The organism is Pseudomonas farsensis, assembly GCF_014268805.2.
GTDB classification, from domain to species: domain Bacteria; phylum Pseudomonadota; class Gammaproteobacteria; order Pseudomonadales; family Pseudomonadaceae; genus Aquipseudomonas; species Aquipseudomonas farsensis.
This window is the reverse complement of sequence record NZ_JABWRF020000002.1, coordinates 115343-170988: the sequence shown is the minus strand read 5'-3', so window position 1 is coordinate 170988 and position 55646 is coordinate 115343. Positions and strand designations below refer to the sequence as shown.

Below are 55646 nucleotides of genomic sequence, written 5' to 3'. Positions count from 1 at the left end.
GGCGCCCGATCCACAGCCCTGCTGTCCGCGCAGCGCCCGGCAGGCGCTCGGGGCCGAGAACCAGCAGGGCGACAAGGCCGACGAGCAGCAGCTCGCTGAAACTGATACCGAACATGGGTCAGTCTTTACGCAGCGGATCTTGGGCCGGCTGGGCCTGGCCTTCGAGGGTGTGGCCCTGAGGCGGCTGCACGGTGGTTTGCACCGGCGGCACGGGCTGGGCTGGCTGAGCCGGCGTAACGGTTGGTTCGGCCGGCTTGGTTTCTTCGTCGTTCATGGCTTTACGGAAGCCCTTGATCGATTCGCCCAGGTCGCCGCCGAGGTTCTTCAGCTTTTTGGTGCCGAATACCAGCACCACGACGATCAGCAGGACGATCCAGTGTTTCCAGTCAAAAATACCCATGTCGCACTCCTGAAAATAGGTGTCTGTGTTTCGGGCCCTGGAGCTGCTTTGCAGCCCGTTCGCGACACGAGGCCGCTCCTACAGGGGGTTGCGATTGGTGTAGGAGCGGCCTTGCGCCGCGAAGGGTCGCAAGGCGCCCCCGTCATTCATTCAGGCAGACGGCGCGCGTGCAGCCTTTTCGTCATGCCCGGACAGCCCGAAACGGCGATCCAGTTCATCCAGCACCGCCTGTGGATGTTGCCCCAGTGCGCTGAGCATCACCAGGCTATGGAACCACAGGTCGGCAGTTTCGTAGATGACATCGCTGCAGTCGTTGCTGATGGCAGCATCCTTGGCAGCAATGATGGTCTCGACCGACTCTTCGCCGAGCTTTTCGAGAATCTTGTTCAGGCCCTTATGGTACAGGCTGGCCACGTAGCTGCTGTCGGGCGCTGCGTTTTTGCGTTGTTCCAGCACTTCGGCCAGGCGGTCGAGGGTGTCGCTCATGTCAATGTCCTGCGCTGTAGATGGCGTGCGGGTCCTTGAGGACCGGGTCGACGGTGATCCACTGGCCGTTTTCGAACACACGGTAGAAGCAGCTTTCACGGCCGGTGTGGCAGGCGATCTGGCCGAGCTGCTCGACCATCAGGATGATCACGTCGGCATCGCAGTCCAGGCGCATTTCGTGCAGTTTTTGCACATGGCCCGACTCTTCACCCTTGCGCCACAGCTTGCCCCGCGAACGCGACCAGTAGATGGCGCGTTGCTCGGCGGCGGTCAGGGCCAGCGACTCACGGTTCATCCAGGCCATCATCAGTACACGCCCGGTCTTGTGGTCCTGGGCAATGGCCGGTACCAGGCCATCACTGTTCCACTTGATCTCGTCCAGCCAGTCTTTCATCGTCGACTCCAGAGCAGGCCCGCTCCTGTACCGGGCCCCAGTTCGGTAGTGTGCCAGCCAGCGGCGCGGCTGGCTATCGGCGCACGATCAGGTACAACCCCGCCGCCAGCATCAGCCAGGCCGGCCAGGCGGCCGGGGCGCTGAGGCTGACGGCGCCGGCCGCCAGGGTGGCGCCACCGGCGAGCAGCCCGGCACCGAGCAGGCGCAGCGCCCAGTTGTCGGCGCTGCGGCGCCGTTCGGGCATGGGCGGGTCGTTCAGGTGCGGTTGCGACAGGCGTTCGAGCAGGTCGCGGGTCATGTCTGCCAGGTGCGGCAGTTGTTCGGCCTGGCTGTACAGGTTGCCCAGCACCGCCTTGGGGCTCATGCGCTCGCGCATCCAGCGTTCCAGGAACGGCTTGGCGGTGCTCCACAGGTCGAGGTCCGGGTACAGCTGGCGGCCCAGGCCTTCGATGTTGAGCAGGGTCTTCTGCAACAGCACCAGTTGCGGCTGCACTTCCATGTTGAAGCGCCGCGCGGTCTGGAACAGGCGCATCAGCACCTGGCCGAACGAGATGTCTTTCAGGGGTTTTTCGAAGATCGGCTCGCACACCGTGCGAATGGCCGCTTCGAATTCATTGACCTTGGTTTGCGCCGGCACCCAGCCCGAATCGATATGCAGCTCGGCGACGCGGCGGTAGTCGCGCTTGAAGAAGGCGATCAGGTTGCGGGCGAGGTAATCCTGGTCTTCGGCGGTCAGGCTGCCGACGATGCCACAGTCGATGGCGATGTACTGCGGGCTCCACGGCTTGACGGTGCTGACGAAGATGTTGCCGGGGTGCATGTCGGCGTGGAAGAAGCTGTCACGGAACACCTGGGTGAAGAACACCTCGACGCCGCGCTCGGCGAGCATTTTCATGTCGGTGCGCTGGTCGGCAAGCGTGGCCATGTCGGTGACCGGCACGCCATAGATACGCTCCATCACCAGCACCTTGGGCCGGCACAGGTCCCAGTACACCTGGGGCACGTACATCAGTTCCGAGCCTTCGAAATTGCGCCGCAGCTGGCTGGCGTTGGCCGCCTCGCGCAGCAGGTCGAGCTCGTCGTAGATGGTTTTTTCGTAGTCGCCGACGATTTCCACCGGGTGCAGGCGCCGCGCATCGGCCGAGGCACGCTCGGCGGCCTTGGCGATCAGGAACAGCCAGGCCAGGTCTTGGGCGATGACTGGCTTGAGGCCGGGGCGCACCACTTTGACCACCACCTCTTCACCGGTTTTAAGCCGGGCTGCGTGCACCTGCGCCACCGAGGCCGAGGCCAGCGGCTCGACGTCGAAGCGGCTGAATACTTCGCCCACCTTGGCGCCTAGTTGCGCCTCGATCAGCGCCACGGCCTGCTTGGGATCGAACGGCGGCACGCGGTCCTGCAACAGCATCAGCTCATCGGCGATGTCGGTGGGCAGCAGGTCGCGGCGGGTAGACAGCAACTGGCCGAACTTGATGAAGATCGGACCCAGGTCTTGCAGCGCCAGGCGCAGGCGTGCGCCCCGGCTCAGTGCGGATGCCTTGCGCGGCAGCCAGCGCCAAGGCATCAGCAGGCGCAAGCTGGCCAGCCACCACGGCAGCATGGGCTGTTCGAACAGCAAGTCATCGAGGCGGTAGCGGATCACGACGCGCTGGATGCGCAACAGACGGCGGACGGCGAGCAGCTTCATGCGTTATCGCTGGTATCAAGAGTGTGGGCGAGACGGCGCATGCGCGCCTCCAGGCGTTCGATATCGACCTTCAGCGCATCGAGCTCGCTGAACGCCGCTTCTGCTTCGCGTTTACCGACCAGCGTACGCGACTCTTCGGCCAGGTACTCGGAAAGGTTTTGACTGAAACGCGTCAGGCCTTGCCGGGACCAGCGCGCACGCAGGCGCAGGTGGCCGGCCAGCAGGGCGGTCGGCACCGGGCCAAGCCAGCGCTGCAGCTCGTATTCCCAGTCCAGGTCGAGGTCTTGCAGTATGCCGAACAGGTCGAGCAGCACCGCGGTGTCGCCATGCAATTGCACCTGCGGGCTGTGCAGCACGGCGGTCTTGTCGCCGGCCAGGGCCAGTTGCGCCAAGCGCCCGGCTGGGGCGCGCAGGGTGCAGTCGACGCCGCCTTCCCAGTGGGCGGCGAGCATCAGGCCCTGGTCGTCGGGCAGCACGAACAGTTTCAGCGCCGGCTGCAGGCAGTCGATCTCGACCACCTTGCCTTCAAGGGCGGCCAGCCGCGGCAGCGCCGTGCTGTCCATGCGCAGCACATGGTTGATGCCGTGTTCGGCGCTGGCGAGCAGGCCGGCCAGCAGCATCAGGGTTTGATCCCGCGGTGCACGGCAACGATACCGCTGGTCATGTTGTGGTAGGTGACGCGGTCGAAGCCGGCGGCGACCATCATGCTTTTCAGGGTTTCCTGGTCTGGGTGCATGCGGATCGATTCGGCCAGGTAGCGGTAGCTTTCCGAGTCGTTGGTGATCAGCTTGCCGGCCAGCGGCATGAAGGCGAACGAATAGGCGTCGTAGGCCTTGGACATGAGCTTGTTGGTAGGCTTGGAGAATTCCAGGATCAACAGCCGGCCACCGGGCTTGAGCACGCGCAGCATCGAGCGAATGGCGTCTTCTTTGTGGGTGACGTTGCGCAGGCCGAAGGCGATGGTCACGCAGTCGAAGTGGTTGTCCGGGAAGGGCAGCTTTTCGGCGTCTGCCTGGACGAATTCGATGTTGCCGGCAACGCCGCGGTCGAGCAGGCGGTCACGGCCAACCTTGAGCATCGATTCGTTGATGTCGGCGAGTACCACTTGGCCGGTTGGGCCGACCAGGCGCGAGAACTTGGCGGCCAGGTCGCCCGTGCCGCCGGCGATGTCGAGCACGCGGTTGCCGGTGCGCACGCCCGACAGTTCGATGGTGAAGCGCTTCCACAGGCGGTGCATGCCACCGGACAGCACGTCGTTCATCAGGTCGTATTTAGCGGCGACGGAGTGGAACACTTCGGCGACTTTCTTCGCCTTTTGGCTTTCAGGCACGTCCTGGAAGCCGAAATGGGTGGTGGGTTCGGCGTGGTCGCCTTTGCGCGGGTCGGTCATTTCGCTTCACCAGTAAAAAATTACCGCCATTCTAGGGGCTGCGGGCGGATTTGTCTTGGCGGGGTGTGCCGCAGCGGGGTCGCGGGCATAATGGCAATTATGTCTTTATCTTCAGGAACACCCGCATGACCCAGATCAGCGTCGAACGTAAACACTCCCTGGGCCGCGAAGCTGCCCGCGCCAAGGCCGAAACGCTGGTCGACAAGCTGACCCGCGAGTACGACCTCAAGGCCAGCTGGAACGGTGACCAGGTCGATGTTTCACGCAGCGGCGCCAAGGGCAGCGTGCTGATTGGCGAAGACTCCATTCGTGTCGAGCTGAAGCTGGGCATGATGCTGTCGATGATGAGCGGCACCATCAAAGGCGAAATCGAACGCGCCCTGGACAAGGCCCTGGCCTGACGGCCAGCTGCTTTTTAGTGTGTGATTTCTAACTTTTAGGCCTACCTTCACGCTCAAGCCCCCTTTCCCATGGGCTGTTTCTCCCTCCCTGGAACGAGCAAGAGGTGTAGAGCATGGCCAAAGTTAATCTGAAGCAAAAAGACCAGACCCAAGGCAGCCTTGGTGAAGTGCGGGGCTATGCCCGCAAGATCTGGCTCGCTGGCATCGGCGCCTACGCCCGTGTTGGCCAGGAAGGTTCCGACTACTTCAAGGAGCTGGTCAAAGCCGGTGAAGGCGTCGAAAAGCGCGGCAAGAAACGCCTGGACAAGGCCGTGGACGCTGCCAACTCGCAGATCGACGAAGCCACCCACGAAATCACCCGCGTGCCTGGCCGGCTTGAAGTCCAGCTGGACAAAATCGAGAGCGCATTCGACGCGCGCGTCGGGCGTGCCTTGAATCGCCTCGGCATTGCGTCTAAACATGACGTAGAGGCATTGTCCATAAAGCTTGAACAGCTGCACGAGCTGCTTGAGCGCGTCGCGCAAAAACCATAAGGAGAGCAGGATGGCTGGCAAGAAGAATTCCGACAAAGACAACAGCTCCTGGGTCGGCGGGATCGAGAAGTACTCGCGCAAGATCTGGCTCGCAGGCCTGGGTATCTATTCGAAAATCGATCAGGACGGCCCGAAGCTGTTCGACACCCTGGTAAAGGATGGCGAAAAGGCTGAAAAGCAGGCCAAGAAGACCGCCGAAGACGTGGCCGAAACCGCCAAGTCATCGACCACTTCGAAGGTCAGCGGCGTCAAGGACCGCGCGCTGGGCAAATGGAGCGAACTCGAAGAAGCCTTCGACAAGCGCCTGAACAGCGCCATCTCGCGCCTGGGTGTACCGAGCCGTAACGAGATCAAGGCGCTGCATCAGCAGGTCGATACGCTGACCAAGCAGATCGAGAAGCTTACTGGCGCCTCGGTGGCCCCGGTGTCCAAGCCTGCGGCAACTAAAAAGCCTGCGGCCAAACCATTGGCCAAGGCACCTGCCAAGCCGGCTGCCAAGGCTGCAGCGGCAAAACCTGCGGCAAAAACCGCAGCGGCCAAGCCTGCGGCGAAACCTGCTGCCAAGCCGGTTGCTGCAAAACCTGCTGCGGCGAAAAAGCCTGCGGTGAAAAAAGCACCTGCCAAGCCCGCAGCGGCCCCGGCGGCCAGTGCAGCCCCGGCCAGCAGCGCGCCATCGGCGCCAGCGGAGGCGGCAACCCAGGCCTGATGCCGCGTCGCCTAGATCGCGGGGCAAGCCCGCTCCCACGCCTGTGAGCTACCGCAACTTGGGGCAGTCCACAACGTGGGAGATTCTATGGTTTCGGGCAAGTCGCTTTTGCTTGTGTAGGAGCGGCCTTGTGTCGCGAAAGGGCTGCGAAGCAGCTCCAGCGATTCTGGTGGGCTCAGATCCTGGGGCTGCTTCGCAGCCCTTTCGCGGCACAAGGCCGCTCCTACACTGACCGCGTAGACGGCATCGATATGGGAATTGGCGAGCCCGGTGGGAGCGGGCTTGCCCCGCGATGATTTCACCCCTCCAGATACCGCATCGCCAACTGCTCTGCCGCCTTGCGCGCTGGCGGTTGAAGGTGTGGCGCCACCAGCATCATCACCTGATACACCACCACCCCGACGTCACCCTCGCGGCCCAGCACCCGCTGGTAATCCAGCGAGCACATCAAGGTCAGGGTGATCTGCTCGACCAGTTGCCCCAGCGCCTGGGTCTCACTGGTCACCTGCCCCTGGTTCTTCAGGCTCGCCAGCAATGCGGCGAGGGTGCGCTTGAGCGCGTTTATCAGCCCGCGCATACCACGGGCCAGCTTTGGCAGGCGCCCGGTGAGGTTGGACAGGTCTTGGAACAAAAAGCGGTACTGCGCCATGCGCTCGACGATCAAGTGCAGGAACAGCCAGTAGTCCTCGGCATCCAGGCGCACGTCCAGAGGCGGGTCGAGCAGCGGCATCAATGCCTCCTCGAAGCGCTCGAAAAGCCCGTTTACCAACGGCTCCTTGCCGTGGAAGTGGTAGTACAGGTTGCCTGGGCTGATGCCCATCTCGTTGGCGATTTCCAGGGTCGAGACGTTGGGCTCGCCTTGGCGGTTGAACAGTTGCAGGGCGCATTCGAGGATGCGGTCGCGGGTTTTCATCCGTTCAGCGCACCTTCACATAGGTGCCCGGCGCCGGGCACAGGGGTGGGTAGGTTGTGTTGCCCAGCGCGGTGCGCGGCGCCTTCAACGGGCCTGAGCGCTGGCTGATCCACGCCAGCCACTGCGGCCACCAACTGCCGTCGTGGCGGTGGGCATCGTGGAACCAGGCGCGTGGGTCGCCGGAAATCTTCGGGTTGTCCAGGTAATAGGCCTTGGGGTTGCCCGGCGGGTTGATGATGCTCTGGATATGCCCGCTGTGCGACAGCACGAACCGCTTTTCGCCGCCCAGCAGTAGCGCTGAACGGTACACCGCATCCCACGGGGTGATGTGGTCGTTGCTGCCGGCCACGGTAAAGCTGTCCAGGCCAACCTGCTTGAGGTCGATGGGCGTGCCGCACACGTGCAGGCCGCCGGCGAAGGTCAGTGGGTTGAGCTTGAAGAAATCCAGCAGGTCGCCATGCAACGCCGCGGGCAGGCGTGTGTTGTCGGCGTTCCAGTAAAGGATGTCGAAGGCCGGCGGGGTCTTGCCCATCAGGTAGTTGTTGACCCAGTAGTTCCAGATCAGGTCGTTGGGCCGCATCCAGGCGAAGATCCGCGACACCTCGCCACCATCGAGCACCCCGCGCTGGTACGAGCGGCGCTTGGACGCCTCGATGGTCTGCTCGTCGGCGAACAGGCTGGCGGGGCTGTCGAACTGGCTGTCCAGCAGGCTCACCAGGTAGGTGGCGCTGTGCACCTTGCGCAGTTGCTGCCTGGCCTGCAAGTGGCCCTGCAAGGCGGCAATGGTCAGGCCGCCGGCGCAGGCACCCATGAGGTTGGGGTCGCGGTTGCCGCTGATGCTGCGGCAGGCATCCAGCGCTTGCTCAAGCGCCTGCACGTAGCTCGACAGGCCGCATTCGCGATGGCTGGGGTCGGGGTTGCGCCAACTGACCATGAACACCTGCAAGCCGTTCTTGAGCATGTACTGCACAAAGCTGTTGGTCGGGCTCAGGTCGAAAATGTAGAACTTGTTGATCTGCGGCGGCACCACCAGCAGCGGGCGGGCGTGTTGTTTTTCGCTAAGCGGCTGGTACTGGATGAGCTCCAGCAGCTCGTTGCGAAACACCACGGCGCCTGGGGTGTTGGCCAGGTTGCCGCCGACCTCGAAGGCGCGCTCGTCGACCTGGCGCGGCAGCCCGTCGTTGTGGCGCAAATCGTCCAGCAGGTGGCCGGCGCCGCGCAGCAGGCTCTGCCCGCCAGTATTGAGCAGCTCCTTGATGGCCAGCGGGTTGAGCGGCGAGTTGCTGGGAGCGATGGCGTCGTTGATCAGGTTGAACAGAAACTGCGCCCGGGCGCGGTCGTCGTGGCTCAGCGAGCTTTCCTCGATCCACAGGCGGGTTTGTTTCTGCCAGGCCAGGTACGCCTGCAGGCCGCGGCGGTAAAGCGGGTTTTCGCTCCAGGTGGGGTCGCTGAAGCGCTTGTCGCGCGGGTGCGGCTGGTAGGGCGTGTCGCCAAGCATCACCCGGCCCAGCGCGCCACCGAGCTCCAGCAGGTGCCGGGCGGTGTGCAGCGGGTGGCGCAGGCCATGGCGGCCGACATGGCGCAGGGTCGAGATCAGGTCACGGCCACGCAGGCCGGTGATCGCGTTCTGCACCGTCATGTGGGTGGCGGGGGCCGGAGCCGTCGCTGTTGCCGGTTTCTCTTTCATGCCAACACTCCATCGTTGAGCAATCGGGCTTGCAAGTACTGCAGGTGCGGCTTTCGGCGCTCAGGTGCCCGAAGCAGGGCGCGGATGCATCACTGCGCGTTGGCGCTCCTGCTCGAGGAATTTCATGATGATCGGCGCAACCGCTTCGGCCCGGGTAATCAGGAACAAGTGGCCATCGTCGATGATGTGCAGTTGCGCATTAGGGATGCGCCAGGCCAGCAGGCGCATGTTGATCAGCGGGATCAAGGGGTCGTCGTCCCCGGCCAGCACCAGGGTGGGCTGGTGGATCTTGTGCAGCCAGTGGATGCTGGTCCAGCCAAGCCCTGCGAACAGCTGCCAGTAGTAGCCCAGCTTGCCGCCCGAGCGCACCTTGGAGGCATGGTGCAAGGCCAGGTCCGGGTCGCGGCGAAAGGCGCCGCCGTAGATCATCGGGGCAATGCGGATGACGTGGGACGGCTGGATGTAGCGGCGTGGGCTGGCCATCATCCACAGCACCTTGGGCTTGCCGGGCACCATCACCGCACCGGCGGCAGTGGCCGCCAGCACCAGCTTCTTGCAGCGTTCGGGGTAGTCGTGGGCGAACTGCTGGGCCAGCGCGCCGCCCCACGACACGCCAATCACGTTGACCTGGCCGTAGTCGAGGTAATCGAGCATGCGCGCGGTCAGCTTGGCCAGCCCCGGAAAACGGTAGGGGTGGCGCGGCGTCGACGAGCCGCCGACACCGGGCACGTCGAAGGCGATCACTTCCAGGTCCGGGTCCAGCGCCTCGATGAACGGGAACACCAGCTCCAGGTTGGCGCCAATGCCGTTGAAAATCAGCAGCGGCGTCAGGTGCGGCTTGCCCGGGCGGACCGCGGTGCGGATCGACTGGTCATCCAGCTCGACAGTCCTGAACAAATACGGTTGCGGCATGCGCGTGGCTCTTAAGGTGTGAACGTGGCGGCGGTACTAGCGTTCGTGAACGTAGGTGCCGGGCGCGGCTTCGCCTGCCGAGTAGGTGCGGTTGCCAAGACGCGTCGGGGCCTTCTTCAACTCGCCGGCACGTTCGCCCAGCCAGCTCTGCCAGTGCAGCCACCACGAATCGGCGTGCTTGACCGCGTTTTCCTGCCACGCCAGTGGGTCGTCCGGGCGGTCTTCGCCGGTCATGAAGCGTGCCTTGGGGTTGCCCGGCGGGTTGAGGATGCTCTGGATATGGCCGCTGTTGGACAGCACGAACTCGATCTTGCCGCCGAACAGGTGCGCCGAGCGGTAGCACGACTGCCAAGGGGTGATGTGGTCGGCAGTGCCGGCAACGCTGTAGATATCGCAGTCGACCGTCTTCAGGTCGATGGGGGTGCCGCACACTTCCAGGGCATTGGAGCGAATCAGCGGGTTGTTCTTGAACATCTCGATCAGGTCGCCGTGGAAGGCGGCCGGCAGGCGCGTGGTGTCGTTGTTCCAGAACAGAATGTCGAACACGGGTGGCGAATTGCCCAGCAGGTAGTTGTTGACCCAGTAGTTCCAGATCAGGTCGTTGGGGCGCATCCAGGCGAACACCTTGGCCATGTCGCTGCCTTCGAGCACGCCGGACTGGTAGGAGTGGCGCTTGGCCGCCTCCAGGGTCTGCTCGTCGACGAACAGCGCTACCTGGGTTTCCATGGTGGTGTCGAGCACGCTGACCAGCAGCGTCAACGCATGCACTTTCTTTTCGCCAAGTGCCGCGTAATGGCCCACCAGCGCGGTGCAGGTGATGCCCCCCGAGCAGGCGCCGAGCATGTTCAGGTCTTTGCTGCCGGTAATCGACAGCACCGCATCGACCGCCTCCTTGAGCGCCTCGATGTAGGTCGACAGGCCCCATTCGCGCTGGGCCTTGGTCGGGTTGCGCCAACTGATGATGAAGGTCTGCTGCTGCGAGCGCAGGCAGAAGCGCGCCAGGCTCTTTTCCGGGCTGAGGTCGAACACATAGAACTTATTGATCTGCGGCGGCACCACCAGCAGCGGCCGGCTGTGCACCTGCTCGGTGATCGGCTTGTACTGGATCAGCTCCAGCACATCGTTGCGAAACACCACCGCGCCTTCGCTGGTGCCAAGGTTCTTGCCCACCTCGAAGGCTTCCATGTTCACCTGGCTGGGCATGCCGCCGTTGTGCACCATGTCCTTGGCCAGGTTGGACAGCCCGTCGAGCAGGCTCTTGCCGCCGGTTTCGAAGAAGCGCTTGATCGCCGCAGGGTTGGACAGCGTGTTGGTCGGCGCCATGGCTTCGGTCATCAGGTTGATGACGAACTGGCCCCGGCTGATGTCCTGGGGCGACAGGTCGCTGCTGGCGACCCAGTCGTTGAGTTCCTTGCGCCAGGCCAGATAAGTTTGCAGGTAGCGCCGGTACAGCGGGTTCTGGCTCCAGGCCGGGTCGTTGAAGCGGCGGTCGTCGTTCTCTGGCTGCAGGCTCGACTTGCCCAGCAGGACGTTTTTCAGTTCAAGGCCGAAATGCGCGACATGCTTGGCGCTGTGCAACGGCTGGCGCACGGCCTGGCGCAACACAGTGCGCGCTGAGGTGAGCAGGTCCTTGCGGCGAATGCCGATGACCGGGTTCAGCCCCAGGGTGTTTTCCGAGGCCTGCCGCTGCAACTCATCGTTGTTCTTGTTACTCATCTACGACGCTCCGTTGTCCTGAGACGAGTACCGGCGTGCTGTGACAGCCCGGTACTGCTACTCGGGTGACCAGTGATAAGGAACAGCGGTGCTGCGACCGGATGCGCGGTGGTGATGAGCTGCGGGGTTTTCTGCGTGTGAAGACAGCCTGCTTTCGCTCGCGACCTCTACGGCATACCGGCCTGGCCCTGCCTGGCTTTAAAACGATGCAGGGAACTTGCCAGCTCCATTGGTTACCCGACTTTCATGTAATGCGCAAGACAGCACGTCTTTGTGCTGCCCGTGAGGCATTCAAGCAGATGAGATTAGAAAATGCGCTCTAACTCGCAGGAGCCTTGCGCTAGAGCATCAGTTTGACCACGGATTCGGCGGGGTCGCGGGACTTGCCGGCCTGGTGCAGTTCGTCCAGGTACTCGGCCCACAGTTGTTGCTGGCGCAGGCACAGCTGCTCGAGGTATTCCCAGGTGAACAAGCCTGAGTCATGGCCGTCGTCGAAGATCAGTTTCAGTGCGTATTGGCCGGCAGGCTCCAGCCCTGAAAGGCCTACGTTGATCTTGCCAAATTGCAGGATGGGGCTGCCGTGGCCCTGCACCTCGGCGGAGGGGGAGTGCACCCGCAGAAATTCGGCAGGCAGGGTGTAGACCTCGCCGGGGGCGTAGGTGAGGGTGAGGGTTTTCGAGGCTTTGTGCAGGTTGATTGCGGTGGGCAGGCGGGCCATGGCGGGTAATCTCTCATGAGCTGGTAGCGCAAGCTTCGAGTGATTGGGGCCAATGTGCAAGGGGGCTGCTGCGCAGCCCATCGCGACCCAAGGCCGCTCCTACAGGGTGCAATCTTCTGCAGGAGCGGCCTTGTGTCGCGATGGACCGCAAAGCGGTCCCTGCGCTATTACAGAATGTACCGCGACAGGTCTTCGTTCTGCGCCAGTTCACCCAGGTGGCTGTTCACATAGGCGGCGTCGATGTTGATCGGCGTGCCCTCGTGTGCGCTGGCCAAGTCGCCGGCACTGAACGACACCTCTTCGAGCAGCCGCTCGAGCAGGGTGTGCAGGCGGCGGGCGCCGATGTTTTCGGTCTTTTCGTTAACCTGGAAGGCGATCTCGGCCAGGCGCTTGATGCCCTCGTCGGCAAACTCGATGTGCAGGCCTTCGGTTTTCAGCAGCTCGCGGTACTGCTCGGTCAGCGAGGCGTGCGGCTCCTTGAGGATGCGCTCGAAGTCTTCCGGGGTCAGCGCCTTGAGTTCGACGCGGATCGGCAGGCGGCCTTGCAGCTCTGGCACCAGGTCGCTCGGCTTGCTCAGGTGGAACGCGCCGGAGGCGATGAACAGGATGTGGTCGGTCTTGACCATGCCCAGCTTGGTGTTGACCGTGCAGCCCTCGATCAGCGGCAGCAGGTCGCGCTGCACACCCTCACGCGACACATCGGCGCCGCCGACGTTGCCGCGCTTGGCCACTTTGTCGATTTCGTCGATGAACACGATGCCGTGCTGCTCGACTGCTTCCAGGGCCTTGGCCTTGAGCTCGTCTTCGTTGACCAGGCGGCCCGCTTCTTCTTCGCGGACCATCTTCAGCGCTTCCTTGACCTTCAGCTTGCGCGACTTGCGCTTGCCTTTGCCCATGTTGGCAAACAGGCTTTGCAGCTGGTTGGTCATTTCTTCCATGCCGGGCGGGGCGGCGATATCGACGCCGACCGAATCGGCGACTTCGATTTCGATTTCCTTGTCGTCGAGCTGGCCTTCACGCAGGCGCTTGCGGAACAGCTGGCGGGTGTTGGAGTCGCTGCTGGTCTGCTGTGCTTCTTCGGCGAAGCTGCTGACGCGGGCGGGCGGCAGCAGCACGTCGAGGATACGGTCTTCGGCGGCGTCTTCGGCGCGGTGGCGCACGCGGACGATTTCCTGCTCGCGGAGCATTTTCAGCGCGGCATCGGCCAGGTCGCGGATGATCGATTCGACATCACGGCCAACATAGCCCACTTCGGTGAACTTGGTCGCTTCGACCTTGATGAACGGCGCATTGGCCAGTTTTGCCAGGCGGCGGGCGATTTCGGTCTTGCCGACGCCGGTCGGGCCGATCATCAGGATGTTCTTCGGGGTCACTTCCTGGCGCAGCTCAGCCGGCAGCTGCATGCGCCGCCAGCGGTTGCGCAGGGCGATGGCCACGGCGCGCTTGGCGTCGTCCTGGCCGATGATGTGGCGGTTGAGTTCGTGGACGATCTCGCGTGGGGTCATGGACATGATCAATACGGTCCTTTGGCAGAGTGGGTCAGCGTGGGAAGGCCCCGCCAGCGTGACGGGGCGCCAGAACAACTGATCACTCGGCCAGGTCCTGCTCCTCGATGGTCAGGTTGTGGTTGGTGAACACGCAGATGTCGCCGGCGATGTTCAGGGCAGCTTCGGTGATTTCGCGGGCCGACAGGTCGGTCTTGTTCAGCAATGCGCGTGCGGCAGCCTGGGCGTAGCCGCCGCCGGAACCCATGGCGATCAGGCCGTCTTCGGGTTCGACCACATCGCCGTTGCCGGTGATAATCAGGGAGGCGTCTTTGTTGGCCACGGCCAGCATGGCTTCAAGGCGGCTCAGCGAACGGTCGGTACGCCATTCCTTGGCCAGCTCCACGGCTGCGCGCACCAAGTGGCCGGAGTGTTTCTGCAGTTGCGACTCAAAACGCTCGAACAGGGTGAAGGCATCGGCGGTGGCGCCGGCAAAGCCTGCGATGACCTGGCCGTTGTACAGGCGGCGGACCTTTTTGGCGTTGCCTTTCATTACGGTGTTGCCGAGGGAAACCTGGCCGTCGCCGCCCATGACGACTTTGCCGTTACGGCGGACAGAAACGATGGTAGTCAAGGGGAGAGTCTCCACGCAGCGGGGCGAAAATGCCTGTTGCAGAGACATATGGGGGTGGGGGGAAGGATTTCAACCTTGGGGCAACGGCGGCCTGTTGTTGATTTGTTGCCGATGATGACGCCATCGCGGGGCAAGCCCGCACACAGGGACCGTGCTCAACCGCAACATTGCTGGTTGTACCCGGTCCTGTGGGAAACGATAGATAGTTGTGGCGAGCGGGCTTGTCCCGCGTTGGGCTGCGCAGCAGCCCTGAAAACCCAAGGGGCTGCTGCGCAGCCCAACGCGGGGCAAGCCCGCTCGCCACAAGGAGATATATCTGGCGGGAACAGGCTTGTACAAAACCATAGAATCTCCCACGTAGCTGAAGGTGCGCCCGTGGGAGCGGGCTTGCCCCGCGATAGGCGTTTATCAGGCCTCGAAGCAGACGTGCCCGTCGACCAGGGTGTAGCGCACAGCGCCCGGCAGGCAGTGGCCGATGAACGGGCAGTTCTGGCCGCGCGAATACCATTGCTCGCCGGCAACGGTTGAGGCGCTCGGGTCGAACAGCACCAGGTCCGCAGCCGCGCCGACTTTCAGCTCACCCGCGGGCAGGCGCATGGCCGCAGCCGGGCCGCTGGACAGGCGCGCCAGCAGCGTTGGCAGGTCCAGCAGGCCGTCTTCGACCAGGGTCATGGCCAGTGGCAGCAGCAGTTCCACACTGCTGATACCCGGCTCCGTGGCGCCGAACGGCGCCAGCTTGGCGTCGCGCTCATGGGGCTGGTGATGGCTCGAAATCGCCTGGATAACCCCGGTTTTGACCGCTTCACGCAGCCCGTCACGGTCAGCCGCACTGCGCAGCGGCGGTTGCACATGGTAGAGGCTTGAGAAATCGCGCAGCGCCTGGTCGGTCAGAATCAGCTGGTACAACGCCACATCGGCGGTGACCGGCAGCCCGCGTTGCTGGGCCTGGGCGATCAGCTGCGCGCCACGGGCGCTGGTGATCTGGGCGAAGTGCGCACGCACGCCAGACTGCTCGACCAGCAGCAAGTTGCGCGCCAGGGCCACGGTCTCGGCGCTCTCAGGGATGCCGGGCAGGCCGAGGAAGCTGGCCATCGGGCCTTCGTGGGCCAGGCCGCCCTGGGCCAGGTCACGGTCCTGGGAATGGAACACCACAGTCAGGTCGAAGGTGGCCGCGTATTCCAGCGCACGGGCCAGGGTACGGTTGTTGGGGATCTGGTTGAGCCCGTTGCCGAACGCCACGCAGCCGGTGTCGCGCAGCGCCACCAGTTCGGCCAGTTGCTCGCCTTCCAGGCCCTTGGTCAGGGCGCCAATCGGGTACACCTTGCTGTTGGCCGCCTCACGGGCGCGGTCAAGGATCAGCTCGGCAACTGCCGAAGTATCCAGAATCGGTTTGGTCTGTGGCGGGCAGCACAGGCTGGTGACGCCGCCGGCTACCGCTGCACGGGTTTCGCTGGCGATGGTGCCTTTGCGGCTGTAGCCAGGCTCGCGCAGCGACACGCCGAGGTCGACCAGGCCGGGGGCGACAACCAGGCCAGCGGCCTCGATCACGCGGCTGGCGCTGAAGCCTGCAGGTGCTGCGCCAATGGCGGCCACACGGCCGGCGTCCAGGTGCAGGTCGGTAACGGTATCCAGGCCACTGTTGGGGTCGATGACCCGGGCGCCAAGAATGCTGAGGGTCACTGGGCGTTCTCCTGGTCGAATTGACGTTGCGCGTTCTGCCCGCTCATGGCCATGGACAGCACCGCCATGCGCACGGCGATGCCATAGGTCACCTGGTTGAGGATCACCGAGTGCTTGCCGTCGGCTACCGCAGATTCGATTTCAACGCCGCGGTTGATCGGGCCTGGGTGCATGACGATGGCATCGGGCTTGGCCCCGGCCAGGCGCGCGGTGGTCAGGCCGAACAGGCGGTAGAACTCGCCTTCGCTGGGCAGCAGGCCGCCGGCCATGCGCTCGCGTTGCAGGCGCAGCATGATCACCACATCGACGTCTTTGAGGCCTTCTGCCATGTCGGTGTAGACCTTCACGCCGTATTGCTCGATGCCGATCGGGATCAAGGTTTTCGGGCCGATCACGCGGATGTCCGGGCAGCCCAGCGCCTTGAGCGCGAGCATGTCCGAGCGGGCCACGCGCGAATGCAGGATATCGCCGACAATCGCCACCGACAGGTTCTCGAAGCTGCCTTTGTGCCGGCGAATGGTCAGCATGTCGAGCATGCCCTGGGTCGGGTGCGCATGGCGGCCGTCACCGCCGTTGATCACGGCGACGTCCGGGCACACGTGCTCGGCGATGAAGTGCGCCGCGCCCGAGTCGGAATGGCGCACCACGAACATGTCGGCGGCCATGGCCTCAAGGTTGCGCAGGGTGTCGAACAGCGTCTCGCCCTTGCTGGTCGAGGAGGTCGACACGTTCAGGCTGATGACATCCGCTGACAGGCGCTGAGCAGCCAGTTCGAAGGTGGTACGGGTGCGCGTGGAGTTTTCGAAGAACACGTTGCAGACGGTCTTGCCGCGCAGCAACGGGACCTTTTTCACGGCCCTGGCGCCGACTTCAAGGAACGAGTCGGCGGTGTCGAGAATCTCGGTGAGCAGTTCGCGGGGCAAACCGTCGAGCGAGAGGAAATGGCGCAGCTGGCCCTGATCATTGAGCTGCAGCGGGCGCTTGGCGTCGAATGGCGTCATCGCGGGGGACTCTTAAAGGGCGGAAGCAGGGGCGAGGTCCTGGCGCTCGAGGGCGAGCGGTGCGGGGCCGGTCAATTTTACCCGTTCATGGGCGGCCAGCGACAGCGTCGCGCCGAGCACATTGGGGCGGATCGGCAGTTCGCCAGCATCGAGGTCGAGCAGGCACACCAGCGTTACGCTGGCGGGGCGGCCGTAGTCGAACAGCTCGTTGAGCGCGGCGCGGATGGTCCGGCCGCTCATCAGTACGTCGTCGATCAGCACCAGGTGCTGGCCTTCGATTTCAAATGGCAGCTCCGAGGGGCGCACTTGTGGGTGCAGGCCGTTCTGGCTGAAGTCATCGCGGTAGAACGACACGTCCAGGGTGCCGAGCGCGCTGGCATCGCCAAGCTCGGCCTGCAGGGCCTGGGCGACCCACACCCCGCCGGTACGGATGCCGATGAAGCGTGGTTGCTCGATGGCGCGGCGGGCCAGATGGGCGCGTAGGTCGACGGCCATCTGCCGGATCAGCGCGGCGGGATCGGGTAGGCTCATTGCGTGCTCCTGGGGCGGGGCGCCGGGTAGCTCCGGCGGCAAAGCGGGTTCAGATATTGGCCTCCAGCCAGCCTTGCAGCAGCAGGGCGGCGGCGATGGCATCGACCGGGTTGTCGCGGTAACTGCCGTGACGCCCGCTACGGGCCATTTGCTCACCCTTGGCTTCGAAGGTGGTCAGGCGCTCGTCGTGGGTGTGTACCGGCAGGTTGTAGCGCCCATGCAGGCGGCGGGCGAACTTCTCGGCGCGCTCGCTCATCTCGCTGGGGGTACCGTCCATGTTCAGTGGCAGGCCCACGACAATGGCGTCGGGCTTCCATTCCTTGATGAGCTTTTCGACCTGGTTCCAGTCCGGCACACCATTTTGCGCCTTGAGGGTGCACAGTTCGCGGGCCTGGCCAGTGATGACCTGGCCGACCGCCACGCCGATCTGTTTGGTGCCGTAGTCAAAGCCCAGTAGCAGACGCAGTTCGGCCATCAGGCGTGCCCCGCCTGGCTGGTCAGCAGGCTCAGGTTGATCCCCAGGCTCTGCGCCGCAGCGCCAAGGCGCAGGTCGCTGGCAGTGGCGAACAGGATGTCGGCGTCGAACGGGCAGTTGAGCCAGGCGTTGTCGGCCAGCTCTGCTTCAAGCTGGCCCGCTTCCCAGCCGGCGTAGCCGAGGGTAATCAGGCTCTGCTTGGGGCCAACACCTGCGGCGATGGCCAGCAGTACGTCCTGCGAGGTGGTCAGCGACAGCCCTTGCAGTGCCACGGTTGCCTGGAAGCTGCATTCGTTGCTGTGCAACACGAAGCCGCGGTCGGTCTGCACCGGGCCGCCCTGGTAGATGGGCACGTGAAGGGTGGAGGGCGGCGGCGTGTCATCCGGGCGCAGTTGCTCGAGGATATCGGCCAGGTTCAGTTCCTGCGGGCGGTTGATCACCAGCCCCATGGCGCCGTTCTCGTTGTGTTCGACGATGTACGTCAGCGTATGCGCGAAGTTCGGGTCGGCCATGTGCGGCATGGCGATCAGGAACTGGTGCTTGAGGTAGCTGGGCGTGAAGGTTTTCATGGGCGATAGTGTGGCGCCAGGTGAAGAGACTGACAAGATACAGGGTCTTTTTAGCTGTGATGTCGAGTGGAAACCCAGATCCCGACAAGCCTCTCGTGCTCCGTGTTGACGAGAAAAGCCAGATTCGTCGCGCTATCAAGTGCATTTCACGCCTACTGCGGCATCTTGATGGAGTTTGGTGGAACGCTTTTTCTCGACGCTGGGCGAGAAGTGGCTCCAGCGCCAGGCATATACCAGCGCGAAGGATCTGGAGGAGTCTATTGAGTACTACCTGTCCACCCACAACGCTAATCCTCGACCTTTTCGCTGGCTCCGAAAGGCCGAGGATATCTTGGCAGGCGTCGGCCGTGCAGCCGAGCCGCTAGGCCGAAAAATATGAGTTTTACTTGCGAAACACTACGCGCGTCGTAAAGAGGCTATATGAGCGCTCCCGAAGCGCCTTATGTAAATGATATGTCAGTGTCATCTTCGGAGTAATCTTGCCCTTCAATGTCAATCTGTAGTCTGTATTTTGTTCCGTCCTTTGCGGCGCAATGTAACAGGCCAGATAGTTTGACGGGGATGGACTCCAATTCGCTAAGAGTGCTCTTGAGGCTCTGAGGTGAATTGATATAGGTCCCCTTAGTGGGGTGGTCTATTTGTCCTGCACCTAGAGTGAGGTAGCCGTCATCGCCGAGCACGTTTATTAAGTCTCCAGAGAATGTGTGATTTTTTGCTAATAATCCCGAGAAGCTTGCACAAAAAATAAATAAACAAAGTTTGTCGGCTGAAGGGTCAAGGATGGGGTCCTCAAAGGTGCAAAACAGGCCAAAGCCTGTGTGATCTGTTACATTGATTGTGCTGAATTTAGCTTTTTTTGAAGTTAGCGTTTTTCCAAGGAAATTTATCTCAATGCTGAACTTCGGCGCGTCGGGGCGGCTGGCCAGCCGAGCGATGACGCGTCTTTGATAGTCGTATTCTTCAGTTGGTAGCGGCATCACACATTCCCTCGTTCACTCTTTCGGTCGTTCGAGTCTGTGCTTCTGCGGGTGAGCGTCAACTGGTAAAAATGACAGTTGACGCTTCTCAATTACTCGACAGCTTGTCGCCCCGCGCAAAGCGCCAGGTGCGGATGATTTCCAGGCGGTCGAACTCGGCCATGTCGCCGGTAAAGGGTGCAAACGGGGCTGCCAGGCGCACGATGCGCTGGGCGGCCTGGTCGAGCACCGGCTGGCCGGAGGACTCCAGCACCAGCACTTCGAACAGCGAGCCATCGCGGTTGATCGACACCATCATGCGCAAGCTGCCGTACATCTGCTGGCGCCGGGCCTCTTCGGGGTAGTTGAGGTTGCCGATGCGCTCGACCTTCTTGCGCCATTCCTCTTTGTACCAGGCGCCTTTGTCACGCAGGGTGGAAGCGGCGTTCAAGCGGTGGATGCGCGGGCGCTTGGCGTAGCGTTGCTGTTCGTTGGAAAGCTCCGCCTCAAGGCTTGCGATCTGGCTGGACAGCTGCGAACTGTCGAAGTCCGGCACCTTGGCCTCAGGCTTTGGCTGCGGCTTGCTCTCTTTGGGCTTTGGCTCGACCTTGTGCGCCTTGGGCGCCTGGGTGGTCACCGCCGACTTTTGCTGCACCGGCTGCGCTGCAACCTCGGGCTTGGCGGCAGGCGGCGGGGTCACCTTGTTGATCTTGCTGTCCTGGAACGGCGCCACTTCGGTGGTCTTGGGTACCGCTTTCTTGTCCAGGGTGCCGCTGCCTTGCTGGTTTTCCTGAGCCTGGAAATCAGCCTTGTCAGGCGCTTTTTCGCTTTTGAAGGTGGCCAGGGTGATATCCATGGTCTGGCGGATATCGGCAGGCTTGATCACCGAAAAGCCCACGCCGAGGATCAGCGCCAGGTGCACCACGGCAGCCAGAAACAAGGTAAAGCCAAGCCGGTCCACCGGGCGAACGCGCGGTGGCAGCAGGTCGGTGGGAATGTCGGCGGGCAGCGTCATGGTTAGCGTCTAGTTGCAAGGTTCAAGCGGCAAGTTGAAGCCTGCCATACGCCGGCCTGCTTCAACTTGAGGCTTGCAGCTTAAAGCTTGCAGCTATTTTTTTCCTTGAGCTGGCGATCAATGGCGTCCATCAGCAGGCCGCCGATATCGGTGCCGAAGGCGGCGTCGATCTCGCGGATGCAGGTCGGGCTGGTGACGTTGATTTCGGTCAGGTGCTCGCCAATCACGTCGAGGCCGACGAACAACAGGCCTTTTTCACGCAACGTGGGGCCTACCTGGGCGGCGATCCAGCGGTCGCGCTCGCTCAACGGGCGGGCCTCGCCACGGCCGCCTGCGGCCAGGTTGCCACGGGTTTCGCCGCTGGCCGGGATGCGCGCCAGGCAGTAGTCGACCGGCTCGCCATCGACCATAAGGATGCGTTTGTCGCCGTCCTTGATTGCCGGCAGGTAGGCCTGCGCCATGATCTGCTGGGTGCCGAGCAGGGTCAGGGTTTCGAGGATCACCGAGAGGTTGGGGTCGCCGACGCGGTGGCGGAAGATCGACGTGCCGCCCATGCCGTCCAGCGGCTTGAGGATCACATCGCCGTGTTTGGCGGCGAATTCGCGAATGATGTCCGGGCGGCGGCTCACCAGGGTGGGCGGCGTGCACTGCGGGAACAGCGTGGCGAAGAGTTTTTCGTTGCAGTCGCGCAGGCTTTGCGGGCGGTTGACCACCAGCACGCCGTCAGCTTCGGCCTGCTCCAGCAGGTAGGTGCTGTAGACGAACTCCATGTCGAATGGCGGGTCCTTGCGCATCAGGATCACGTCAAGCTCGGCCAGGGTGCTGTCCTGCTCATCGCCCAGCTCGAACCAGCGTGCGGGGTCGGCGAACACTTTCAAGGGGCGCATGCGCGCGCGGGCCTTGCCTTCGCCCTGGTACAGGTCGCGCTGCTCCATGTAGAACAGGCTCCAGCCACGTTGCTGGGCGGCCAGCAACATGGCCAGCGAGCTATCCTTTTTATAGGAGATGGACGCAATGGGGTCCATGACAATCCCGAGGCGAACGCTCATGGGTAATTCCTCTTGGCGGCAGCTGACCGCGATGGCACAAAAATAAAAGTGGCTCAGGGTGGCGCCCGACGCGCGCCGGGTCAAGTGGCGAGCAGATGGAATGGCTACAGGGAGTGTGCTAAAAAGGCCCCATCAAGCCGCTAGCCAGAAGCTGCAAGCCTGCGGCTCTTAGAGGTGGCGAATTTATGGAACAACCCCTGAAGGTGATGGTGATCGACGATTCCCGCACGATCCGCCGCACCGCGCAGATGTTGCTCGGTGAGGCCGGTTGCGAGGTGATCACCGCCAGTGACGGCTTCGATGCCCTGGCCAAGATCATCGACCACAAACCCCGCATCATTTTCGTCGACGTGCTCATGCCGCGTCTTGACGGCTATCAAACGTGCGCGGTGATCAAGCACAACAGCGAATTCAAGGACACCCCGGTGATCCTGCTGTCCTCGCGCGATGGCCTGTTCGACAAGGCGCGCGGGCGGGTGGCAGGCTCCGACCAGTTCCTCACCAAACCCTTCAGCAAGGACGAACTGCTCGATGCGATCCGCGCCCATGTGCCGGGTTTCGCCGCGCAGCACCAACACGCACCCTGACGCCGCCCGCCCACGCGGCGCTTTCAGTTACACATGGGGAAACAGCATGGCCCGAGTTCTGATTGTCGACGACTCGCCGACAGAGATGTACCGCTTGACCGAATGGCTCGAAAAGCACGGCCACCAGGTGCTCAAGGCCAACAACGGCGCTGACGGCGTGGCCCTGGCCCGCCAGGAAAAGCCCGACGCCGTGCTGATGGACATCGTCATGCCTGGCATGAACGGCTTCCAGGCCACTCGCCAGCTGAGCAAAGACCCAGAAACCAGCGCCATTCCGGTTGTGGTGGTGACTACCAAGGACCAGGAAACCGACCGCATCTGGGCCACGCGCCAGGGCGCCCGGGACTTTCTCACCAAACCGGTCGAAGAAGACGCCCTGATCGCCAAGCTCAGCGAGGTGCTCGGCGCTTGACCAGCCGCCCCCAAGGCGCGTCGTTGACCGCCTTCGAGCTGTTGCTGGACATCGACCGGCGTTGTCGCCTGCTGGTGGCCGACCAGCCGCCCCACGAGCCGCGCCTGCAGCAGTGGAGCGGCATTGGCTTTCGCCTTGCCCAGCAGTGGTTCGTCGCGCCCATGGGCGAGGTCGCCGAAGTGTTGCGCGAGCCGCGCAGCAGCCGCGTGCCGGGTGTGCAGCCGTGGGTGCGGGGCATGGCCAATCTGCGCGGGCGGCTGCTGCCGGTGATGGACTTAAGCGCGTTCTTCGGCCTTGGCCCGGCGGCCGCCGGCAAGCAGCGCCGGGTGCTGGTGCTGGACCATGAAGAGCTGTTTGCAGGCTTGCTGGTGGATGAAGTGGTGGGGCTGCAGCATTTTGCCCTCAGCAGCCTTGAGCTGTCGCCACCGCAGCCTTTGCTTCGCGCCGCAGCGCCCTTCGTGCAAGGGCATTTCCCCCGTGAGCGCAACTGGGCGATTTTCAGCCCGTTCGCCCTGGCCCAGGCGCCGGGCTTTCTCGATGTGGCGTTGTAGTAGAGGATTTTTCGACGTGAACAAGCCGGGCCCCACCGTTTCACCTGCCGCCGTTGCCCAGCGCCCGCGCAGCACCGCGCAGATAACCGTGCTGTTCGTGGTGCTGATCCTGTCGATCGTGCTGCTGTTTGCCAACTTTGCCTACCTCAATACCCAGGCCAACCACGACAAGCAGTACATCGGCCACGCCGGCGAGCTGCGCGTGTTGTCCCAGCGCATCGCCAAGAACGCCACCGAAGCCGCTGCCGGCAAGGGCCTGGCGTTTCGTCAGCTGAGTGATGCGCGCAACGATTTCGAGCGGCGCTGGGACTACCTGCGCCACGGCGACAAGACCACCGGCCTGCCGCCCGCGCCTGCGGCCGTGCGGGACGAGATGGACGCGGTACGCCAGGACTGGGACAACCTGCGCAAGAACACCGACACCATCCTGGCCAGCGAGCAAACCGTGCTGTCGCTGCACCAGGTGGCGGCGACCCTGGCCGAGACCGTGCCGCAGTTGCAGGTCGAATACGAAAAAGTGGTGGAGATCCTGCTGCAAAGCGGCGCCCCGGCCAGCCAGGTTGCGGTGGCCCAGCGCCAACTGCTGTTGGCCGAGCGTATTCTCGGCTCGGTCAACACGGTGCTGGGCGGCGACGAAGCCTCGGTGCAGGCGGCCGACACCTTTGGTCGCGACGCCAGCCGGTTCGGCCAGGTGCTCGAAGGCATGCTGGCCGGCAACCCGGCGATTCAGGTCACCCGCGTCGAGGATGCCGATGCCCGTGCGCGGCTGGCGGAAATCGCCGAGCTGTTCCAGTTTGTGGCCGGCTCCGTGGACGAAATTCTGGAAACCTCGCCGGAGCTGCTGCGGGTGCGCGAGGCGGCCGGCAACATCTTCAGCCTCTCGCAAACCCTGCTCGACGAAGCCTCGCACCTGGCCAACGGCTTCGAAAACCTGGCCAACGGGCGCACCCTGGATACCGTCGGCGGTTACGTGCTGGGGCTGCTGGCGCTGGCCTCGATCATCTTGATTGGCTTGGTGATGGTGCGCGCCACCCACCGCCAGCTGCGAGAAACCGCCGAGAAGAACGAGCGCAACCAGCAGGCAATCATGCGCCTGCTCGATGAAATAGAAGAGCTGGCCGATGGCGACCTGACCGTCACGGTATCGGTGACCGAAGACTTCACCGGGGCGATTGCCGACTCGATCAACTACTCGGTCGACCAACTGCGCGACCTGGTCGGCACCATCAACCACAGTGCCGAGCAGGTCGCCGCAGCAGTGCAGGACACGCAGAACACCGCGCGCCAGTTGGCCAAGGCCTCCGAGCACCAGGCCGACCAGATCAGCGAAGCGTCCGAAGCGGTCGGCGACATGGTCGAGTCCATCGACCGGGTGTCGGCGCATGCCTACGAGTCGGCCAAGGTGGCCGAGCGTTCGGTGGCGATTGCCAACAAAGGCAACGAGGTGGTGCACAACACCATCAACGGCATGGACAACATTCGCGAGCAGATCCAGGACACCGCCAAGCGGATCAAGCGGTTGGGCGAGTCGTCCCAGGAAATCGGCGATATCGTCAGCCTGATCGACGACATTGCCGACCAGACCAACATCCTTGCCCTCAACGCGGCCATTCAGGCGTCGCTGGCGGGCGAGGCGGGCCGTGGTTTTGCGGTGGTGGCCGACGAGGTGCAGCGCCTGGCCGAGCGGTCGTCTTCGGCGACGCGCCAGATCGAGGCGCTGGTGCGCACGATCCAGGCCGACACCAACGAGGCGGTGATCTCCATGGAGCAGACCACCGCCGAGGTGGTGCGCGGGGCGCGCCTGGCCCAGGACGCCGGGGTGGCGCTGGCCGAGATCGAAGGCGTCTCGCAGACCCTCGCCGAACTTATCCACAGCATCTCGGATGCGGCGCAGTTGCAAACCTCATCTGCCGGGCAGATTTCCCACACCATGGCGGTGATCCAGCAGATTACCGCGCAAACCTCGGCCGGCTCCGGCGCCACCGCCGACAGCATTCGCCACCTGGCGCGCATGGCCAGCGAGATGCGTCGCTCGGTGTCCGGTTTCACCTTGCCCAAGGCTGAGCGCTCGTGAGCGAGCCGAGCCTGGGCAGCGCCCGCCACGACACGGTTGCCCTGGCCTGGGTCAAGGCACCCATCCTCGACTGCCTGGGCCAGGCGCGCCAAGCCCTGGAACGTTTTGCCGGGGCGCCGGACGACCTGTCGATGCTGGCGTTCGTGGTCGACAACCTGCATCAGGTGCATGGCTGCCTGCGCATGTTGCAATTGCCCGGCGCCACGCGCCTGGCCGAAGAACTCGAACTGCTCGCCCAGGCCATCGCTGACGGTCAGGTGCCGCCGCGCGGCGACTGCCTGGGGCCGCTGTTTCGCGGCTTGGAGCAATTGCCGCCGTACCTGGACCGGCTGCGCGGGGCGCGTCACGACTTGCCGCTGGTGGTACTGCCGCTGCTCAACCAGTTGCGCCAATGCCGTGGCGCCGAGCCGTTGGCCCAGGGCAGCCTGCTGGGCGACCTCGGCCAACGCCTGGCCGGTGCTGCCGACCTTGCCGACCTGGACCTGTCGCTGGGCAACTGGCGCGAGCACATGCAGGCCGGTGCTGGCCGCGATGCGCTGCGTTCGGTAGTGATGGCCCTGTGCGACGACCTGATGCGCATCAAGGAACGCCTCGACCCGTTCGTCAGCGGCAATGCTGCCCCCCGCGAACCGCTCGATGCCTTGCTGGCGCCGCTGCGCCATGTCGCCGATACCCTGGCGGTGCTGGGTTTCCAGCAGCCGCGCCGGGTGATCATCGACCAGGTGCTGGCGTTGCAGGCACAGGCCGACCACAACGATGCCGTTGATGAAGCGCTGTTGATGGATGTGGCCGGTGCGCTGCTGTACGTCGAGGCAACGCTCAACGGCATGGTCGGCCCGCTCGAAGAAACCCTGCCCGGCAGCCTGCCGGGTGCCGACCTGGCTGACACCCGCCAGTTGGTGCTCAACGAGTCGCTGAACGTGCTGCACCAGGCCAAGGACCTGATCGGCGATTGCCTTGAATCGGACTGGTCGCGCCAGCGCCTGCAGGCGCTGCCGGGGTTGTTGCAGCAGGTGCGCGGGGCGTTGGCCATGCTGATGCTGCCCGCAGCCGCCGAGGTGATCGGCGCCGCTGCCGGCTACGTGCAGGGCTGGCTCGGCCACCTTGACCAAGAGCCGCTGCCCGACGACCTGGCGCACCTTGCCGATGCCCTGTGCGCGATGGAGAGCTACCTGCAATGGCGGGTGGCCGATCCGCTGGCCGATGCCCAGCACTTTATCGACATGGCCCAGGCCGGCATGGCGGCGCTCGGCGTGTATTGCCAACGCTCAGCCGCAAGCCCGCCTAGCGCACAGGCGGTGGACGGCATCGACGATGAACTGCGTGCAGTGTTCATGGAAGAAGCGGGCGAGCTGCTGCCGGAAATCGAGCGCCAGTGGCTGCGCTGGCGCGCCGACAACACACTGCGCGACGCCCTGGTTGAAGTGCGCCGCGCCCTGCACACGCTCAAGGGCAGCGGCCGCATGGTGCATGCGCAGGCCCTGGCGGAGCTGGCGTGGGGCGCCGAACATCTGCTTAACCGCGTGCTTGAAGGGCGCATCGTGCTCAGCGCCGAAGGGCTGGTGGCGTTGCAGCAGGTGTTCGTCCGTTTGCCTGACCTGCTGGCCGATTTTGCCGTGGGGCAGGTGCCAGCCACTGCTGAAATAGAACAGCTGGCCGGCCATCTGCATGCGCTGGCGCTGAACGACGCAGCCCCTGGCGCGCGCATTGACGGGCTTGACCCGAACCTGCTGGAGATCTTCCGCAACGAGGCCCAGGGCCACCTGGCCGGCCTCGATGACTTTTTGCAGGGCGCCGACCCACAGGGCACGCCGGTCAGCGACAACCTGCAACGGGCGTTGCACACGCTCAAGGGCAGCGCGGCGATGGCCGGGGTCATGCCGGTGGCAGAACTCGCCACCGCCCTCGACCGCCTGGTGCGCGAATACAAAGGCCACGAGCAGCCGCTGCTGCTGGTGGAAATCGAGCTGCTCGAAGCGGCGCGGGCGCTGTTCCACCTGGGCCTTGCGCAGCTGGGCAGCACGCCGTTGGCGCCGATCCCGGGGGCCGGCGAGTTGATCGAACAGGTCGGGCAGACCGTCGATGCGCGGCTTGCCCAGCAGCACGCCGACCCGCACCCGGCGCGGCGCAGCCGCCGCGACCCGCAACTGATCGCAAGTTTCCTTGGCCAGGCCATGGACACGCTGCTGGATGCCGACGCGCTGCTGAGCCACTGGCAGCAACAGCCGAGCGAGCGCCAGGGGCTCGAGACCCTGCTCGATGATATGACCACCCTCAGCCACGCCGCGCACCAGGCCGAACTGTGGCAGGTGGACGAAATCTGCGAAGGGCTGCTGGACCTGTATGGCGCGGTCGAGGAGGGCAGCCTGCCGCCTTCGCCGCGTTTCTTCAGCGTCGCCGCCCAGGCCCATGAAACCCTGTTCGACCTGCTCGACGAACTGGCCGCAGGGCAAGACCTCAATGCCCGCCCCGAGTGCCTGGCCGAACTGAGGGGGATGCTCGACGATGCCCTGGACCCGAGCCAGGTGGGCGTGGTCGGGGCGCAGGCGGTGATGCCGCTGGTGGCGCCGAGCTTGATCGAGCTGTTTCTCGACGAGGCCGAAGACATTCTCGACAGCGCCGGCCAAGCCCTGAGCCGCTGGCAGCAAGAACCGGACAACCTGTCGGTACTCGCGGCGCTGCAACAGGATGCGCAAACCCTCAAGGGCGGCGCGCAGATGGCCGCCATCGGCGCGGTCGAAGTGCTTGCCGCTGAACTGGCGTTGCTCTACGAAGGCGTTGCGGACCGCAGGCTGGGCACCGGGGGCAGGCTGTTCGAGCTGCTGCGGCGTTGCCAGCAGGCGCTGGCCGACATGCTCCAGCAATTGCACCAGGGGCAGGCGCCGGTAGCGGCGCCAGCGCTGTTGGCCGAGCTGCGCGAGTACCGCCACAGTGCGCCGCCGCCGGCCCCAAGCGAGGCTGTGCACGAGCCCGCCGAGGCCGCCGACGACAAGGAGCTGCTTGAAGTCTTCCTTGAAGAAAGCTCAGACATCGTTGAAAGCGCCGCGCAGTCATTGGCCCGCTGGCAGGCCGACCCACGTAGCACGGTAGAGGTGGAAAACCTGCTGCGCGACCTGCACACCCTCAAGGGCGGCGCGCGCATGGTCGAAATCGCCGCGATCGGCGACTTGGCCCACGAGCTGGAATTTCTCTACGAACTGCTGGCTGCCGGGCGCCTGCCGCCGACGCCTGCGCTGTTCAGCCTGCTGCAAAACTGCCACGACCGCCTGGCGCACATGCTTGATGCCGTGCGCATGGGCCAGCAGTTGCATGCCGCCACCGCGCTGATCGACTACATCCGCAACTTCTCCAGCGCGGCCCTCACCGACAGTGCCGCCGGCCAGCCCCAGGCCGAACCACTGCCCGCCGAAAGCCCTGCCGCCGCACCCGAGCGTGCTGCCGATATGGTCAAGGTCGATGCCGAGCTGCTCGACGACCTCGGCAACCTGGCCGGCGAGCATGCGGTGATCCGTGGGCGCATCGAGCAGCAGGTCAACGACGCGCAGTTTGCCCTCAACGAGATGGAAACCACGCTGGAGCGCATGCGCGACCAGTTGTTGCGCCTGGATATCGAAACCCAAGGCGGGTCTTCCAGCCGCCAGCCGTTCGAAAGCGATGTCTACGACGATTTCGACCCGCTGGAGATGGACCGCCATTCGCAGTTGCAGCAGCTGTCGCGGGCGCTGTTCGAGTCAGCCTCGGACTTGCTCGACCTGCGCGAGACGCTGTTGCAGCGCTCGCAGGAAACCCACGGCCTGTTGCAACAGCAGGCACGGGTCAACAGCCAGTTGCAGGAAGGCCTCACCGCCACGCTGATGGTGCCGTTCGAACGCCTGGTGCCGCGCTTGCAGCGGGTGGTGCGGCAAGTGGCCAGCGAGCTGGGCAAGCAGGTTGAGCTGGTGGTGGGCAACGCCGAGGGCGAGCTGGACCGCAGCGTGCTCGAACGCATGGTGGCGCCGCTTGAGCACATGCTGCGCAACGCCGTGGACCATGGCCTGGAGTCGCGCGAGGCGCGCCTGGCAGCCGGCAAGCCGGAGCTGGGCACCATCCACCTCGACCTGCTGCACGAAGGCGCTGATATCGTGATCGAAATGAGCGACGACGGCGCCGGGGTGCCGTTGCAGGCAGTGCGCGAAAAAGCCATAAAACACGGCCTGCTCGACCCGCAGGCGAACTTGAGCGACCACGAGATTCTGCAGTTCATCCTGCGGCCAGGGTTCTCCACCGCCGAGAAGATCACCCAGATTTCCGGGCGCGGGCTGGGCATGGACGTGGTCCATGAAGAGGTCAAGCAACTGGGCGGCTCGATGAGTATCGAGTCCAGCCCCGGGCGCGGGGCGCGGTTCCAGATCCGCCTGCCGTTCACGGTGTCGATGAACCGGGCGTTGATGGTGCACCTGGGCGAGGAACAGTACGCCATCCCGTTGAACACCATCGAAGGCATCGTGCGCGTGCCGCCGGCGGAACTCGAGGCTTGCTACCGGCTCGATCCGCCGTGCTACACCTATGGCGGCCACGAGTACGCGCTGCGCTATCTGGGCGAACTGGTGCAGGGCAGCGGCCAACCGGCGCTGCTTGGGCAGAGCGTGCCGCTGCCGGTGCTGCTGACCCATTCCCACGAACAGTCGTTTGCGATTCAGGTCGATAGCCTGTCGCCGAGCCGCGAAATCGTGGTCAAGAGCCTGGGCCCGCAGTTTGCCGCGGTGCCGGGGTTGTCGGGTGCGACCTTGCTCGGTGATGGCCGGGTGGTGCTGATTCTCGACCTGCTGGGCCAGTTGCGCGGCCAGCAGCGGCGCCTGGCGCGGCTGCCTGGCGCTGCCGACAGCCAGCGGGCGCTGATTGGCCCGGCGCCACGGCGGCCGTTGCTGGTGATGGTGGTGGACGACTCGGTGACGGTGCGCAAGGTCACCAGCCGGCTGCTGGAGCGCCACGGCATGAGCGTGCTGACGGCCAAGGACGGGGTCGATGCCATGGCCCTGCTTGAAGAGCACCGGCCGGACGTCCTGTTGCTGGATATCGAAATGCCGCGCATGGACGGCTTTGAGGTGGCCACGCGCATCCGCCGCGACCCGCGCCTGCAACACTTGCCGATCATCATGATCACCTCGCGTACCGGGCAGAAACACCGCGAGCGGGCGATGGCCATCGGGGTCAACGAATACCTCGGCAAGCCTTATCAGGAATCCTTGTTGTTGCAGAGTATTGCCCATTGGAGCCAGCATCATGCTTGAACACATTGCCGGCCAGCGCAGCACCCTGACCGGGCTGTTGCTGCCGCTGGGCGACCGCACCTTGGTGCTGCCCAACGTGGCGGTGGCCGAGCTGATAGGCCAGCGCAGCATCGCCTGTGAAGAGGGCGAGGTGGATTGGCACATGGGCTGGGTGGACTGGCGCCAGCAGCGTTTGCCGCTGATTGGCTTCGAGGCCGCCTGCGGCGGTTATACCCCGTGCGGTGAGCGGGCGCGGGTGGTGGTGCTCAACGCCCTGGGCGATACCGGGCTGCGTTACCTGGCGCTGCTGCTGCAGGATATTCCGCGCTCGTGCAAGCTGGACAGCCAGCTCAATTATGTGGATGTGCCGCTGGCAACGCTGGAGCTGGCGGCGGTGCAGGTGGGCGACCAGGTGGCGCGAGTGCCGGACCTGGCGGGGCTGGAACGGCTGGTGCGCGATGCGCAGTTGTAACCTGTTGCTGTGGGGGATTCTATGGTTTCAGGCAAGTCGCTTTTGATTGTGTAGGAGCGGCCTTGTGTCGCGAAAGGGCTGCGAAGCGGCCCCGGGATTTGTGCCTGACGCAGAATCGCCGGGGCCGCTTCGCAGCCCTTTCGCGACACAAGGCCGCTCCTACAGACATCGCGCACCGCCCCAACACCATGCCTGGCCCAGATCCTGTGGGAGCGGGCTTGCCCCGCGATGAGGCCAGCACAGGCGTGCGCAGAAACCCTGAAATTTCCATCGGGTGCTCAGGTTCCTGCCAAGCGACAGGTCAGGTATTTTCTGTGGGAACCTGAGGTAACTGGCGGAGGTCATTTGCAGCATGTATTACGGTGAACGCTTCAACGCCTGGACCCATCTGGTCGGCGCCATCCTGGCCTGTATCGGCGCTGTCTGGCTGATCGTCGCAGCCGGCATGCAGGGCGACCCCTGGAAAATCGTCAGCTTCTCCATCTACGGCTTCACGCTGCTGTTGCTGTACAGCATCTCGACCCTGTACCACAGCACCCGTGGCCGCACCAAACGTATCATGCGCAAGCTCGATCACCTGTCGATCTACCTGCTGATCGCCGGCAGCTACACCCCGTTCTGCCTGGTGAGCCTGCGTGGGCCGTGGGGCTGGAGCTTGTTCGGGGTGGTCTGGGGGCTGGCGCTGATCGGCATGTTGCAGGAGATCAAGCCGCGCTCCGAAGCGCGGGTGCTGTCGATTGTGATCTACGCACTCATGGGCTGGATCGTGCTGGTGGCGGTCAAGCCATTGCTGGCGACCCTGGGCACCGCCGGGTTCGCCTGGCTTGCAGGCGGTGGCGCGCTGTACACCATCGGCATCATCTTCTTTGCCTTCGACAGCCGCTTCCGCCACTGGCATGGCATCTGGCACCTGTTCGTGGTGGCCGGCAGCCTCATGCACTTCGTGGCGGTGTCGGTGTACGTGCGTTAAAAGTCGCCCCACAACTGCTGTGCCACCGACAGCGCCACCACCGGCGCGGTCTCGGTGCGCAGCACCCGCGGGCCCAGGCGCGCGGCATGGTAGCCGGCGGTTTTCGCCTGCTCGACCTCGGCATCGCTCAGGCCGCCCTCGGGCCCGACCAGAAACGCCAGGCGAGCAGGTTTGTCGTGGCTGGCCCAAGGTTCGGCTACCGGGTGCAGCACCAGCTTGAGGTCGGCGGCGGTGCTGGCCAGCCATTCGGCCAAGGTCAGCGGCGGGTGGATCAGCGGCAGGGTGGAGCGCCCGCATTGCTCGCAAGCGCTGATAGCCACCTGGCGCCAGTGGGCCAGGCGTTTGTCGGCGCGCTCGTCTTTAAGGCGCACCTCGCAGCGTTCGCTGACAATCGGAGTAATTTGGTTGACGCCCAACTCGGTGGCCTTCTGGATTGCCCAGTCCATGCGCTCGCCACGGGACAGGCCCTGGCCTAGATGGATGTGCAGCGGTGAATCCGGCTGGCCGGGCAGTACCTGGTCGAGGCTGACGCGCACGCTTTTCTTGCCCACCTCAAGCAGTTGGCCGAGGTATTCCTGGCCGCTGCCGTCGAACAATTGCACGGCGTCGCCGGCCGCCATGCGCAGCACGCGGCCGATGTAATGGGCCTGGGCCTCGGGCAGGTCGTGCTCGCCGAGGGCGAGTGGGGCGTCGATGAAGAAGCGGGACAGTCTCATGGTTCTACTCGAAATAAAAGGTGGCATCGCCCTTGTAGGAGCGGCCTTGTGTCGCGAAAGGGGCGCGTAGCGGCCCCAGATTTTCAGCTTCGCCGCGTATATTGCCGGGGCCGCTTCGCAGCCCTTTCGCGACACAAGGCCGCTCCTACAAGGTGATGGCGTCAGGGCTAGCCTGGATCGCGGAAGTCGGGGTGGAAGTTCGCCGGCACGGCCACGCTGACGCTGTCGCGGGTGGCGATGTCGATCCCTTCGCTGGCCACTTCGGCCAAAAAGTCGATCTGCTCCGGCGTAATCACATAGGGCGGCAGGAAATACACCACGCTGCCCAGTGGGCGCAACAGCGCACCCCGGCTCAAGGCGTGTTCGAACACCTTCAGCCCACGGCGTTCCTGCCACGGGTAGGCGACCTTGCCGGCCTTGTCCTTGACCATCTCGATGGCCAGGGCCATGCCGGTCTGGCGAATCTCGGCCACATGGGCGTGCTCGGCCAGGTGCGCGGTGGCACTGGCCATGCGTGCGGCCAGCGGCTTGTTGGCTTCGATGACGTTGTCCTGGGCAAAAATATCCAGGGTTGCCAAGGCCGCGGCGCAGGCCAGCGGGTTGCCGGTGTAGCTGTGCGAATGCAGGAATGCGCGCAGGGTCGGGTAGTCATCGTAGAAGGCCTGGTACACCTTGTCGGTGGTCAGGCACGCGGCCAGCGGCAGATAACCGCCGGTCAGCGCCTTGGACAGGCACAGGAAGTCCGGGCGGATGCCGGCCTGCTCGCACGCGAACATCGTGCCGGTGCGGCCGAAGCCTACGGCGATTTCGTCATGGATCAGGAGTACGTCGTAGCGGTCGCACGCCTCGCGCAGCAGCTTGAGGTACACCGGGTGGTACATGCGCATGCCGCCGGCGCCCTGGATCAGTGGCTCGACGATCACGGCCGCGACGCTGTCATGGTGCTCGGCCAGGGTCTGCTCCATGGCAGCGAACATGGTGCGCGAGTGCTCTTCCCAGCCCATGCCTTCGGGGCGGTGGTAGCAGTCCGGGCTGGGCACTTTGAGGGTATCGAGCAGCAGCGCCTTGTAGGTTTCGGTGAACAGCGGCACATCGCCCACCGACATCGCGGCGATGGTTTCGCCGTGGTAGCTGTTGGTCAGGGTGACGAAGCGCTTCTTCGCCGGTTTGCCGGTGTTCTGCCAGTAATGGAAGCTCATCTTCAGCGCAACTTCGATGCACGACGAGCCGTTGTCGGCATAGAACACCCGGTCCAGGCCCGCCGGGGTCATGGCCACCAGGCGCTCGGACAGCTCGATCACCGGCTGGTGGCTGAAGCCTGCGAGGATTACGTGCTCCAGTTGGTCGACCTGGTCCTTGATGCGCTGGTTGATGCGCGGGTTGGCGTGGCCGAATACGTTGACCCACCAGGAGCTGACCGCGTCCAGGTAGCGCTTGCCTTCGAAGTCCTCAAGCCAGACCCCCTCACCGCGACGGATCGGGATCAGCGGCAGTTGCTCGTGGTCTTTCATTTGCGTGCAGGGGTGCCACAGGACCTTGAGGTCGCGTTGCATCCACTGTTCGTTGAGGCCCATGGGCGCTTCTCCTGGCGGTACGGCTGGCTTTGACCGCGTAAGCCTAAGCAATGCCAGAAGGCAGGACAACTGCTGGTGTCGCTGAGCTAGCGGGGGAGCAGGGGCTGACGTATTCTTAGCGCACTTTTTCCTGGGGCGTTCTTCCCCTTCTCAATCTGTCGTTTCTGATCCGGAGTTTGCCGACATGGCTGCTGCTTGGGTGCGCCTGTGCGCGCTGGTATTGATTGGTGTTTGCAGCGCAACCGCGCTGGCAAAGGACAAGACCCCGACGGCGATTGTCGTCGGCGGCGGCCTGGCGGGCCTGACCGCGGCCTATGAACTGCAGGCCAAGGGTTGGCAGGTGACCCTGCTGGAAGCCAAGCCTGGCATCGGCGGGCGTTCGGGCCTGGCGACCAGCGAATGGATCGGCAACGCCAAGACGCAGCCGGTGCTCAACCAGTACCTGGAGCGCTTCAAGCTGGGCACCTTGCCAGCCCCTGAATTCGTGCGCACCCCAGGCTACCTGATCGATGGCGAGTATTTCAGCGCCACGGACCTTGCCAGCAAGCAGCCGGCGACCGCCGAGGCCCTCAAGCGTTACGAGAAGACCCTCGACGACCTCGCCCGCTCCATCGAGGACCCGCTGAACCCTGCACCTAACAGCACACTGTTTGCCCTGGACCAGATCAACGTTTCCAGCTGGCTGGACAAGTTGCAACTGCCGGCCACTGCGCGGCAGTTGGTCAACCAGCAGATCCGCACCCGTTACGACGAGCCGTCGCGCCTGTCGCTGCTGTACTTCGCCCAGCAAAGCCGCGTGTACCGCAACGTCAGCGACCGCGACCAGCGCGCCGCGCGTCTGCCAGGCGGCAGCCCGGTGCTGGCCCAGGCATTCGTCAAGCAACTGCGCACCATCAAGACCAGCTCGCCGGTGACCGCCATCGTCCAGGACAAGGACGGCGTCACGGTCAAGGTCGGTGGCGTCGGCTACCAGGCTGACTACCTGGTAATGGCCGTGCCGCTGCGTGCGCTGGCGAAAATCCAGATCACCCCGAGCCTGGACAACCAGCACCTGGCGGCCATCAAAGGCACCAACTACGGCTGGCGCGACCAGCTGATGCTGAAGTTCAAGAACCCGGTGTGGGAAAGCCGTGCGCGGATGTCGGGCGAGATCTACTCCAACACCGGCCTTGGCATGCTGTGGATCGAACCTGCACTCAAGGGTGGCGCCAATGTGGTGATCAACCTGTCTGGCGACAACGCTCGCCTGCTGCAGGCATTTGGCGACAAGCAGATGGTCGACCAGGTGCTGATCCGCCTGCACGCCTTCTACCCGCAGGCGCGGGGTGCCTTTACCGGTTATGAAGTGCGCCGTTACAGCACCGATGCTGGCATGGGCGGTGCGTACCTGGCCTACGGCCCTGGCCAGATCAGCAAGTTCTGGCGCCTGTGGGAGCGCCCGGTGCAACGCATCGCCTTCGCGGGCGAACACACCGATGCACTGTACCCCGGCACCCTGGAAGGCGCCCTGCGCAGCGGCCAGCGTGCGGCGAGCCAGGTGCAGGACCTGGCGGCTGGCAAGTCGTTCGACCCGGTCAAGGCCGCGCCGGTTGCTGCTGCGGCTGCGGGTGCGGTGGCAGCCAAGGACAAGGGTGGGTTCTTCTCCAACTTGTTTGGTGGGTCGTCGAGCAAGGCACCGGCCAAGGCTGAGGCTGTTGAAGACAAAGCGGCCAAGCAGGACAAGCCAGGGTTCTTTGCGCGGTTGTTTGGTTGGGGTGACAAGGCTGAGGTGAAGGCTGCGCCGGCTCCGGTTGTGGCTCCAGCTCCAGCTCCGGCACCCGTTCCGGCTCCTGCGCCAGTGGTACAGCCAGAACCGGCCAAGGTTGCGCCTGTGAAGGCGGCGCCGGTCAAGCCGGTTGCCAAGAAGCCTGTGGCAAAGCAGGTCAAACAGGTCAAGAAACCTGCGCCGGTTAAAAAGCCGGCGCCGGTGAAGAAGCCTGTGGCCAAGGCGAACTGATCGCGCCAGGGCTACCAGGCGTTCGCCGGTAGCTCTTCAGCGCCTGCAAGATCGAGCGCCGCCCGTGCGGCGCATCGCAGGCTAGCGCCAGCTCCCACAGGAATCTGGGCCAGGCCTGGTGTGGGGGTGGTGCGCAATGTCTGTAGGAGCGGCCTCGTGTCGCGAAAGGGCTGCGTAGCAGCCCCGACGATTCTGCATAAGGCACAAATCCTGGGGCCGCTTCGCAGCCCTTTCGCGACACAAGGCCGCTCCTACACAATCAAAAGCGATTTGCCTGAAACCATAGAATCTCCCACCTGGACCGCATCAGCTGCGATATTCGTCTGGCTCGATTCCTGTGGGAGCTGGCGCCAGCCTGCGATGAGGCCAGTTCGGGCGGCGCTCGATTGCACGGGCGCCAAACCCCTTTCGGCGAACACCTGTCAGCCCTGACACTTTCCCAGCCCCAGACAATCCCACACCCTCCCGCGCAAACGTCTATCGTTAACGTTTCCTTAATAGGCTACCCTCACCCTACACATCGGATTCCTTGATAATCCAAAGCAATTTTTTCCGCTTTTATTCGATACGTTACGCGCTAGTCTGTGCGCAGCTTTCACGGGGAAATACGCCATCATGCAACTGCGCAACTCACCTTCACGCTACGGCGTGGTCAGCATGGCCCTGCATTGGGGCGTCGCGCTGGCGGTTTTCGGCCTGTTCGGCCTGGGCCTGTGGATGGTGGGCCTGGATTACTACAGCCCATGGCGCAAAACCGGGCCAGACCTGCACAAGAGCATCGGCCTGGTGTTGCTGGCCGTCATGCTGTTGCGCGTGCTCTGGCGCTTCGTCAGCCCGCCGCCTCCGGCACCGGCCAACCACGGCCCGCTGACCCGCATCGCCGCAAAACTTGGGCATCTGGCATTGTATGCAGGGTTGTTCGCAGTCATGGCGGCGGGCTACCTGATTTCCACCGCCGACGGCGTGGGCATCCCGGTGTTTGGCTTGTTCGAAGTGCCGGCGCTGATCAGCGACCTGCCTGACCAGGCCGATGTTGCCGGGGTTGTGCACCTGTGGCTGGCCTGGGGCCTGGTGATTTTTGCCGTGCTCCATGGCCTTGCGGCACTCAAGCATCATTTCATCGACCGTGACGCGACCCTCACTCGCATGCTGGGCCGCAAAGCTTGACTCTCAACCTCAATTGCAAAGGAAGGAATTAACGATGTTGAAAAAGACTTTTGCCGCTCTGGCGCTCGGTACCGCTCTGCTCTCGGCCGGCCAGGCCATGGCTGCCGAATACAAGATCGACAAGGAAGGCCAGCACGCGTTCGTTGACTGGAAGATCAGCCACCTGGGCTACAGCTTCATCCACGGTACCTTCAAGGACTTCGACGGCAACTTCACCTGGGACAGCGCCAAGCCTGAAGCCAGCAAGATCAGCGTCGACCTGAAAACCGCCAGCCTGTGGTCCAACCACGCCGAGCGTGACAAGCACATCGCCAGCGCCGACTTCCTGGATGTGAAGAAGTACCCAGAAGCCAAGTTCGTCTCCACCGCCGTCAAGTCCACCGGTGACAAGACCGCTGACGTGACCGGCGACCTGACCCTGCACGGCGTGACCAAGCCGGTCACCTTCAAGGCAGTGTTCAACGGTGAGGGCAAAGACCCATGGGGCGGCGAGCGCGCCGGCTTCAACGCCAAGACCACGCTTAACCTGAACGACTTCGGCATCAAAGGCCCAGGCCCGACTTCGCAGACCCTCGACCTGGACATCAGTGTTGAAGGCGTGAAACAGAAGTAATGTTGCTGCACCCGTAACAAGAACGCCGCCCAATGGGCGGCGTTTTCGTTTGGCACAGCGGTTGGGTTTTCACATGCGTTGCAAACTTAATGGGCGACGTAAGGCCTGATGCTTGTCAGGTTCTGCGGTGCGGGCGCAAGGTTCAAAGCCTTGATTGCCACCCAGGTAGCATCGGCTTCCTTGATGAGCCCCCAGGCGATATAGAAGTCCGCCAAGTCCCTCTGTGCTGCTTGGCACAACGACAGCAGCGCAGCGGCCAAGTCGTACGGCGCGCTGGTATATTCGCGCGTGTAACGGTCCCAAGCGGTAAGCGTGTGGTTGCCCAGGCCTATACGCAACTGTTCGAATATGGCTTGGGTGTCGGGCGATTCCTGATAGTTGTTAGTTCCCATTGGCCGCTGTAACCAGGCAGACAAAGCTTCCCATCGGTTGGGGAATACAGGTGTGTACTCGTTGTCGTAATGTCGCATAACGGCGAGGGCATAGATGTTGACCGTATTTTCCCTGAACAGCGCATTATCTCCGTTGGTCCGCGTCTGGAAATGGTGGCCGTATTCATGCAGGGTCACCCATTGATGGTGTGCCCTACCACCGACCAGCGCTGCCATGTAGCTACTATTGCCATGCGGCAAACCGATATAACCCGTGGTGGCATGTGGGGAAAACGTCGAGCGCGACTCCACGGCATAGATCCACATATTGCTTCGGGTATGTTGCTCGGAGGAGCCGTCGAGGCCTGCAGCCAACGCTTCAATTCTCAAGGTCTCTTCGTGGGAGTGGACGAGCTCTTCGGCGCTGCCTTGTCTGTGGTGTCTGTAAGTATCCAAATAAGCACATATCACGACGCGGTCACCCACCAGTTGTAGTTCCGAACGTGGGTCGATACTCATCGTCAGCTCAAACATTCGATGCCACTCCTGCATGGTTGTATGGCCCTTTATGTAATAGGGGATGGGTTGGAAACGTTCATCTAATATCAGCTGGCAACTACCATGCCCGACATTTCTGATATGGATGACGCCACCGGTTTCGTCAGCGGGCAGAATATTTTCACCACGCTTCAATACAAAGCGGCGCATATTGGCTGTCTGTCTGGAACGATCCAGCTTTTGCGCCATCCCTTGGGTGCCAATATAGAGCGTGACATCCTCGTCATCGCCAAGCAGCCATACCGACGCCCCGGTCTGTGCAGGCAAGCTGTAGCCGGTCGGTTGGTAATCGGCCCATTGCAGGCGCCATTGATAGTAATCAGCGTCTGCCTTCGCGCCGCGAGTGTGGGGGATGGATAGCGAGCGTGAATGTGGGAAAAAATTGTCTGCCACTACCGTCAGGGATATTTGAACGTTGCGGATACGCACGCGAATGCGTTGCCCATCCAGATAGCTACGTGGCAGGTCCAGGTTTTCGAAATGCCCAGCTGAGTTGACGTTTGCAAAAGGCTTCCATACGCCTTGTGAGTAGGCTTCTGCATAGCCTCCCTGTGCGGAGGTCGAACCCCTGACTTCCACAGATTGAGTTATTGCGAGGGACAGGTTGAGGATGACCGGTTGAACATCGTAAAGCGCGGCGGGAGCATCGTCTTCGATAAGTTCGGTACAGTGGGAACCAAAATTGGAATCACCCGATAAGCATAGGTTATTGACCGGGACGGATGCGTGCGATTGGCTGAGCATAGTGAACACCCCGTTTGAAGGTTTATGGATGATTCCACTTAACGGGCATGTCGAACAGCTGACAGAATTGCCAGGTCATCAGTAGGGGAGGGCAATGTTCGGCCAAAAAAAACGCCGCCCTGACGGGCAGCGTTCTTGGTACATCAGCTGAAGTATCCCCTCTGGGAGGCACTTCGGCGCCGATCAGGCACTCAACCCTTGCGGGTAAGCAGCGCCGGGCGCTCGCCGCGTGGGCGGCTTGGCAGGTCTTCGAGTTGCTCAGGCGTCGGGAAACGGTCGAGCTTGGACTCTTTGCGGATGATCACCGGTGCCGGTTGCGAGTCGCGCGGGTTACGCACGGCTGGCTCTTGACGCTGGGCGTCATCACGACGGTTACGGCCGCCATTATTGTCGCGACGGGTGCCACCGCCATTGCTGCCACCACTGCGCGGACGTTTTTCGCCGCTGCCCTGGTTCTGGCCTTGGCGAGGCTGGCCTTGGCCCTGCCCATTGCTGCGGCCTTGACCCTGACCCTGACCGCCGCCACCGCTACGTGGGGCTGGCTGGCCCTGGCCGGTCGTACCTCCGCCACCGGGGCGACGGTTGCGGCCTTGGTTCTTGGCGTTCTGATAGGGGCTTACGTAGTCGGCGCGGTTACCGAAGTTATCCACATCATCGTCCAGGAACACTTCCGGGTCACGGTTGCCGGAAGCTGCCGGAGCTGCCTTCTGGGCCGATGCGCCTTGTTGCTGACGTGGCTTCTGGTCCCGCGGCTTGCGTTGCTGGCCCTGTGGCTTGTCAGCAGACTTTTCTGCAGGCTTTTCGGCTGAGGCTGGCTTGTTACGGCCTTTGTCCTTGCCCTTGTCCTTGCGCCCGCCGCTGCCGTCTTTGCTGCCTTCGCTGCGTGGCTGCTGGTTGCGACCACCGCGACCGTTGTTTTGCGGGCGTTCGCGCACTTCGGGTTTTTCAACTTCGACTTGCGAAGCATCGAAGCCCATCAGGTCGCCGTCCGGGATCTTCTGGCGGGTGACGCGCTCGATGCTCTTGAGCAGTTTTTCTTCGTCCGGGGCGACCAGCGAAATCGCCTCGCCCGAACGGCCCGCACGGCCAGTACGGCCAATACGGTGTACGTAGTCTTCTTCGACGTTAGGCAGCTCGAAGTTGACCACGTGGGGCAGTTGGTCGATATCCAGGCCGCGGGCGGCGATATCGGTGGCTACCAGCACGCGAACAGCGTTGGCCTTGAAGTCGGCCAGTGCCTTGGTACGCGCGTTCTGGCTCTTGTTGCCGTGAATCGCGGCGGCGGTCAGGCCGTGCTTTTCGAGGTATTCGGCCAGGCGGTTGGCGCCGTGCTTGGTGCGGGTGAACACCAGCACTTGTTCCCAGGCACCGACGGTGATCAGGTGCGCCAGCAGCGAACGCTTGTGGCTGGCAGGCAGGCGGAATGCGCGTTGCTCGATACGCTCGACCGTGGTGTTGGGCGGCGTGACCTCGATGCGCTCGGGGTTGTGCAGCAACTTGTCGGCAAGGTCGGTGATGTCCTTGGAGAAGGTCGCCGAGAACAGCAGGTTCTGGCGCTTGCTCGGCAGGCGTGCCAGGACCTTCTTCACGTCATGGATGAAGCCCATGTCGAGCATGCGGTCGGCTTCGTCCAGTACCAGGATTTCGACCCGCGACAGGTCGACGCTGCCTTGGCCGGCGAGGTCGAGCAGGCGGCCTGGGCAGGCGACGAGCACGTCGACACCCTTGGCCATGGCCTGCACCTGCGGGTTCATGCCGACACCGCCGAAGATGCAGGCGCTGATGAAGTTCAGCTCGCGGGCGTAGACTTTGAAGCTGTCATGCACCTGGGCGGCCAGTTCGCGGGTTGGCGTCAGCACCAGCACGCGCGGTTGGCGCGGGCCGTGGCGCTGCGACTTGTCGGGGTGGCCACCCGGGAACAGGCGCTCAAGGATCGGTAGCGCGAAGCCACCGGTTTTACCGGTACCTGTCTGCGCGGCGACCATCAGATCGCTGCCTTGCAACACGGCGGGAATAGCCCGCTGTTGCACGGGAGTGGGCTGGGTATAGCCCGCTGCCTCGATAGCGCGGACAAGTGCCTCGGAGAGACCGAGGGAAGCAAAGGACATGGGCGATCCTGTTCTCGTGAGGGCTGGGCCCTATGGGGGTGTTCTGCCTGGCGCGAAAGGCATCGGAGGGATGCGATCGCGTCCGGTCCAGCTGGGCGTTCACCCTGCATCCGGGAAGCGGCAAGTGGGCACCGGGGGGGTGCGCTGCTGCGGGTCGAGATGCCGGGGTTGAAGCCGAGCGTCCGGGCGTGAGCCGGGCGGGAAGGCCCGAGTATAACAGAGCAATCAGTGTGTGCTGCTTTCCTGCTGCTCAACGGTGACAGGAAAATGCGGGCCAGGGTCGTAACGGGTCTGGATGGCGGCATAGGCCGGCTCCCGGCGAAACCGCTGCAACTCCTCGGAAAACGCCGTCGCCAAGGCCTCGCGCCCCGGTTTTCGGGCCAGCGCGAGGAATTGCGGCTGCTGATTGATCACCAGTGGCAATTCTTCGACGCGTTGTTCAAGCGCCATTTGCCGACGCAAAAAACGCCCCACGCGGCGGTCTGTCAGCAGTAAATCGATGCGCCCGAGCGCCAGTTTGCCGAAATTGGCCTGCTGCGTAGGCGCAGGTTCGCGGCGAAACAGCGGTGAGTCGCTGAACGCGCCACCGTAGGTGTAGCCCGGTGATGTGCCAACCGTAAGCCCCGCCAGGTCGTCGATATGCTCGATGCGGTGCGGGCGGGCGCTGGCCTGGTACAGCACGAACTCGACCTGCGAGAGCGGCTCGTTGGGGTAGATCAGGTAACCATCGCGGCCCGGCATCTTGAAAATATCCAGCACGCCGTCCACCTGGCCGTCATGCACCATCGCCAGGCAGCGCTTCCAGGGCATCAGTTCCCAGTCCACCTGAACACCCAGCCGAGTGAACACTTCGCTGACAACGTCGTAGTCGACGCCCTTGAACTCGCCGTCTTCCTGGTAGAAATACGGCGCCCATTCGTCACTGACGATGCGCAGGCGTTCGGCCTGGGCCAAGGGGCTCAGGCTGGCAAGCAGCAGCAGAAGAGGGAGCAGGAACGTGCGCATGGGGCGAGAGTACGCTGGGCGGGCAGCAATCACCAGTGAACTGCCACGGGCCAGGCCTTGAACGCTGCCAAGGCCTTGCCCGCCACCTTCAGCGTGGCAGCTTCAGGTTGTTCCAGATCGCCAGGCTCGGCTCGGCCTGGTTCAGGGTGTAGAAGTGCAGCCCCGGTGCGCCGCCTTGCAGCAGTTGTTCGCACATGTGGCTGATGACTTCTTCACCGAAGGCCTGGATGCTGGCGGTGTCGTCGCCGTAGGCTTCGAGCTGCTTGCGGATCCAGCGTGGAATCTCGGCGCCGCAGGCATCGGAGAAGCGGGCCAGCTTGCTGTAGTTGGTGATCGGCATGATGCCTGGCACCACGGGGATGTCGACGCCCAGCTTCTGCGCACGCTCGACGAAGTAGAAGTAGCTGTCGGCGTTGAAGAAGTACTGGGTGATGGCGCTGTCGGCACCGGCCTTGACCTTGTGCACAAAGTTGGCCAGGTCGTCCTCGAAGTTGCGCGCCTGCGGGTGCATCTCCGGGTAGGCGGCGACTTCCAGGTGGAAGTGGTCGCCGGTCTCCTGGCGGATGAACTCGACCAGGTCGCTGGCGTAGCGCAGCTCACCGCTGGCCATGCCCATGCCCGACGGCAGGTCACCGCGCAGGGCGACGATGCGCTTGATGCCGGCGGCCTGGTATTCGGCCAGCAGGCTGCGCAGGTCATCCTTGCTGTCGCCGACGCAGGACAGGTGCGGTGCGGCCGGCACCTTCACTTCGTGCTCAAGCTGCAGCACGGTGTTCAGGGTGCGGTCGCGGGTCGAGCCCCCGGCACCGTAGGTGCAGGAGAAGAAATCCGGATTGTAGCTGGCCAGCTGGCGGGCAACGCCCATCAGTTTCTCGTGGCCGGCGTCGGTCTTGGTCGGGAAGAATTCGAAACTGTAGCGGCGTTCTTGTGACATCACTCTTTCCTCGAGCAGCAAGTGGCTAGCTACAAGCTGCAAGTAAAAGCCAGATCGGTGAAGGCCGATCTGGCTTGGCATCGTTCAAGATCGTGGCTGCCCAAGCTGCAAGCGGCGAGTACGCAGACTGCCGTTACTTGCAGCTAGCAGCTCAAAGCTTGCCGCTGATCAGTAGCGGTAGGCGTGCGGCTTGAACGGGCCTTCGACGGTCACGCCGATGTAGTCGGCTTGCTGCTGGGTCAGTTTGGTGACCACGCCGCCGAAGCCGCGGACCATCTCCAGGGCCACTTCTTCGTCGAGCTTCTTGGGCAGCACTTCAACGGTCAGACGCTCGGCTTTCTTCTCGGCCGACAGGTCGGCGTACTTCTGCTCGAACAGGAAGATCTGCGCCAGTACCTGGTTGGCGAACGAACCGTCCATGATGCGGCTTGGGTGGCCAGTGGCGTTGCCCAGGTTCACCAGGCGGCCTTCGGCCAGCAGGATCAGGTAGTCGTCGTTCTGTGCGTCGAAAGCGCCAGGGCCGGTACGGTGGATCTTGTGTACCTGCGGCTTGACCTCTTCCCATGCCCAGTTCTTGCGCATGAAGGCGGTGTCGATTTCGTTGTCGAAGTGGCCGATGTTGCACACCACGGCGCGCTTCTTCAGGGCCTTGAGCATGTTGGCGTCGCAGACGTTGACGTTACCGGTGGTGGTGACGATCAGGTCGATCTTGCCCAGCAGGGCCTTGTCGATGCTGGCTTCGGTGCCGTCGTTGATACCGTCGATGAACGGCGAGACCAGCTCGAAGCCGTCCATGCAGGCCTGCATGGCGCAGATTGGGTCAACTTCGGTGACCTTGACGATCATGCCTTCCTGACGCAGCGACTGGGCCGAGCCCTTGCCCACGTCACCGTAGCCGATCACCAGGGCTTGTTTGCCCGACAGCAGGTGGTCAGTACCGCGCTTGATGGCGTCGTTCAGGCTGTGACGGCAGCCGTACTTGTTGTCGTTCTTGCTCTTGGTGACTGAGTCGTTGACGTTGATCGCCGGGACTTTCAGCTCGCCTTTGGCCAGCATGTCGAGCAGGCGGTGGACACCGGTGGTGGTTTCTTCGGTGACGCCGTGGACGCGCTCCAGAACGGCAGGGTATTTCTTGTGCAGCAGTTCGGTCAGGTCGCCGCCGTCGTCGAGGATCATGTTGGCGTCCCATGGCTGGCCATCCTTGAGGATGGTCTGCTCCAGGCACCACTCGTACTCTTCTTCGGTTTCGCCTTTCCAGGCGAACACAGGAATACCGGCGGCAGCGATGGAGGCGGCGGCCTGGTCCTGGGTGGAGAAGATGTTGCACGACGACCAGCGAACTTCGGCGCCCAGGGCTACCAGAGTTTCGATCAGCACGGCGGTCTGGATGGTCATGTGGATGCAGCCGAGGATCTTCGCGCCCTTGAGCGGTTGCTCAGTGAGGTACTTGCGGCGCAGACCCATCAGGGCAGGCATTTCCGATTCGGCGATGATGGTTTCGCGACGACCCCAGGCGGCCAGGGAGATGTCAGCGACTTTGTAATCGGTAAAACCAACAGGCGTGTTTACAGCGCTCATGAAGAGCCTCCATTCGTAATGTGCGAATGGGCGCCGTTGTGCGTTGAGCGTCCGCGTGGCGGACAACGCCCCGACCGAGCCTGACAGGACGAACCTGCTGCAGCGCCCCTCGGACGGGTGGCGGGAGGGGCACCGCAGTGGGCGACCCTGTGAAACGGCAAGGATTATAGCCGCGGCTGTGTGACAGACCAAAGGCTTTCTGTCGATTTATCGAGACGATAGTCGATCCTCAATGGATCAGTGACCCGCCGGTCTGCCATCATGGCTGCACGTCAAACCGCAGGTCAGGAGTACCAATGAACTTTCACACCCGCAAATGGGTAAAGCCCGAAGACCTCAACCCCAACGGCACCTTGTTCGGTGGCAGCCTGCTGCGCTGGATCGACGAAGAAGCGGCGATCTACGCCATCGTCCAGCTGGGCAACCAGCGTGTGGTGACCAAGTACATTTCCGAAATCAACTTCGTCAGCGCCTCGCGCCAGGGCGACATCATCGAGCTGGGTATCACCGCCACCGAGTTTGGCCGCACCTCGATCACCCTGAAGTGCGAAGTGCGCAACAAGATCACCCGCAAGAGCATCCTGACCGTCGACAAGATGGTGTTCGTCAACCTGGGCGACGACGGCCTGCCGGCAGCCCACGGGCGCACCGAGATCAAATACGTGCAGGACCAGTTCCCGGACAGCGCGGTGGAGTGATGAAGGGGGGGCTGCTTTGCAGCCCATCGCAGCCCATCGCAGGCTATCGCCAGCTCACGCAGGCCGTGCTCAACCGCAACATTGCTGGTTGGACCCAATCCTGCAGGAAATGATAGAGAGTCGTGGCGAGCGGGCTTGTCCCGCGTTGGGCTGCGCAGCAGCCCTGAAAACCCCAGGGGCTGCTGCGCAGCCCAACGCGGGACAAGCCCGCTCGCCACAAAGGAGTTCGCCACAAGGAGATATGTCTGGCGGAAACAGGTTTGTACAAAACCATAGAATCTCCCACAGAGACCGCGCACAGTCACAATAGCGAGGGCTGGCCCAGATTCCTGTAGGAGCTGGCGATAGCCTGCGATGGGCCGCAGCGCGGCCCCTTCATTCTCAAGCCTGTGCGCTCACCCGGCGCACCACTTTGCCAATGCTCAGGCCCTGCACCAGGATCGATGACAGCACCACGATATAGGTGATCGACAGCAACAGGTCACGCTCTTCGCCCATCGGCAGCGACAGTGCCAAGGCCACCGACACGCCGCCACGCAGGCCACCCCAGGTCAGTACCCGGATGGTGCCTTGCGGCACCGGGCGCCAGCGGCGCAGCAGCACGATGGCCGGGGCGACGGTCAGCAGGCGCGACAGCAGCACCGCCAGCGCCAGCACGCTACCGGCCGCCAGGTGCATCCAGTTGAACGGCAGTAGCAACAGCTCAAGGCCAATCAGCGCGAACAGCAGCGCATTGAGCATGTCGTCGATCAGTTCCCAGAAACCATCCATGTAGCGGCGAGTCATGTCGTTCATCGCCAGGTTTCGGCCCAGGTTGCCGATGATCAGGCCTGCCACCACCATCGCGATCGGTGCCGAGACGTGCAGTTCGTAGCACATTGCCGAGCCGCCGATCACCAGCGCCAGGGTCAGCATCACCTCAACCTGATACTGCTCGACGCTCTTGATCATGCGATAGATGGCGTAGCCCATCACGCCGCCGAACACCACGCCGCCAATGGCTTCACGGGCGAACAAGATAGCCGTGTCGGCAACGCTTGGGGTTTCACCCAGCTGGATGATGCCCAGCAGCACGGTGAACACCACAACTGCTGTGCCATCGTTGAACAGTGACTCGCCGACAATCGTGGTTTTCAGCGGTTTGGGCGCATTGGCAGTACGCAGGGCACCGAGCACGGCAATCGGGTCGGTGGGCGAGATCAGCGCGCCGAACAACAGGCAGTAGATCATCGGCACGTTCCAGCCGAACATCGCGAACACCCAGTGCGACAGGTAGCCGATCACCACGGTAGCGATCAGTACGCCCAAGGTTGCCAGCAGGCCAATCGGCCAGCGGTAGCTGCGCAAGTCGGTGAGGTTGACGTGCAGGGCGCCGGCGAACAGCAGGAACGACAGCATCCAGTGCATCAGCAGGTCGTTGAAGTCGATCTGGTTCATCAACCCTTCGACGCGTTCCTCGAGCCCGGGGAAGCCGATCAGGCTCAGCCCCTGCAGAATCAGCGAGAACAGCAGCGCTGTGACCATCACCCCGATCGCAGGGGGCAGGCCGATGAAGCGGTAATTGACGTAGGTCAGAAGGGTGGTAAGGCAGATAAACGCAGCAACTAATTCGAGCATCCCGATTCCTGTGAAAATGGCTTCCAAGTCGTTACCCGAATGGCTCGGGCAGTTCTTTGATGACCTGGCGGGCGGTTCGGGACACACCTTGTGACCAGATTTGTTAGTTTGGTTCCTGAATCGCCCATGGCAACGGGCTTGCTTCGCGATAAGCCCGCACCGCTTTCTGCGCGATATAGTGCCCCCACATAACTACAAAAAAGGCCCCCACCCCGTGCTGGCTACTTCCCTCGTTCTGCTCGCCGCCGTGCTGCACGCCACTTGGAACACCCTGATCAAATTCAGCGGGGAGCGCTTGTTGGTCATCGCCAGCATGGACCTGGTCGCGCTGTGCTTTGCCGTGGCCGCGGTGGCATTCACTGATACGCCGCCGGCTGACATCTGGCCGTGGCTGCTGGCGTCGGCCTTTGCCGAGCAGGTGTATCGCTTTTTGCTGATTCAGGCGTACCGGGCAGGCGATCTGGGGCTGGTCTACCCGCTGATGCGCGGGCTATCGCCGTTGGTGGTGCTGGCGCTGACCCTGGTATTTGCCGGCGAAGCGCTGAGCGCGCAGCAGATCATCGGCATCCTGTTGATCCCGTGCGGGTTGGCGTGCCTGTTGTGGCGGGGCGGCGGCGGGGATCGGCTACCCTGGTCAATGTTGCCGGTAGTGGCGCTGATCGGGCTGTGCATCGGCTGCTACACCTGGTTTGACGGGCAGGCGGTGCAGCGCTGGGGCCAGCCCTGGGATTATCTGGTGTGGCTGACGCTGCTCAGCGCCTGGCCGTTCCCGTTGCTGGCAACCCTGGCGCGGCGCGCGCCGTTCGTAGTGTTCTGGCGCACGCAATGGAAGTTGGGCCTGGCGGTCGGGTTTTGCGTGCTGTTCAGCTATGCCTTGGTGCTGTGGGCCATGCACCTGGGCTCGGTGGCCGAGGCTGCGGCCCTGCGTGAACTGAGCGTGGTGCTGGTGGTGCTGTTGGGCATGCGCTACCTCAAAGAACCTTTTGCCGGGCCGAGACTCCTAGCTTGCGGGCTGGTGCTGGCGGGTATGCTGGTGATGAAGCTCTGAACCGATCCATTGTGAACAAGGAACCCTGTCCATGACCGTTGCCCTGTGGTGCATCCTGATTGCCCTGTGCCTGCCGCTGCTGTGTGCCTTGATCGCCAAGGCTAGCAGCGGGCGTTTCGGCATGCGCGACAACCACGACCCGCGCGCTTTCCTCGATACCCTGTCGGGCTTGCCGCGCCGGGCGCATGCCGCCCAGCAGAACTGCTTCGAAGCGTTCCCGGCGTTCGCCGCCGCGGTGTTGGTGGCCGATGTGGTCGGCAATGCCGAGCAGGTCACCCAGGATGTGCTGAGCGTGATGTACATCACCAGCCGCTTGCTCTACATCATCTGCTACCTGGCTGACCTGGCGGCGCTGCGCTCGGTGGTGTGGCTGGTTGGGGTGGGGCTGATCGTGTCGCTGTTTGTGGTATCTGCGTGAGGCCATCGCAGGCTGTCGCCAGCTCCCACAGGAACCTGGGCCAGACCTCGAAATGGTGGCTGTGCGCGGTCCCTGTGGGAGCTGGCGCTAGCCTGCGATGAGGCCCGGGCAGGTTTGCCCAGGCCTCAACGTATCCCTCGCCAGAACATCACTGCACCTTCGGCACCTCGGGCAATGGCTTGCCTTTGGGCCAGAGCATCCAGATCTGCCCTTGTTGTTTCATGTTGCCGGCCAGCTCGCCCGCTTCGGCGCCGGTGCCCCAGAACAGGTCGGCGCGCACTTCACCGGTGATTGCGCCGCCAGTGTCCTGGGCGCCCACCGGGCGTACCACGGGGCTGCCGTCAGGCTTGGTGGTCGACAGCCACAGCAGGCTGCCCAGCGGAATCACCTTGCGGTCGATAGCCACGCTGTAACCTGCGGTCAGCGGCACATTGAGCGAGCCTCGCGGGCCTTCGTTGCTGTCGGGGCGGGCGCTGAAAAACACATAGCTAGGGTTACTGGCCAGCAGTTCCGGCACGCGCTGCGGGTTGTTCATGGCCCAGGCGTGAATGCTGCCCATGGTGACGTCTTCTTTCTGCAACTGGCCTTGCTCGACCAGCCAGCGGCCGATCGGCCGATAAGGGTGGCCGTTCTGGTCGGCATAACCCAGGCGCAGTTGGCGGCCGCTGTCGAGCTGTACCCGGCCCGAGCCCTGGATCTGCAGGAATTGCAGGTCCATCGGGTCGGTCAACCAGGCCAGTACCGGGGCCTTCACGCCATTCTGGTTGATCACCTGGGCCGTGTCGTAAGGCTTGAGTACTCGGCCTTCAAGGCGACCGCGCAGGCGCTTGCCCTTGAGCTCTGGGTACACGCTGGCAAGGTCGACCACGATCATGTCGTCAGGAACGCCGTACACCGGGACCGTTGCGCCTTCGGTACGTTTCAGGCTGCCCGGGTAGACCGGCTCGTAATAGCCGGTGATCAGGCCGTTGGCGCTGTTTTCGGCCGAACGCAAGCTGTGCACTTGCAGGTTTTGCTGCAAGAAACCGCGCACCTGTGCGGCGTCTGCTGGCACGCCGACGGCGGCCGTGCAGGTGTCGGCCCATACCGCGTCATGGCTGAGTTTTTCGCAACCGTTGCGCCAGGCCTGAAAGCCCGCCAGCAGGTCGGTGTCGCTGACCGCTGGCAGGTCTTGCCAGGTGGCATCGGTGTAGGTGGCGATGGCGTGGGGCGCGGGCTTGGCGTTGTCGCCGCCGTTGCAGCCGGCCAGCAATGCCAGGGCCGGCAGAGCCCAGGCCAGATGGCGCAATGCGAATGTCATAGATGCAGTCCTGAGGCGGGTGACCATGAAGAATCAGCCCTGTTTTTTGTATGGCTATTGGTCTTTGGCCAACGGGCGGCGATACTGGCGCCCCGTTTTTTGCTGGCCGAAGAGACCGTGATGTTCAAGCGATTGACCGTAGTACTGCTCGCCGCCCTTGCCCTGAGCGCCTGTGACGGCGTTGACCCCAACTCGCCGCTGGGCCAACGCAAGGCGATCTTCAAGGACATGCTCAAGACCAGCGAAGACCTCGGTGGCATGCTGCGTGGCCGCTTGCCGTTCAATGGCGACAAGTTCGCCGAGGGCGCAGTGAAGCTCGACGCCCTGTCGCACCAGCCCTGGCAACACTTTCCGGCGGTGGCCGACAGCGGTGATAGCAGCGCCCGCGCGGCGGTCTGGGAACGCCAGGCGCGGTTCCAGGACCTTGCCCGCCAATTGGAGGGGGTGACTGGCGAGCTGGTTCAGGCCGCGCAGGTAAAACCGCTGGACCCTGCGCAGCTCAAAACGCCGATGGATAACGTGGAAGCTGCCTGCAAGGCGTGCCATACCGAGTTTCGTAACCACTGATCAACGCTGTTTGCAGGAGCGGCCTGTGATCAGCGCTCGAGCTGATCAACCGCTTCCTGGAGCTCTTTCTTCGATTCGGCCAGCTTGTCCTTGCGCTTGTTGATGCGCTCGGGGTCGCCTTTTTTCATGGCCTTGTCCAGGTCCTTGGTGCGCTGGTTCACTTCATGGCGGGCATCGAGCACCTTTTGTTCACGCTCTTTGCGCAGGGCGCTGTCGGTGCAGTGCTCGGTCACTTCTGCCAGGGCCTTTTCCAGGCCAGCCTGTTGGTTGGCGTTGCCGTGGGCGCGGGCCTGTTCGATCTGCTCGCTGATGGCCTGGCGTTTGGCCGCGCAACCGGTCAGTGCAGGAGGTTGCTCGGCGGCCATTAGCGGGCTGGCCGCAAAGCCCAGCAGGGTGGACAGGGCAAGGGACGAAAGCAGTTTCATCGGGGGCTCCAGTTCGGGGCAGGTCAGCAAAAAGGAAATGCTGCCCTGATCTGCGTAAATTAGAAACCCTCGATTGCATGGGCGCGCAATCGCAGGGCCAGGGCCTGGACCTCTTCGTGGCTAAAAAACGCCAGTAATTGGCCAGCGCGGGTAGGCCCTATGCCGGGTTCGGTAATCCATTGCTCAATGTTTCTGGAGGCCAGCGTAGGCCAATCCGGGCCGAGTGCCAGGGTGGCGGGTGCCGGCACACCGAGCGCGCGCAGCCAGCGCTCGAATGGTTGCTGGCGTGCCTGGGTGAAGCTGCGGTGCAGTTGGTCGGCGCGGGTCTGGGCGATGCCTGGCACCTGCACCAGGGTTTCTGGCGTCAGGCGCAGCCAGTCATCCAGCGTGTTGACCTGGCCGCTGTCGATCAGGCTACGCCAAGTGCCTGGCCCGGTGCCTTGCATGGCCAGCCCTTTGTTGCCACTGAGCCAGGCGAGCCTTGCGAGAAACTGCTCCTGGCACTGCCCGGCGGCCTGCCAGCAGCTGAGGGGGTGATGATCGGCGGCATTGGGCGGCGTGACCTCGGTGCGGTGCGGGCTGCGATGCACCACGCTGCCCAGGCTGGGGATGGTCTGCCCGGCCAGGGTCACGGCCACCTGGTCGCCCGGGCGCACGTCCAGTTGCTGCCAGCGCGCCACCGACCCCAGGCTGATCTGGCGGATCTGCCGTTGATCGAGTTCCACCGGCTGCACCACTACCAGTGGGGTGATGCGCCCGGTGCGGCCAATGCGAAAGCGCACGTCGCTGACATGGGCCAAGGCTTGGCGAAACGGGTATTTCCACGCTGCCACCCAGTAAGGTGCCTTGGCCTGCCAGCGCTGGGCGGGTGGGCGGCTGCCCTGGCGCAGGATTACGCCGTCGGTGGCGAAGGGTAGGGGCGAGTTGTACCAGTGCTGGCGCCAGTGCGCGGCTTCTGCGATTGTGGCAATGGGCTGGCTGTAATGGTGGCTGTCGGCAAAACCCAGGGTTTCCAGCCGCGCCTGACGCTCCTGTTGGCTGGCGGGGCCCTCAGGCCAGTCCCAGATAAACAGGCCGACGCCGGCCCCCTCCTGCGGCGCAAGCTGTTTGCGCGCCATCAGCCCGGCAATGGTCGCGCGGGCGCTGAGGCCGCCGCCTTGGGCTTGCACGTGGTCGCCCAGGCGCCAGTAGAGTTCGCCCTGAAATACCGTGTCGAGCGGCTGGGGCAGGGTACGCGCAACGTTGGCCAGCTGCGGTATGTGCCGGCTCCAGTCATGCCCGTGCACACCATCGCCACGGCTGAGCAAGCGCCTCAGTTGGCCTTGGCGATACACCAGCGACACCGCCACGCCATCCACCTTGGGCTGAATCCACACGTCTTGCTTGCCGTCAAGCCAGCTTTGCACCTGGGGGTCGTCGGCAAGCTTGGCAACGCCGGTGTGCGGCACGGGGTGAAGTACCTGCCCGCGGGCGCTGGCCAGCGGGTTGTCACTGCCTTGCAAGCCAAAGCAGCGCTGCAGCTGTTGCAGGCGCTGGCGGCTTTGGTCGTAGAGTTCGTCTGCCACCAGGGCTTGGCCCTGGCGGTGGTAGTGGTCGTCCCACAGGGCCAGGGTCTGGCGCAGTTGTGCGACCTCGTCCGTGGCCCGTTGCGCGGGCCAGTCGGGGCAACCGCTGGCCTGGGCTTGAGCGGTGATCAACAGCAGTAAAAGCAGCCAGAACGGCATGGCCGGCATCCTTGCTTGGCAGATGAGGAATGCTCAGCCTAGGCGCGGAATTTCGGTTGTGTCGCGGCAGCTTGTCAGCCGATATTTCACAAAAAAAGCCCCTGCCGATCACTCGGCAGGGGCTTTCCGGTACTGCTGTAGGAAGCTTACAGGCCAGCAGCGGCGCGCAGGGCGTCGATGCGGTCGGTACGTTCCCAGGTGAAGGTGGTGAAGGTGTCGTCGCCGACGGTCTTCTGCTGCGGCTCGCGGCCGAAGTGGCCGTAGGCTGCGGTCTCCTGGTACATCGGGTGCAGCAGGTCGAGCATGGTGGTGATCGCGTATGGGCGCAGGTCGAAGCACTCACGCACCAGGTTGATGATCTTCTCGTCGGAGATCTTGCCGGTGCCGAAGGTGTTGATCGAGATGGAGGTCGGCTGGGCCACGCCAATGGCGTAGGACACCTGGATCTCGCAGCGGTCGGCCAGGCCTGCGGCAACGATGTTCTTGGCTACGTAGCGGCCGGCGTAGGCGGCGGAACGGTCGACCTTGGATGGGTCTTTGCCTGAGAACGCACCACCGCCGTGGCGGGCCATGCCGCCGTAGGAATCGACGATGATCTTGCGGCCAGTCAGGCCGCAGTCGCCAACCGGGCCACCGATGATGAAGTTGCCGGTCGGGTTGATGTGGAACTGGGTGCCTTTGTGCAGCAGTTCGGCAGGCAGGGTGTGCTTGACGATCAGCTCCATCACCGCTTCCTGCAGGTCTTTTTGCGACACTTCAGGGTTGTGCTGGGTCGACAGCACGACGGCGTCGATACCTACCACCTTGCCGTTATCGTAACGGCAGGTTACCTGCGACTTGGCGTCCGGGCGCAGCCACGGCAGCAGGCCGGACTTGCGCGCTTCGGCCTGGCGCTCGACCAGGCGGTGCGAGAAGCAGATCGGCGCTGGCATCAGCACGTCGGTTTCGTTGCTGGCGTAGCCGAACATCAGGCCCTGGTCGCCGGCGCCTTGGTCTTCGGGCTTGGAGCGGTCAACGCCTTGGGCAATGTCGACCGACTGCTTGCCGATGATGTTCATCACTGCACACGTGGCGCCGTCGAAGCCCACGTCGGAGCTGTTGTAGCCGATGTCGATGATGACCTTGCGCACCAGGTCTTCGAGGTCGACCCAGGCCGAGGTGGTGACTTCGCCGGCGATAATGGCAACACCGGTCTTGACCAGGGTTTCACAGGCTACGCGGGCGTATTTGTCCTGGGCGATGATCGCATCCAGTACCGCGTCGGAAATCTGGTCGGCGATTTTGTCCGGATGCCCTTCGGACACGGACTCGGAGGTGAAAAGGGAGTATTCGCTCATCTCGAGGGGTTCCTGAATTTACCGATGTTGTGTGTTGCCAGTTGCCCGCCGGAAATGGCGAACCTGGATCTGGAAACCGTTACGCAAGCCCACGTAGAGGCTGTCTTCCGGGATCAGCCCTGCCGCGGTGGCCCAGCGGGCCAGGTCGTCCTGCTCGAAGCCAAGCCAGAGGTCGCCGCACGCTTCGCGGGCCCACCCCTGGTCATGGCTGCACAGCTCGGTGACCAGCAGGCTGCCGCCCGCTTTCACCCGTGTGGCCAGCTGGCGCAAGGCCAGGGCCGGGTCGCTGAAGTGGTGCAGCACCATATTCAGCACAACGCAGTCGGCTTCCACATCCGTTGCACCCAGTGCATCGGCCAACTGCAGGTTTACGTTACCCAGACATTCGCGCTCGCACACCTGGCGGGCCAGCTCGAGCATGGTCGGGCTGTTGTCCATGGCCGTGACCTGGGCAAAGCGCAGGGCCAGGTCCGGCAAAAAGCCGCCATCGCCGGGGCCGACTTCCAGGGCCGTGGCGCCTGGGCCGAAGTGCAGCTTGTCGAGCAGCGCCAGCAGGCTTTCGCGGTATTGCGGCAGGCCGGCGATGAGGTCTTGCTGGGCGCGGAATTTTTCTTCGACGCGCAGGAAGAAATCCTGGCTGGTGGCGGCTCGGCGCTGTTGCACCTGGGCGATCCGCGCCTGGATGTCCGTGGCCAGTTGCAGGCCGTCGACTTCTTCGAGCAGCGCCGAATGCAGACGCCCGCCCAGGCGCTGGCTGTCGGGCAGGGCGCGGCGGTAGAAGATCGCGTTGCCTTCGCGGCGGGTGGCCACCAGCTCCGCCTGGGCCAGCACCTTGAGGTGGTGGCTCATGCCCGATTGGCCGACGTCGAAGATCTGCGCCAGCTCAAGCACGCCGAAGGAGTCGTTGGCCAGTGCGCGCAGCACGTTCAGGCGCAACTCGTCGCCACTGGCTTTGCACAGGGCAGCCAAGGTGTCGCTTTGCGGGGTAAGGGTGTGCGCGTCTAGGTTCATGGAGCGGCAGTCTAGTCAGGCAAGGTTGCCCTCGCAAGGCCAATATCAAAAAGTTTTGATATTGGCGATGGGCGTAACCATTGGCGCCCTGCAAACGCAGATTGGCTTCTTCTTGCAGCTTAAAGCTCACCACTTGGCGCTTTAATGTTTGCCCCCGGCCCCGCAGTGGGGGAAAATGGTCGCCTTTTTTCGCTTCACTACTTATTCAAAGCCCCAGGAGACTCAGCGATGCCCAGCCGTCGTGAACGTGCCAACGCCATTCGTGCCCTCAGCATGGATGCCGTGCAAAAGGCCAACAGCGGCCACCCAGGTGCCCCTATGGGCATGGCGGATATCGCCGAAGTGCTTTGGCGCGACTATCTGAAACACAACCCGAGCAACCCGAGCTTCGCTGACCGTGACCGCTTCGTGCTGTCCAACGGCCACGGCTCGATGCTGATCTATTCGCTGCTGCACCTGACCGGCTACGACCTGTCGATCGACGA

53 protein-coding genes, 1 pseudogene and 1 riboswitch (2 of these 55 running past the window's edge) are annotated in these 55646 nt (G+C 63.6%); of the genes and pseudogenes, 19 read left to right on the top strand and 35 right to left on the bottom strand.

What is annotated here, in order from left to right; genetic code table 11:
- The 7 genes from tatB to ubiE form a co-directional block, all read right to left on the bottom strand.
- Positions 1-115 carry the beginning of a Sec-independent protein translocase protein TatB gene (tatB, locus tag HU719_RS10205; RefSeq protein ID WP_186534857.1) on the bottom strand. The gene continues 239 nt to the left of window position 1, outside the view, so the window shows 115 of its 354 coding nt (coding positions 1-115); its start codon is at positions 113-115; its stop codon lies beyond the left edge, outside the window.
- A gap of 3 nt (positions 116-118) precedes the next feature.
- On the bottom strand, positions 119-400 hold the full coding sequence (locus HU719_RS10200) for a twin-arginine translocase TatA/TatE family subunit (protein WP_186521723.1): 282 nt from the start codon (positions 398-400) through the stop codon (positions 119-121).
- Between the two features lie 150 nt (positions 401-550).
- Entirely contained in the window at positions 551-886 is a 336-nt protein-coding gene (locus HU719_RS10195; RefSeq protein ID WP_186521721.1) for a phosphoribosyl-ATP diphosphatase, read from the bottom strand.
- 1 nt (position 887) lies between these two features.
- Positions 888-1280, bottom strand: a complete 393-nt coding sequence (hisI, locus tag HU719_RS10190) for a phosphoribosyl-AMP cyclohydrolase (protein WP_186521720.1) — start codon at positions 1278-1280, stop codon at positions 888-890.
- A gap of 73 nt (positions 1281-1353) precedes the next feature.
- A complete protein-coding gene (ubiB, locus tag HU719_RS10185; protein WP_186521713.1) occupies positions 1354-2967 on the bottom strand; it encodes a ubiquinone biosynthesis regulatory protein kinase UbiB in 1614 nt (537 codons plus the stop codon).
- Positions 2964-3587, bottom strand: coding sequence for a ubiquinone biosynthesis accessory factor UbiJ (locus HU719_RS10180; protein WP_186534856.1), 624 nt, complete (start codon positions 3585-3587; stop codon positions 2964-2966). The genes ubiB and HU719_RS10180 overlap by 4 nt, the downstream gene beginning before the upstream one ends.
- Entirely contained in the window at positions 3587-4357 is a 771-nt protein-coding gene (gene ubiE / locus HU719_RS10175; protein WP_186521704.1) for a bifunctional demethylmenaquinone methyltransferase/2-methoxy-6-polyprenyl-1,4-benzoquinol methylase UbiE, read from the bottom strand. Before ubiE ends, HU719_RS10180 begins: the two co-directional genes overlap by 1 nt.
- Positions 4358-4482: 125 nt before the next feature.
- Here ubiE and HU719_RS10170 point away from each other — a divergent pair, with 125 nt between their 5' ends.
- The 3 genes from HU719_RS10170 to HU719_RS10160 all read left to right on the top strand — a co-directional run bounded on the left by HU719_RS10170 (position 4483) and on the right by HU719_RS10160 (position 5997).
- Positions 4483-4758, top strand: coding sequence for a polyhydroxyalkanoic acid system family protein (locus tag HU719_RS10170; protein WP_186521703.1), 276 nt, complete (start codon positions 4483-4485; stop codon positions 4756-4758).
- Positions 4759-4871: 113 nt separating this feature from the next.
- Positions 4872-5291, top strand: coding sequence for a phasin family protein (locus HU719_RS10165; protein WP_186521702.1), 420 nt, complete (start codon positions 4872-4874; stop codon positions 5289-5291).
- Positions 5292-5301: 10 nt separating this feature from the next.
- A complete protein-coding gene (locus tag HU719_RS10160) occupies positions 5302-5997 on the top strand; it encodes a phasin family protein (RefSeq protein ID WP_186534855.1) in 696 nt (231 codons plus the stop codon).
- A 298-nt stretch (positions 5998-6295) separates the two neighbouring features.
- On the opposite strand, the gene HU719_RS10155 is transcribed toward HU719_RS10160, so the two are convergent.
- From HU719_RS10155 to HU719_RS10100, 12 genes are all read right to left on the bottom strand, one after another.
- Positions 6296-6910, bottom strand: a complete 615-nt coding sequence (locus HU719_RS10155) for a TetR/AcrR family transcriptional regulator (protein ID WP_186521700.1) — start codon at positions 6908-6910, stop codon at positions 6296-6298.
- A 4-nt stretch (positions 6911-6914) separates the two neighbouring features.
- Positions 6915-8597 carry a class II poly(R)-hydroxyalkanoic acid synthase gene (gene phaC, locus HU719_RS10150; RefSeq protein ID WP_186537011.1) on the bottom strand — a complete coding sequence of 561 codons (1683 nt, stop codon included), beginning with the start codon at positions 8595-8597 and terminating at the stop codon, positions 6915-6917.
- Positions 8598-8657: 60 nt separating this feature from the next.
- A complete protein-coding gene (gene phaZ, locus HU719_RS10145) occupies positions 8658-9509 on the bottom strand; it encodes a poly(3-hydroxyalkanoate) depolymerase (protein WP_186521697.1) in 852 nt (283 codons plus the stop codon).
- Positions 9510-9545: 36 nt separating this feature from the next.
- A complete protein-coding gene (phaC, locus tag HU719_RS10140) occupies positions 9546-11225 on the bottom strand; it encodes a class II poly(R)-hydroxyalkanoic acid synthase (protein ID WP_186537012.1) in 1680 nt (559 codons plus the stop codon).
- A 340-nt stretch (positions 11226-11565) separates the two neighbouring features.
- Positions 11566-11943, bottom strand: a complete 378-nt coding sequence (locus HU719_RS10135) for a gamma-butyrobetaine hydroxylase family protein (RefSeq protein ID WP_186521686.1) — start codon at positions 11941-11943, stop codon at positions 11566-11568.
- A 167-nt stretch (positions 11944-12110) separates the two neighbouring features.
- Positions 12111-13454 carry an ATP-dependent protease ATPase subunit HslU gene (gene hslU / locus HU719_RS10130; protein ID WP_186521684.1) on the bottom strand — a complete coding sequence of 448 codons (1344 nt, stop codon included), beginning with the start codon at positions 13452-13454 and terminating at the stop codon, positions 12111-12113.
- 76 nt (positions 13455-13530) lie between these two features.
- The gene (gene hslV, locus HU719_RS10125) at positions 13531-14061 is read right to left on the bottom strand and encodes an ATP-dependent protease subunit HslV (protein ID WP_186521682.1); all 531 of its coding nucleotides are present in this window, start codon (positions 14059-14061) and stop codon (positions 13531-13533) included.
- Positions 14062-14469: 408 nt separating this feature from the next.
- Positions 14470-15741 carry a dihydroorotase gene (locus HU719_RS10120; protein ID WP_186522564.1) on the bottom strand — a complete coding sequence of 424 codons (1272 nt, stop codon included), beginning with the start codon at positions 15739-15741 and terminating at the stop codon, positions 14470-14472.
- Positions 15738-16742 (bottom strand): aspartate carbamoyltransferase catalytic subunit, encoded by a 1005-nt coding sequence (locus HU719_RS10115; RefSeq protein ID WP_186522563.1) that lies wholly within the window; start codon positions 16740-16742, stop codon positions 15738-15740. The genes HU719_RS10120 and HU719_RS10115 overlap by 4 nt, the downstream gene beginning before the upstream one ends.
- A gap of 12 nt (positions 16743-16754) precedes the next feature.
- Positions 16755-17273: a bifunctional pyr operon transcriptional regulator/uracil phosphoribosyltransferase PyrR gene (gene pyrR / locus HU719_RS10110; RefSeq protein WP_186537013.1), complete on the bottom strand. Its 519-nt coding sequence runs from the start codon at positions 17271-17273 to the stop codon at positions 16755-16757.
- 49 nt (positions 17274-17322) lie between these two features.
- On the bottom strand, positions 17323-17748 hold the full coding sequence (ruvX, locus tag HU719_RS10105; protein ID WP_186522561.1) for a Holliday junction resolvase RuvX: 426 nt from the start codon (positions 17746-17748) through the stop codon (positions 17323-17325).
- Complete coding sequence (locus tag HU719_RS10100; protein ID WP_186522560.1) at positions 17748-18317, bottom strand: YqgE/AlgH family protein; 570 nt, start codon at positions 18315-18317, stop codon at positions 17748-17750. Before HU719_RS10100 ends, ruvX begins: the two co-directional genes overlap by 1 nt.
- A 130-nt stretch (positions 18318-18447) precedes the next feature.
- Between HU719_RS10100 and HU719_RS10095 the strand changes: the two are divergent.
- Positions 18448-18696, top strand: a pseudogene (locus HU719_RS10095) (IS630 family transposase); the annotation flags it as partial.
- A gap of 61 nt (positions 18697-18757) precedes the next feature.
- Here HU719_RS10095 and HU719_RS10090 read toward each other — a convergent pair.
- From HU719_RS10090 to gshB, 3 genes are all read right to left on the bottom strand, one after another.
- Positions 18758-19294: a hypothetical protein gene (locus HU719_RS10090; RefSeq protein ID WP_186537015.1), complete on the bottom strand. Its 537-nt coding sequence runs from the start codon at positions 19292-19294 to the stop codon at positions 18758-18760.
- A gap of 88 nt (positions 19295-19382) precedes the next feature.
- The gene (locus HU719_RS10085; RefSeq protein WP_186537016.1) at positions 19383-20288 is read right to left on the bottom strand and encodes an energy transducer TonB; all 906 of its coding nucleotides are present in this window, start codon (positions 20286-20288) and stop codon (positions 19383-19385) included.
- 80 nt (positions 20289-20368) lie between these two features.
- Positions 20369-21337 carry a glutathione synthase gene (gene gshB, locus HU719_RS10080; RefSeq protein ID WP_186537017.1) on the bottom strand — a complete coding sequence of 323 codons (969 nt, stop codon included), beginning with the start codon at positions 21335-21337 and terminating at the stop codon, positions 20369-20371.
- A gap of 185 nt (positions 21338-21522) precedes the next feature.
- Here gshB and HU719_RS10075 point away from each other — a divergent pair, with 185 nt between their 5' ends.
- The 7 genes from HU719_RS10075 to trhA all read left to right on the top strand — a co-directional run bounded on the left by HU719_RS10075 (position 21523) and on the right by trhA (position 31652).
- On the top strand, positions 21523-21924 hold the full coding sequence (locus tag HU719_RS10075) for a response regulator (protein WP_186523211.1): 402 nt from the start codon (positions 21523-21525) through the stop codon (positions 21922-21924).
- A 46-nt stretch (positions 21925-21970) separates the two neighbouring features.
- A complete protein-coding gene (pilH, locus tag HU719_RS10070; RefSeq protein WP_186523219.1) occupies positions 21971-22336 on the top strand; it encodes a twitching motility response regulator PilH in 366 nt (121 codons plus the stop codon).
- Positions 22333-22887, top strand: a complete 555-nt coding sequence (locus HU719_RS10065) for a chemotaxis protein CheW (RefSeq protein WP_186523220.1) — start codon at positions 22333-22335, stop codon at positions 22885-22887. Before pilH ends, HU719_RS10065 begins: the two co-directional genes overlap by 4 nt.
- A gap of 82 nt (positions 22888-22969) precedes the next feature.
- Positions 22970-24961, top strand: coding sequence for a methyl-accepting chemotaxis protein (locus tag HU719_RS10060; RefSeq protein WP_422631707.1), 1992 nt, complete (start codon positions 22970-22972; stop codon positions 24959-24961).
- Complete coding sequence (locus tag HU719_RS10055) at positions 24958-30231, top strand: hybrid sensor histidine kinase/response regulator (RefSeq protein WP_437179661.1); 5274 nt, start codon at positions 24958-24960, stop codon at positions 30229-30231. The genes HU719_RS10060 and HU719_RS10055 overlap by 4 nt, the downstream gene beginning before the upstream one ends.
- A complete protein-coding gene (locus tag HU719_RS10050; protein WP_186523226.1) occupies positions 30224-30682 on the top strand; it encodes a chemotaxis protein CheW in 459 nt (152 codons plus the stop codon). The genes HU719_RS10055 and HU719_RS10050 overlap by 8 nt, the downstream gene beginning before the upstream one ends.
- 352 nt (positions 30683-31034) lie before the next feature.
- The gene (gene trhA, locus HU719_RS10045) at positions 31035-31652 is read left to right on the top strand and encodes a PAQR family membrane homeostasis protein TrhA (protein ID WP_186522842.1); all 618 of its coding nucleotides are present in this window, start codon (positions 31035-31037) and stop codon (positions 31650-31652) included.
- Here trhA and HU719_RS10040 read toward each other — a convergent pair.
- The gene (locus HU719_RS10040; protein ID WP_186522839.1) at positions 31649-32368 is read right to left on the bottom strand and encodes a 16S rRNA (uracil(1498)-N(3))-methyltransferase; all 720 of its coding nucleotides are present in this window, start codon (positions 32366-32368) and stop codon (positions 31649-31651) included. The two genes, trhA and HU719_RS10040, sit on opposite strands and share 4 nt — an antisense overlap.
- Before the next feature lie 167 nt (positions 32369-32535).
- Positions 32536-33942, bottom strand: coding sequence for an adenosylmethionine--8-amino-7-oxononanoate transaminase (locus HU719_RS10035; protein ID WP_186537316.1), 1407 nt, complete (start codon positions 33940-33942; stop codon positions 32536-32538).
- A 184-nt stretch (positions 33943-34126) separates the two neighbouring features.
- Between HU719_RS10035 and HU719_RS10030 the strand changes: the two genes are divergently transcribed.
- The 3 genes from HU719_RS10030 (at position 34127) to HU719_RS10020 (ending at position 37718) form a co-directional block, all read left to right on the top strand.
- Positions 34127-35938: a flavin monoamine oxidase family protein gene (locus HU719_RS10030; RefSeq protein ID WP_186522835.1), complete on the top strand. Its 1812-nt coding sequence runs from the start codon at positions 34127-34129 to the stop codon at positions 35936-35938.
- Positions 35939-36553: 615 nt separating this feature from the next.
- A complete protein-coding gene (locus HU719_RS10025; protein ID WP_186522833.1) occupies positions 36554-37105 on the top strand; it encodes a cytochrome b in 552 nt (183 codons plus the stop codon).
- Positions 37106-37139: 34 nt separating this feature from the next.
- Positions 37140-37718: a YceI family protein gene (locus HU719_RS10020; protein WP_186537315.1), complete on the top strand. Its 579-nt coding sequence runs from the start codon at positions 37140-37142 to the stop codon at positions 37716-37718.
- A gap of 86 nt (positions 37719-37804) precedes the next feature.
- Here HU719_RS10020 and HU719_RS23600 read toward each other — a convergent pair whose 3' ends face one another.
- The 5 genes from HU719_RS23600 to ahcY form a co-directional block, all read right to left on the bottom strand.
- Positions 37805-39391, bottom strand: a complete 1587-nt coding sequence (locus HU719_RS23600; protein ID WP_225917208.1) for a M60 family metallopeptidase — start codon at positions 39389-39391, stop codon at positions 37805-37807.
- A gap of 191 nt (positions 39392-39582) precedes the next feature.
- Positions 39583-41499, bottom strand: coding sequence for an RNA helicase RhlE2 (gene rhlE2, locus HU719_RS10010; protein ID WP_186522829.1), 1917 nt, complete (start codon positions 41497-41499; stop codon positions 39583-39585).
- Positions 41500-41724: 225 nt separating this feature from the next.
- The gene (locus tag HU719_RS10005) at positions 41725-42504 is read right to left on the bottom strand and encodes a substrate-binding periplasmic protein (protein WP_186522819.1); all 780 of its coding nucleotides are present in this window, start codon (positions 42502-42504) and stop codon (positions 41725-41727) included.
- 88 nt (positions 42505-42592) lie between these two features.
- Positions 42593-43438, bottom strand: a complete 846-nt coding sequence (gene metF / locus HU719_RS10000; protein ID WP_186522817.1) for a methylenetetrahydrofolate reductase [NAD(P)H] — start codon at positions 43436-43438, stop codon at positions 42593-42595.
- 168 nt (positions 43439-43606) lie between these two features.
- Positions 43607-45016, bottom strand: coding sequence for an adenosylhomocysteinase (ahcY, locus tag HU719_RS09995; RefSeq protein ID WP_186522815.1), 1410 nt, complete (start codon positions 45014-45016; stop codon positions 43607-43609).
- A gap of 21 nt (positions 45017-45037) precedes the next feature.
- Positions 45038-45133: riboswitch (S-adenosyl-L-homocysteine riboswitch) on the bottom strand.
- A 179-nt stretch (positions 45134-45312) separates the two neighbouring features.
- On the opposite strand from ahcY, the gene HU719_RS09990 reads away from it, so the two are divergent.
- Positions 45313-45714, top strand: a complete 402-nt coding sequence (locus HU719_RS09990; RefSeq protein WP_016489524.1) for an acyl-CoA thioesterase — start codon at positions 45313-45315, stop codon at positions 45712-45714.
- Between the two features lie 381 nt (positions 45715-46095).
- Here the strand turns inward: HU719_RS09990 and HU719_RS09985 are convergent, their stop codons facing one another.
- Positions 46096-47331, bottom strand: coding sequence for a cation:proton antiporter (locus tag HU719_RS09985; RefSeq protein WP_186520434.1), 1236 nt, complete (start codon positions 47329-47331; stop codon positions 46096-46098).
- Positions 47332-47545: 214 nt separating this feature from the next.
- On the opposite strand from HU719_RS09985, the gene HU719_RS09980 reads away from it, so the two are divergent.
- Together HU719_RS09980 and HU719_RS09975 are read left to right on the top strand one after the other, a co-directional pair.
- On the top strand, positions 47546-48379 hold the full coding sequence (locus HU719_RS09980) for an EamA family transporter (protein ID WP_186520433.1): 834 nt from the start codon (positions 47546-47548) through the stop codon (positions 48377-48379).
- Between the two features lie 31 nt (positions 48380-48410).
- Positions 48411-48797, top strand: a complete 387-nt coding sequence (locus HU719_RS09975) for an MAPEG family protein (RefSeq protein ID WP_186520432.1) — start codon at positions 48411-48413, stop codon at positions 48795-48797.
- Between the two features lie 148 nt (positions 48798-48945).
- On the opposite strand, the gene mltA is transcribed toward HU719_RS09975, so the two are convergent.
- The gene (mltA, locus tag HU719_RS09970) at positions 48946-50097 is read right to left on the bottom strand and encodes a murein transglycosylase A (RefSeq protein ID WP_186536499.1); all 1152 of its coding nucleotides are present in this window, start codon (positions 50095-50097) and stop codon (positions 48946-48948) included.
- Between the two features lie 120 nt (positions 50098-50217).
- On the opposite strand from mltA, the gene HU719_RS09965 reads away from it, so the two are divergent.
- A complete protein-coding gene (locus tag HU719_RS09965) occupies positions 50218-50664 on the top strand; it encodes a c-type cytochrome (protein WP_186536500.1) in 447 nt (148 codons plus the stop codon).
- Between the two features lie 29 nt (positions 50665-50693).
- On the opposite strand, the gene HU719_RS09960 is transcribed toward HU719_RS09965, so the two are convergent.
- The 4 genes from HU719_RS09960 to HU719_RS09945 form a co-directional block, all read right to left on the bottom strand.
- The gene (locus tag HU719_RS09960; protein WP_186520429.1) at positions 50694-51089 is read right to left on the bottom strand and encodes a DUF1090 domain-containing protein; all 396 of its coding nucleotides are present in this window, start codon (positions 51087-51089) and stop codon (positions 50694-50696) included.
- 59 nt (positions 51090-51148) lie between these two features.
- Positions 51149-52822 (bottom strand): NAD-dependent DNA ligase LigB, encoded by a 1674-nt coding sequence (ligB, locus tag HU719_RS09955; RefSeq protein ID WP_186536501.1) that lies wholly within the window; start codon positions 52820-52822, stop codon positions 51149-51151.
- 137 nt (positions 52823-52959) lie between these two features.
- Positions 52960-54150 (bottom strand): methionine adenosyltransferase, encoded by a 1191-nt coding sequence (gene metK / locus HU719_RS09950; RefSeq protein ID WP_186520427.1) that lies wholly within the window; start codon positions 54148-54150, stop codon positions 52960-52962.
- A gap of 18 nt (positions 54151-54168) precedes the next feature.
- On the bottom strand, positions 54169-55161 hold the full coding sequence (locus tag HU719_RS09945; RefSeq protein ID WP_186520426.1) for an ArsR/SmtB family transcription factor: 993 nt from the start codon (positions 55159-55161) through the stop codon (positions 54169-54171).
- Between the two features lie 228 nt (positions 55162-55389).
- On the opposite strand from HU719_RS09945, the gene tkt reads away from it, so the two are divergent.
- Positions 55390-55646 carry the start of a transketolase gene (tkt, locus tag HU719_RS09940; RefSeq protein WP_186520425.1) on the top strand. Its footprint extends 1741 nt past the window's final position, so 257 of the gene's 1998 nt are visible here — the first part of the coding sequence; its start codon is at positions 55390-55392; the stop codon falls past the right edge of the window.

Bases quoted from the DNA above. Each gene is read 5' to 3' on its own strand.
- gshB (WP_186537017.1), bottom strand. From the start codon at position 21,337: ATGAGCGTTCGCCTCGGGATTGTCATGGACCCCATTGCGTCCATCTCC.
- HU719_RS10030 (WP_186522835.1), top strand. From the start codon at position 34,127: ATGGCTGCTGCTTGGGTGCGCCTGTGCGCGCTGGTATTGATTGGTGTT.
- HU719_RS10040 (WP_186522839.1), bottom strand. From the start codon at position 32,368: ATGAGACTGTCCCGCTTCTTCATCGACGCCCCACTCGCCCTCGGCGAG.
- phaC (WP_186537011.1), bottom strand. From the start codon at position 8,597: ATGAAAGAGAAACCGGCAACAGCGACGGCTCCGGCCCCCGCCACCCAC.
- HU719_RS10090 (WP_186537015.1), bottom strand. From the start codon at position 19,294: ATGCCGCTACCAACTGAAGAATACGACTATCAAAGACGCGTCATCGCT.
- HU719_RS10025 (WP_186522833.1), top strand. From the start codon at position 36,554: ATGCAACTGCGCAACTCACCTTCACGCTACGGCGTGGTCAGCATGGCC.
- HU719_RS10135 (WP_186521686.1), bottom strand. From the start codon at position 11,943: ATGGCCCGCCTGCCCACCGCAATCAACCTGCACAAAGCCTCGAAAACC.
- HU719_RS10160 (WP_186534855.1), top strand. From the start codon at position 5,302: ATGGCTGGCAAGAAGAATTCCGACAAAGACAACAGCTCCTGGGTCGGC.
- hisI (WP_186521720.1), bottom strand. From the start codon at position 1,280: ATGAAAGACTGGCTGGACGAGATCAAGTGGAACAGTGATGGCCTGGTA.
- HU719_RS10195 (WP_186521721.1), bottom strand. From the start codon at position 886: ATGAGCGACACCCTCGACCGCCTGGCCGAAGTGCTGGAACAACGCAAA.
- HU719_RS10050 (WP_186523226.1), top strand. From the start codon at position 30,224: ATGCTTGAACACATTGCCGGCCAGCGCAGCACCCTGACCGGGCTGTTG.
- HU719_RS10075 (WP_186523211.1), top strand. From the start codon at position 21,523: ATGGAACAACCCCTGAAGGTGATGGTGATCGACGATTCCCGCACGATC.
- HU719_RS10200 (WP_186521723.1), bottom strand. From the start codon at position 400: ATGGGTATTTTTGACTGGAAACACTGGATCGTCCTGCTGATCGTCGTG.
- phaZ (WP_186521697.1), bottom strand. From the start codon at position 9,509: ATGCCGCAACCGTATTTGTTCAGGACTGTCGAGCTGGATGACCAGTCG.
- HU719_RS09945 (WP_186520426.1), bottom strand. From the start codon at position 55,161: ATGAACCTAGACGCGCACACCCTTACCCCGCAAAGCGACACCTTGGCT.
- phaC (WP_186537012.1), bottom strand. From the start codon at position 11,225: ATGAGTAACAAGAACAACGATGAGTTGCAGCGGCAGGCCTCGGAAAAC.
- HU719_RS10155 (WP_186521700.1), bottom strand. From the start codon at position 6,910: ATGAAAACCCGCGACCGCATCCTCGAATGCGCCCTGCAACTGTTCAAC.
- pyrR (WP_186537013.1), bottom strand. From the start codon at position 17,273: ATGAGCCTACCCGATCCCGCCGCGCTGATCCGGCAGATGGCCGTCGAC.
- rhlE2 (WP_186522829.1), bottom strand. From the start codon at position 41,499: ATGTCCTTTGCTTCCCTCGGTCTCTCCGAGGCACTTGTCCGCGCTATC.
- ubiE (WP_186521704.1), bottom strand. From the start codon at position 4,357: ATGACCGACCCGCGCAAAGGCGACCACGCCGAACCCACCACCCATTTC.
- HU719_RS09960 (WP_186520429.1), bottom strand. From the start codon at position 51,089: ATGAAACTGCTTTCGTCCCTTGCCCTGTCCACCCTGCTGGGCTTTGCG.
- metK (WP_186520427.1), bottom strand. From the start codon at position 54,150: ATGAGCGAATACTCCCTTTTCACCTCCGAGTCCGTGTCCGAAGGGCAT.
- hslU (WP_186521684.1), bottom strand. From the start codon at position 13,454: ATGTCCATGACCCCACGCGAGATCGTCCACGAACTCAACCGCCACATC.
- ligB (WP_186536501.1), bottom strand. From the start codon at position 52,822: ATGCCGGCCATGCCGTTCTGGCTGCTTTTACTGCTGTTGATCACCGCT.
- HU719_RS10100 (WP_186522560.1), bottom strand. From the start codon at position 18,317: ATGAAAACCTTCACGCCCAGCTACCTCAAGCACCAGTTCCTGATCGCC.
- trhA (WP_186522842.1), top strand. From the start codon at position 31,035: ATGTATTACGGTGAACGCTTCAACGCCTGGACCCATCTGGTCGGCGCC.
- metF (WP_186522817.1), bottom strand. From the start codon at position 43,438: ATGTCACAAGAACGCCGCTACAGTTTCGAATTCTTCCCGACCAAGACC.
- HU719_RS10020 (WP_186537315.1), top strand. From the start codon at position 37,140: ATGTTGAAAAAGACTTTTGCCGCTCTGGCGCTCGGTACCGCTCTGCTC.
- HU719_RS10170 (WP_186521703.1), top strand. From the start codon at position 4,483: ATGACCCAGATCAGCGTCGAACGTAAACACTCCCTGGGCCGCGAAGCT.
- ubiB (WP_186521713.1), bottom strand. From the start codon at position 2,967: ATGAAGCTGCTCGCCGTCCGCCGTCTGTTGCGCATCCAGCGCGTCGTG.
- HU719_RS10085 (WP_186537016.1), bottom strand. From the start codon at position 20,288: ATGACGCTGCCCGCCGACATTCCCACCGACCTGCTGCCACCGCGCGTT.
- ruvX (WP_186522561.1), bottom strand. From the start codon at position 17,748: ATGGCCGAACTGCGTCTGCTACTGGGCTTTGACTACGGCACCAAACAG.
- HU719_RS23600 (WP_225917208.1), bottom strand. From the start codon at position 39,391: ATGCTCAGCCAATCGCACGCATCCGTCCCGGTCAATAACCTATGCTTA.
- HU719_RS10005 (WP_186522819.1), bottom strand. From the start codon at position 42,504: ATGCGCACGTTCCTGCTCCCTCTTCTGCTGCTGCTTGCCAGCCTGAGC.
- HU719_RS10180 (WP_186534856.1), bottom strand. From the start codon at position 3,587: ATGCTGCTGGCCGGCCTGCTCGCCAGCGCCGAACACGGCATCAACCAT.
- HU719_RS09985 (WP_186520434.1), bottom strand. From the start codon at position 47,331: ATGCTCGAATTAGTTGCTGCGTTTATCTGCCTTACCACCCTTCTGACC.
- HU719_RS09975 (WP_186520432.1), top strand. From the start codon at position 48,411: ATGACCGTTGCCCTGTGGTGCATCCTGATTGCCCTGTGCCTGCCGCTG.
- HU719_RS10035 (WP_186537316.1), bottom strand. From the start codon at position 33,942: ATGGGCCTCAACGAACAGTGGATGCAACGCGACCTCAAGGTCCTGTGG.
- HU719_RS09965 (WP_186536500.1), top strand. From the start codon at position 50,218: ATGTTCAAGCGATTGACCGTAGTACTGCTCGCCGCCCTTGCCCTGAGC.
- ahcY (WP_186522815.1), bottom strand. From the start codon at position 45,016: ATGAGCGCTGTAAACACGCCTGTTGGTTTTACCGATTACAAAGTCGCT.
- HU719_RS10165 (WP_186521702.1), top strand. From the start codon at position 4,872: ATGGCCAAAGTTAATCTGAAGCAAAAAGACCAGACCCAAGGCAGCCTT.
- HU719_RS09990 (WP_016489524.1), top strand. From the start codon at position 45,313: ATGAACTTTCACACCCGCAAATGGGTAAAGCCCGAAGACCTCAACCCC.
- pilH (WP_186523219.1), top strand. From the start codon at position 21,971: ATGGCCCGAGTTCTGATTGTCGACGACTCGCCGACAGAGATGTACCGC.
- mltA (WP_186536499.1), bottom strand. From the start codon at position 50,097: ATGACATTCGCATTGCGCCATCTGGCCTGGGCTCTGCCGGCCCTGGCA.
- HU719_RS10115 (WP_186522563.1), bottom strand. From the start codon at position 16,742: ATGACGCCATTCGACGCCAAGCGCCCGCTGCAGCTCAATGATCAGGGC.